This is a genomic window from Rhodococcus sp. NPDC058521 (genome assembly GCF_042719695.1).
Classification (GTDB): Bacteria; Actinomycetota; Actinomycetes; order Mycobacteriales; family Mycobacteriaceae; genus Rhodococcus_F.
This window is the reverse complement of record NZ_JBHXNL010000006.1, coordinates 1-57671: the sequence shown is the minus strand read 5'-3', so window position 1 is coordinate 57671 and position 57671 is coordinate 1. Positions and strand designations below refer to the sequence as shown.

Here is a 57671-nt window from a genome sequence, read left to right as displayed (position 1 = left end):
TCCTGCAACAGGATATGCAATAGCGGCGTTGTATATCGAGTTCCACGCGATGGGCTAAGCGGTCACACCAAAACCCTGTTCAACACCTTGCGAACCCCACCCACACCCCCGAATGAGACGGATACGGGCCGCAATGGACGGTCACCCCAGCAGAGACGCGAACCTGTCCGCTGCACTCTTCTGCTCCCCCGGCAGCACGTGTGAGTACACGTCCATGGTGATGGTGACCGAGGCATGACCAAGCCGCTGAGACACCACAGTTACTGGGGGGACTGCTGCACGGACAGGTGACATCTGATCTGGCTGGGACTGCCCCCGTAACTGTCACCCGATCGTGCACCAGTCCCCCTTGGTATCGAGTTCGGTCAGGCGAGGCTGTGCGGCGGGGTGTCGTAAACGGTGTCGGTCACGGTTCTCCATCTTCCTGTATGGCGATCGGATCGGCGACGCGCGCCCATGCATCGCGCACTGTTGCGAGTGCAGCCGCCGCCGACACAGTCAGTCGGATTTGACCGGACAGCTGCGAAATCCAGTCCTCCTGGTTCGGCGACTTGTCGAACAGGTGGCTAGCGGGAGATCGGTTGGTCGGTCCGTATCGCTCGAACAGACCCGCAGCCTCGGAGTCGATAGCTCCGATGTTCGCCAACGCCCACAAATCCCACAGGTCGCGCGCTGCGCGACGGTCATGCCAGGTTGCGGTCTTGGAAGCCGCAAATGCGGGCAGCGTAGGTACGGACAGCTGAGCCGGTGGTGCATCCTTGTAGCGCTGCTCGAGCATGCTTGGTTCGGCGGGCCACAAGACCCGATCCCGAGATGACAGCAACTGGACCTTCACCGATAGCCCTCCTTCGGTGCGAAGCGTAGCGGCAGCGGTGTCGGGGATACCGCTGAGTGCCGGTTCCCAGGACAGGCGGCCGTGAGTGCGCGCGAGGGCACGAGGGAGTGCTGCGTCGAGTTCCGCGGCCAACTCTGTGCGGTTATCGAGGGCAACGAGGTCGATGTCCTCACTGAGCCGACCGTCCTTCAAGTGAGTTCGCGCGAGGGCTGTGCCACCGATGAAGTGGAGTCGCTCCCCGAACCACACCGAGATCGCAGCGAGAAGGTGGGAAATGAGGTGATCGCGTTCCGCCTGCTCCGGTGAGACACCGAACTGTGCGGCGACTGCATCACGTTCGTCGAGCTTCACCTACGCACCCCCGCCCAGGCCTCGGCGCGCCGCAGTGCTGCGGTCAGGTGCTGTTGCTTCGCGAGCTGTTCGAGCCGTTCCTGGTCGCTGCGACGGTATAGGGCGGAGATGGCAGCGGGCACTTCGGACTCGGCGTTGCCGAGTTGCGGTCGCCGCGCTAGGTCGAGCACAGTTTGTTCCGGCGTGGTGGTCAGCGCCGGGCCGAGTGGTGTTTCGACTCGCTCGGCGTCTAGTGCGTCGGTGTCGCGCTTGACGAACCGGAGAGTGGCGACACGGTCGAGCAGCTCGATTGGCCGGTGCTGACCGGGAACAGCGACTACTGCCGTCGCCAGCGCACGCGGGATTGCGCCGAGTACACGGGCTGCACTGACGCCCATCAGGACGGCCCGGTCGGGACCATAGATTGCCGAGGCGACGCCCGCGGCTACGGCCTCGAATCCGGGCAGCCACGGTCGACCAACCTGCTCCTGAGGGACGGCGATGTAATAGCCGCGGGCAACGCGGTGCACGACTCCCTGATCTGCCAGCCTGGCCAGCTCGGGCCGGGGATGGATATACACCTCGGCGGCATCCTGAGGGCGGATTGTGCGCAGCGGTGAACGGGCCAGCTCAACAGGGAGTGGGGTCCCTCGGTCCGTCACCACAAATCCCCATTCAGTATGCGTTTCGTAGGCTCTAACCCTACGTTTTGCATACTGGGTCTGCAATCAAATGGGGTCGAAGAAGCCTCCGACCCGCGCTGCAGTGTGGCACTGGTGTGATCGTATGCGGTTCGAGTGCCATTCGTGATCTCGTCCGCACGCACCTGCACCTGCTTACCGTTGTAGCGTTCGGCGGCCTCATTCAAAACCAGCTCGACGGTCATACCCCGGTTTCGCACGTCGTCCGCGGTGCTGTCCACGGCGACGGTTCGCTCCCCCGACAACGCCGTCCCGTCCTCGGCGTCCACACCGATCTGCAGGGTGCGACCGCGACGCTTGCCGGTGACCGCTTCACGCTATAGCAGAGTGACCAGCACCGTGCTCGACGTAATGGTGGGACTGCTGACGTTCACGTTGACGGTGACCTTGCTGGTCCCGCGACTGCGCGACTGGGTCAACGTCACCAACGGGACCACGACTTCCTGCAGGCTCGCACCTCCGTGCACGTATTGGTAGCCGGCCCCTTGCTTGTGTATGCGGTGCAAGGCTCGCGGAATCTGCACCTGCAGGTCCCCGTCCAGACCGAGCTGTTCGGTACCCCCACGAAGCTCGCCGGCCCGGTGAAGGGACGTTACTTCGACGCGCACGTGATGATCGATATCTATTCGCGCTACATCGTCGGCGTCCACGTCCACGCGCACGAATCTGGCGTGCTGGCACGGGAGCTGATGGAGCAGATCTTCGCGGTGCACGGCATTCCGCAGGTCGTCCACGATGACCGGGGCATGTCGATGACCAGCAAGTCCGTTGCGCGTTGCTCGCCGACCTCGAGGTCACCCGGTCGCATTCGCGGCCGCGGGTCTGGAACGACAACCCGTGCTCGGAGGCGGTGTTCAAGATCATCGAGTACGGACCGGGGTTTTCGGATCGTTTCGGATCACTCGGTGAGGCAAGGGAATTCATGATTGCTTTCACGGGGTGGTACAACCACGAGCATCGGCACACGGGCATCGGATTGCACACACCGCTGACGTACATTTCGGTTTGGCGGTCGGCAAGGCTGCCGAACGTCGGCAGGTTCTCGATGCCGCCCTGCGCGAGGCATCCGCACCGGTTCGACACCACGAATGCGCCGAAGATCCTGGATCTACCCGGCACCGTCTGGATCAACCCGCCAGCCGCAGGCTCCGAGAACCCAGCCGCAGGCTCCGAGAACACAGTGGAGGCTGAAACGTCGGCCCCTTAACACCCGCTGGACTCAACTCCCTTGACAAGTTCCGACACGCTGGTCCCGTCGAATGTGCGGAGCCGGTGGGCTTGGCGCGCTCACGGGAGGCGCGGCGGGTGCGACGATTGGTTCCGCCTTCGCTGGCATCGGCGCCGCACCCGGCGCAATCGGCGGAGCTGCAGTTGGGGCCGGTGCGGGCGCTGCGGCAAGCGGTCAATGCATCCCCGAGAGCGAAACCATCCAAGGCCACGCCGTGCCCGCCCCCTCTGATATGACTACCGGACATAGGGGACTCCGGGTAAAACTCCCAGCCAAAAGGGGCAGCCGTGACTGAGGCTGTTGATCGCCCTCTCCGCGACAGCAGATACGATTCCAGCACGAATCAGGGCGCCAATACAGATCCGGAACATCTGCTGAAGGTGGCAATGTTTGTGCTGACTTGCACAATCCTGGTGAGTGTATTTGGCCCCAACCTTTACGGTCAGTTGCTGTCAGGGCTGACCGGAGGGTTGCTGGGGGCTGGCTGCGGTCAGCTTGATCGTCAGGTCGTTACGGCTCATCCGCCTTGAGCGTAGGCGGGTACAGCGCCCATGGCCGAACGACTTCGTTCGGCCCTAGTTAGAAGTCGATGACCTGCTGAAAAACCGGACCACATGATCGCCGCAACCTCGATCAAAGGGTTGCGGCGATCATGTCGCTTCGCGGCAATTCGATCATCTTGAACTCCAAACGGCGACGGACATGACGACACAGCCGGCATTCGAGACCCGCGCGCTCCTGTTCGCCCCTCCGGCGCACAGCGTGGGACGGACAAAGCAGGCGGTCTATCGTTTTCGAATCGAAGCTTGCGGGTCATGCGTTGTCCGCGTTGCCGGCCTTCCAGACCTCCCACGGGATGTTCCAGTCACCGAGCCCGTCGGTGCCGGACAGTGTTCCGCCCACCGTGTTCTTGACGACGACGATGTCGCCGCGCTTGGTGTTGTCGAACACCCACTTGGCGTTCGCGGGACTCAAGTTGAGGCAACCATGGCTGGTGTTGGAGTAGCCCTGCTGCCCCACCGACCACGGAGCGGAGTGGAAGAAGATGCCGCTGTACGACATACGCGTCGCCCATTCGACCGGCGTCTTGTAGCCCTCGGGAGAGTTCACGGCGACGCCGTAGGTCGAAGAGTCCATGATCATCGACGCCAAGCGGTCGCCGATGATGTAGACACCGTTGTCCGTAGGCGTGTCGTCCTTGCCCATCGAAGTGGGCATCGTCATCACGACCTGGCCGTTGACCTCGAAGGTGACCTGCTTCGTGTTGTCGTCCGCCGTGGCGATCACTGCGTCACCGATAGTGAAGTTGGTGTGCGCGTTCTCCTGACCGAACACCCCGTCGCCGAGGTCGGTGCCGTAGACGTCCACGTTGACGTCGACGTTCGTGCCGGGCGCCCAGTACGCCTGCGGACGCCACCGGACCTCCTGATTGTTGACCCAGTAGAAGGCGCCCTCGACCGGAGGATTCGTGGTCACGGTGATGGCGTTCTCGGCCGCGCGGCGGTCGGCGATGTCCTCGTCGAACTGCACCGCGACGGGCTGTCCGATACCGACGACGCTGGCCTCACCGGGCATGACGTAGGGCTTGGTGACATTGCCCGGGGAGCTGGTCGTGAACGAGGACGTACTGACTGTTGCGCCTCCGAGACCGTTGGCCTTCGCCTCTACCGAGTACTGCTTGTTGTATCCGAGCGGCTCGGTGGTGACCCAGGAAAGTCCGTCGGGTGCGATGGCACCCTGAACTTCGCGTCCGTCCTGATTGCGCATGGTGACCGCGGCCAACGTGCCGTCGTCGACGTTCAACGACACGGGTACGCCCGGGGACACACCGACTGCGCCGTCGGCCGCCGAGACGGTCACCTTCGGCTTGATGAGCTCGGTCAAGGGGTTGGAGTCGATGGGCGCCTGCCCTTCGCTCGACGAACCCGAACCGATCGAGCAGCCGGCCGCCGCCAATGTCGCCACCAGCGCCACGGCCATCCCCGCCGCAGCCCTCGATACAGGACTACGACCCGAGAGGTACGTCACACCTCGGCCACGCGCCGACGAACCGCGCCACAGACTCATGGAAACCCCACTTCACGTTCTCGCTCCGAATTCACGTTCCAGCCGGCTCGTCCCTCGCCTCCGCGAGACGATCAGCGCGTCGAGACCGTGTGACCACCAATGATGCCAGCCGCTCGGCGCCCGTTCCAACCAATATGGCGAGGCAGCCGTAACTTTCGAATATCAATCGATGGCGATATGGACATTGTTACCGCCCCCCCGGCCCGCCACCAGCTGATTTGCATTCGCGAGAACGGGTCCGCTACTGTTCTGTCTCGCAAGAGCGAGCGCCTATAGCTCAGTTGGTAGAGCAAGTGACTCTTAATCACTGGGTCCGGGGTTCGAGTCCCTGTGGGCGCACAGAAATGCCTCCCTTCCTCATCGCGAGGAAGGGAGGCATTTTCCGTTTCCGGCCGTTCGAACGCGTCGGCCCACCCGTGATACGACGTACGGGCCGCGCCGGAAGACTTGCCGTGCGGCAAACTCGCGGAACAGCCCGTACGAGTACCGAGTTCGGTCAGCGAAGAATCTTGCGGATTACCAGCAGCCCGACGACGGCACCGGCAGCGATCAGTCCGTACTTGACCGCGGGTTCGTTCATCTTCGCGGCCACCGTCTGCTTGGTGTTCTCCACGAGCCGCTTCGGATTCGCGCGCACCGTCAATTCGTCGAGAGTGCTCGCGAGCTGATTCCGGGCGTTCTCGATCTCGCGCTCGATGCTCTCGGTGTCCCTGGGCACGTATCCTCCAACTGGTTCGACTGATGTATCGGGATGCAGATCTCGTACCCGCCTTCGACAGCTACGAGGATCGTGCAGTGTGAACGACCGTACCGCGCCACCGACGCGGCCGAACGCACACGCGGACTCGAGCGTAGTTGACGATGGTCCGCACGGAGACGTCGTCGTGCCGGTTCCCTCGACTAGCCTGGGCGGCGTGACCGACAACAACAGGCTCGCCCCGGGCGACACAGCACCCGAGTTCACCCTCCCCGACGCGGACGGAAACCACGTGTCGTTGGGCTCCTACCGAGGCCGGAAGGTCATCGTGTACTTCTACCCCGCCGCGAGCACGCCCGGATGCACCAAGCAGGCCTGCGACTTTCGGGACAACCTCGCCGATCTGAACGGCGCGGGCCTCGACATCCTAGGCATCTCGCCCGACAAGCCGGCCAAGCTCGCGAAGTTCCGAAACAACGAGAATCTCACCTTTCCCCTGCTTTCCGATCCCGAGAAATCCACCCTCGAGGCATGGGGCGCGTTCGGTGAGAAGAAGCTGTACGGGAAGGTCGTGCAGGGCGTCATTCGCTCGACGTTCGTTGTCGACGAGGAGGGCAAGATCGAGGTCGCCCAGTACAACGTGCGCGCGACCGGCCACGTGGCGAAGCTCAGGCGCGACCTTTCCGTCTGACCTCTCCTACTGTCTTTCGCACGAACTCTTCGAGGCCGTCGAGCATCAGATCGAGGCCGAGGCGAAAACCGTGCCAGTCCGGCTCCTTGGTCGGGTCTTCGCCGCCTTCGAACGCGCGCGACTCCACTGCTCTGAGCAACGCCGGGTATTTGGACCGGTCGAGGAGCACGGGGAGGACCGTGCCGTAGTCGATGGCGCCCGGCCCGTTCATGTTCGCAGCCATCTCCTTGGCTAGCCGCGCGCGGCCGATCACATAGGTCGAGAGGTTCATCGCCACCTCCACCTTCGTCGATTCCGCCAACCCTGTCGGCTCGAGAGCGCGCAGCATGTGGTCCAGCCAGGCCAGATTGTTCGGGCCGGTGGGCGGCGCGCCGATCGGCAGGTCCAGCCACCATCCGCGCCTGCTCACCGTGTCGTACTCGGCGACGACGCACCTTTCGATCGCTTCGCGCCACCCGAGCTCTGGCATCAGTTCGGGCGGAGGTCCGACGGCCCGATCGACCATGAGCTCGATCAGATCGTCCTTGCTCTCGACGTAGCGGTACAGAGACATGGTCGTGAATCCGAGTTCCTTCGCGACGCGTGCCATCGATATCGACGAGAGCCCCTCGGCGTCGGCCAGGGTAACGGCCGCGTCCACGATGCGGCCCACGCTCAGCCCGCGCTTGGGGCCGCGCGTGCCCGGTCGATTCAGCCCCCATGCCGTCTGCACGACATGCGGTAGTGCCGACAGGTCGGGTTCACCGTTCGCGGGCACCGCGCGTTCGGAACCCCTGTCGTCGCCTGGTGTCAATTTCCAATCCGATCCGATCGAGGTATTGCCACGATCCTAAAACTGTGTACCGTATATACACCGGTATATCCCATACACAGTATTGGAGTGTCATGACCCCCGACGACCCGGCAATCGCCGTCACCGACCTCGTCAAGCGATACGGAAACCGCACGGTGCTCGACGGCATCGGCTTCCACGTGGCCCGAGGCACCGTGTTCGCACTGCTCGGCGCCAATGGCGCGGGTAAGACCACCACCGTGGACATCCTGTCGACGCTCACGCCGCCGGATCGCGGCAACGTCAGCGTCGCCGGTCACGACCTTCGGGAGGCTCCGCAGCACATCCTGCGGGCCATCAGCCTCACCGGTCAGTACTCGGCAGTCGACAAGATACTGACCGGCACCGAGAACCTGCACCTGATGGCAGACCTCCACCACCTGGGCAAGGGAGAGGGCCGACGCCGAACCACCGAGCTGATCGAACGCTTCGATCTCGAGAACGCCGCTCACCGCCGTGCCGGCACCTATTCGGGCGGGATGGCGCGCCGTCTCGACATCGCCATGAGCCTCGTCGGCCACCCCGAGGTCCTATTTCTCGACGAACCCACCACCGGTCTCGATCCACGCAGTCGACAGGAAATGTGGACCATCGTCGGCGAGCTGACGCGGGACGGTGTCACTGTGTTCCTCACGACGCAGTACCTCGACGAAGCCGACGAACTCGCCGACCGCATCGCGGTCCTCGATCACGGCAGGATCGCCGCGGAAGGCACTGCCGCCGAGCTGAAACGATTGGTACCGGGCGGACACATCGAACTCGGATTCGACGACCCCGGCGACTTCGAGCGAGTCGTTCGAGATCTCCCGAACGGGAATCGCAACGAGGACAAGCTTACAGTCGAGGTCGACACCGACGGCAGCGTCGCATCCCTCAAATCGGTCCTCGACTCTCTCGACCCCTCGGTCACGGTGGACCGCATCGAGATACACACCCCCACCCTCGACGACGTGTTCTTCGCGCTCACCGACACCGGTGCCGTGAACGCGAACGAGGTTTCACGAGAGGCGATTGCACGATGACCACACGACCCGTCGATACGACGACCCGGATTCGTACGACGCGAGATTCGCTCACGATGCTGCGCCGGAGTCTGAGACACACTCTGCGCAGTCCGGATTCCATGATCGTCGCCGTCGCCCTGCCGTTTCTGCTGATGCTGCTGTTCGTGTACGTGTTCGGAGGCGCGATCGACACGGGCACCGAGTATCTCGACTACGTCGTACCCGGCATTCTCGTTCTCTGTTCGGCGTGGGGCGCTTCGACGACCGCGGTCTCGGTGTGCAGCGACATGGTCGAAGGCATCGTCACCCGATTCCGCACGCTCGCCATCGCCCAGTCCGCGGTTCTGACCGGCCACGTCCTCGCAAGCCTCGTTCGCAACCTTGCGACCACCGCGCTGGTCACCGTTCTCGCCGTCGTCATGGGATTCCGTCCCTCCGCGAGCGTGCTGGGTTGGCTCGCTGCGATCGCCGTGATCGCCGGTTTCGTCACCGCCCTGTCCTTCCTGTGCGCAGGACTCGGCATGCTCGCCAAGACTCCCGAGGCGGCGAGCGGGTTCACCTTCGGTTTCCTGTTTCTGCCCTATGTCAGCAGCGCTTTCGTACCGACCGAGACGATGCCCACCTGGATGCACGGTTTCGCCGAGTATCAGCCGATGACTCCGATCATCGAGACGCTGCGCGCTCTGCTCTCGGACGCTCCCGTCGGGAGCGCGGGATGGACCGCGGCAGCCTGGATCGTGGGGATCGGGTGTGTGGGGTTCGGGTTCGCCACGAGTGCGTACCGTCGGCGAGCCGACAGTCGGGCATGAGTCGGCGAGCCGACAGTCGGGCATGAGTCGGCGAGCGACACCCGACGCCGAGCTACCCACGGTTGGCCGCCTCGACGCGGAATGCGGATAACCTGTGCCCGTGGAGCCTCGAGGAGACAAGAAGGTGCCGCGGCGTAACGATCCGGCGTTGGAGTTGCAATCCGACCCTCAGGAGTTGATGCCGCGCCGCCGTCCGACGCAGGAGCGCAGTCGACGCAAGTTCGACGCGCTCCTAGCGGCGTCCCGTGAACTTCTCGTGGACGTCGGGTTCGAATCGTTCACATGCGAGGAGGTCGCCTCACGCGCCGATGTCCCCATCGGCACGCTGTATCAGTTCTTCGCGAACAAGTACGTCATCGTCTGTGAGCTCAATCGGCAGGATCTTGTCGGCGTTCAGCACGAACTCGCCCAGTTCAACGGCGAGGTACCATCTCTCGACTGGCTCCGTTTCCTCAACAGCTTCGTCGATCACATGTCGAACCTGTGGACCACCGACCCGTCGCGACGAGAAGTCTGGTTGGCGATGCAATCCACCCCGTCGACGCGCGCCACCGGCGTCATCCACGAAAAGGCTTTCGCCGAACAGGTTTCACGCATGCTCGCGCCGCTCACGCCACAGACTCCGCGTGAGCGACGCAAGATGATGGCCGAAGTACTCGTCCACGTCGTCTACTCGATGTTGAATTTTTCGGTTCAGGACGATCAGAGTCACGACAGTGCGGTGGCCGAACTGAAACGCCTCATGATCGCGTACCTATTGGTCGCGGAGAAGGAATCACGTACGTCGAGCGACACCCCTTCCGAGTGACCCGAATCATCCGACGCCGACGAGAGTCCTGTCGTCGGATTCGGCGGCCTCGAGTTCACGTACGAGCGGGGGCACCTTGGCACCGAAGTACTCGATTTCCTCCTGGAAGTGCAGGAAGCCACCGAGAATCAGATCCACACCACGGCGGCGATACTGCACGATTCGCTCGGCGATCTGTTCCGGCGTGCCGATGAGCTGGCTGCGGAATCCGTCGTTGTACTGGACGAGGTCCTCGAACGACGAATCGGCCCACATGCCTGCCTTGTCGGCAGTGGACGCACCCGCTTGCTGCACGGCCGAGCGGAATCCTTCGACTGCCGGCGTGTTCGCCTTGGCGATGATCTCGCGCAACGTCTCTCGCGCTTCCTTCTCCGTGTCACGCGCGATGATGAAGCCGTTGAGCCCGAACTTCACCTCCCGCTGGTGTTCTCGCGCGACGCGACGGACGTCGACGATCTGCTCGGTGACACCGTCGTAGTCCTTGCCGTTGCTGAAGTACCAGTCGGAGTAGCGGCCGGCATTGCGACGAGCTGCCGCCGAGTTCCCGCCCTGGAACAGTTCGGGATTCGGGCGTTCCACGGTGTTGAGGGGTTTCGGCTTCAGAGTGAAGTCGTGGATTCGGTAGAAGTCGCCTCGGAAGTCGACGTCGTCCTCGGTCCAGATCTTGCGGAGCACCTCCAGGAACTCTGCGCTGCGCCGGTACCGTTCGTCGTGCTCGAGCCACGGCTCACCGAGATGGGTGAACTCGTCCTTGAACCACCCACTCACGACGTTGACCGCGAAACGCCCGTTCGAGAGGTGGTCTGCAGTCGCACCCAGCTTGGCCAGCACCCCGGGCTGCCACAGCCCGGGGTGCACTGCTGCGATCACCTTGAGTCGCTCGGTGGCGAGCAACAGCGCCAGACTGAAACTCGTCGACTCGTGCTGGTACTCGGCGCCGTAACTGGCCTCGTAGCGGACCTGACTGAGCGCGTACTCGAAGCCGTTGTTCTCCGCCGTCCGGGCCAACTTCTTGTTGTACTCGTAGTCCCAGCTCGTCCGCTGTTCGATGTCGGACGTGACGAGCCCGCCGCTGACGTTGGGCACCCAGTAGGCGAACTTGATCCGCTCGGCAATGTTCTCCGTTGACATGCTCTGCATACAACCTGTTCGTCGCAGCGGGCTCCACCTTTCGAATCACGGCGCGCACAACGGTTCACCTGCATGCGGTCCGTCTGCGAGCTTCGACAGTCATGACCGCCGCACAGGTACGACACTCACAACGCATTGCGAGCGAGATCGAGTACGAGAGCCTCGCCGAGAGGTTCCGGCCCATCTTCGCGCGTATCGCGGAGGACGTCGTACTACAGCACCGGGTCGATCTTCGCCGACTGGATCGACCTGTACTCCCAGCGCACCGACACCGGCATGTTCGTGATCGCAGCACTCGACGCCCGGCAACCCGGGGTGACTCACAGCGACGACTGGAACGGATTCGGACAACAGACGACGGGCTCCGGGACCTCCACCTACGAGAGCGCGGTTGTCGAACCGGAGAACATCATCGACTTCTCGACGCGGTTCAAGTACCAGACCGCGTTCTACCAACTGTTCCATCTCGCGACTCTGACCGGTATCGCCCGCGCAGCCACCACTGCCATCGCCGAACGCGTTGCCGCGCGAACTCGGACATTCAGCCACGGTAATGCACCGACCTACCGGCACGAACCGCAGATTCAGCAAATCGTCGGAGAGGTCTCGGCGGCCGCACACGCGGCAGAGGCCATCGCACTTCACGCCGCCGAGCCGGCCCAGTGGGCTTACGAGGCAGCCTTTTCCGAAGATGTGGACGAGGAGAAGCGGGCGAACATCGCCGCCGAGACAGCTTCGGCACAGGGCCAGATTTCCTCGACTTCGCTCGTGGTGGCAGCCACGGCGAAGATCTTCGACGCGCTCGGAGCGTCCGGCGTCAGCCGCGACTGGGACCTCGACCGATTCTGGCGAAACGCACGCACCGTATCGAGCCACAATCCGACCGTATTCAAGGCGAAGGTCGTCGGCGATCACGAGATCAACGGCACCGAACCGATCTACGTATGGGCCATCGGAACATCCGACGACGCGAAGGAAGAGACCGCATGACGATCACCGCCGAAGAAACCACCTGGGCAGCTGCCCCGCACGACACGGAGGGGTGGCTGGGGCGCGCCCATGAGGTGGCTTCCATCCTCCGCAAGGACGCACTCGACCGTGATCGTGCGGGCGGCGCACCGTACGAAGAGGTCAAGCTTCTCAAGGACAGCGGACTGGTCACGCTGCTCGGTCCCGCCGAGTTCGGTGGCGGTGGACAACAGTGGGAGACGGCATACCGGGTAGTCCGCGAGGTCGCACGCGCCGATGGATCGATAGGCCAACTCCTCGGTTACCACTATCTGTGGGCGTGGGCGGTGCGACTGGTCGGCACCGAGCCCCAGATCTGCGCAGTCGAAGAGTTGTACACGCGCAACAACTTCCTGTTCGGTGGCGCGGTCAATCCGCGTGACAGCGACCTGACCATCGTCGACCGAGGCGGCACGCTCGTCTACAACGGTGTGAAGTCCTTCTCCACCGGTGGCCGCGCAACCGACCTCACCGTTCTCGAAGGAATTATCGACGGCACGTCCACGCATGTCTTCGCGATCGTTCCCACAGCACAGGAAGGCATCGTTTTCAGGGGAGACTGGGACAATCTCGGGCAGAGGCTCACCGACTCGGGGGCGGTGGAAATCAACGACGTCGAGGTCGACTGGTCCGGGGCAGCCGGTTTCGTGGACAAAGTCTTCCGACCATTGGTATACAACACATTGAACTTTCCAGCGCTCGAGATCGTGTTCGCCAACTTCTATCTCGGTATTGCCCAGGGCGCGTTGGAAACCGCCGCCGAGTACACCCGGACACGCACCCGGCCGTGGCCGTACGGCGGCGACAACAAGGAGACGGCGACGGACGAGTGGTACCTGCGGGAAGGTTACGGAGACCTGCAGGCGAAGTTGTGGACAGTGGAAGCATTGGTCGACCAGGTCGACGCCGAGGCGAACGTGATCCTGCACGAAGCGTGTGAGAACCTCACCGAACAGCGTCGTGGTGAGCTCGCGATCCGCATCGCGGCCGCGAAAGTGCTTGCCGCAGAGGTCGCGCTCGAGATCGGGAACAAGATCTTCGAACTCACTGGTGCGCGATCCACGTCGAACTCGGTCGGACTCGACATCTTCTGGCGCAATGCGCGGACCCACACCCTTCACGACCCACTTCCCTACAAGCGACGGGAGGTCGGCGGGTACGTGCTGACAGGCGAGCTGCCGGAACCGACGTGGTACACCTGATGGTGACTGCAACCCGAACGAGTCCCGTGATCGCCTCGGAGGACGAGGCGATCACGGTTGCCACCGCTCTGTCCACACGTTTCGCCGAGAATGCCGCGGATCGCGACAGGGGCCGCGTACTCCCCCACGACCAGATCCGTGAACTCGCACTGTCCGGCCTGCTTGCCTTGAGTGTGCCCGCTGCGCACGGCGGGATCGACGCCTCGACCGTCACTCTCACCGAAGTCTTTCGACTGTTGGCCGAAGGCGATCCGAGCATCGCGCAGATACCGCACAGCCACTACACCTTCCTGGAAGCACTTCGGTTGCAGGGAAGCCAGACCCAGCAGGAGTTCTTCTACTCGGAAGTGCTCGCAGGTAAGTTGTTCGCGAACGCGCAGAGCGAACGTGGTTCGGCGACGATCGATTTCGACGCAACCACACTCACCCCGGACGGCGACGGCTACGTCCTCGAGGGGCGAAAGTATTACAGCACCGGGGCGCTGTTCGCGGAGTGGATCGCGGTCAGGGCCGCCCTTCCTGGCGCCGAGGACGCGACCACCGGCAAGCAGACGAAAGTCGTTGCGTTCGTGCCGAGGGACGCGGTGGGCGTATCCGTCGTCGACGACTGGGAAGGGATGGGCCAGCGGACCACGGCGAGCGGAACCGTTGTCCTCGAATCGGTGGCGGTACCCGCAGCACACGTCGTACCGTTCACTCCGATTTTCGCCGGACCCACCACCTACGGAGCGCGAGCGCAAATCCTGCACGCGGCCATCGATGCCGGAATCGCCAACGGAGCGTTGCGTGCGGCCGTCGAGGCCGCCGGAGAATCCCGGCCCTACTTCGAAGCGGGCGTGGAGCGAGCCGTGGAAGATCCGTTGCTCGTTCAACTGGCCGGCGAGACCGCACTCACCGTCCGTTCCGCAACCGCACTCCTCGAGGTCGCGGCCCGCAGCATCGACACGGCGCGAACACATCTCACCGAGGCCACGGCAGCAGCAGCATCCATCGACGCCGCCGTCGCCAAGGTCGCCAGTGCTCGCGCATCCTTGGCCGGCTCGAACGCACTGTTCGAACTCGGGGGCACGCGCAGCGCGTCCGAGTCGGCCAACCACTCGCGATACTGGCGCGACGCTCGCACCCACACGCTCCACGATCCCGAACGCTGGAAAATCCAGCACGTAGGGCGTTGGACACTGTCCGGCACGGTTCCCCCGCGCCACGGACTGCTCTGAAGGACGTTCGATTCAGCCTGATTCGAACCCTGGATGGACGGCGGACATCTCGATTCACTGAGATGTCCACCTCCGTCTATCTGCCAATCTGGTCCGCCTCCGTCTACCTGCCAATCTGGTCCGCCTACGTCTATCTGCCAATCTGGTCCGCCTACGTCTACCCGAGGATGTTCTGTGTCTCTGCAATTCCACTGGTTCCTTCCCACCTACGGCGATTCGCGCAACCTCATCGCCGGCGGACACGGAAGCGGCATGATTGGCGACCGCCCGGCAACGCTGCGCTACCTCAATCAGATCGGTGCGGCGGCGGAGAGCAGTGGTTTCGAGTCGGTCCTCACACCCACCGGCGCGTGGTGCGAGGATGCGTGGCTCACGACCGCGATGATGGTCGACACCACGGAAACGCTGAAATTCCTGGTGGCCCTTCGCCCCGGCTTGCTGAGCCCGACACTGGCCGCACAGATGGCATCGACGTTCCAGTGGCAATCAGGCGGTCGTCTGCTTCTCAACGTGGTCACCGGCGGAGAAGATCACGAGCAGCGCATATACGGCGATCATCTGAACAAGGTGCAGCGCTACGAACGTTGTGGCGAGTTCCTGGACGTCATCCGGCGGTTGTGGGCGAACGACGGCCCGGTCGATTTCGAGGGCAGCCATCTGCAGGTCGAGAAGGCACAGCTCCAGCGTGTCCCGGACCCGACGCCCCCGATCTTCTTCGGCGGCTCCTCCCCGGCCGCGGGCACGGTCGCGTCGCAGTTCGCCGACACCTACCTCACGTGGGGTGAGCCGCCGTCGGCCGTCGGCGAGAAGCTCGATTGGATTCGCGATCTGGCGCGATTCCAGGGCAGGACACTCGCGTACGGAATCCGCTTGCATGTCATCACCCGTGACACGTCCGAGGAAGCGTGGGCCGAGGCGGACCGCCTGCTCGCCGCCCTCGATCCGGCCACTGTCGAGCGCGCCCAGCGAAGTCTCGCCCGCTCGGGCTCGGAAGGTCAGCGCCGGATGCGTGAACTACACGGTGGCGGAGCCGCATACGAGAAGGGTGTCGGTGCCCGCAGCCTCGAGGTCGCACCGAACCTGTGGTCGGGCGTCGGTCTGGTTCGTGGCGGTGCGGGTACGGCGCTGGTCGGATCGCACGAGGAAGTCGCCGACCGGATTTCCGAGTACGCGGAACTCGGTCTCGACCACTTCGTGTTGTCCGGTTACCCCCACCTGGAGGAGGCATACCGCTTCGGCGAGGGCGTGCGTCCGATCCTCGAACGGCGTGGACTGGCGCAGCCGGTCGGCGGCCGTGGCGAGGCGTCCGGAGCCACTGCCTTCCTCTCCCCTGTGAGTGGTTGACGAGTCTCTGGGCTCGTCAACCGCTCACAGGGGATTTTGCTCGATGACGACGAAGGCCCCTGCGGAGTCACCGTCGTGTGTGAGCGACACGTGGATTCGGACGTCGGTCAAGTTGTCGGCAACCTCACCGCGTAACCGGATCGACGGTCTCCCCCAGGCATCCGTCACCACTTCGATCAGATGATGGATCACTTCGGGTAATACCGGCGGGCGGGCGAAGAGGGCCGTCGACCACGCCTTGATCACTGCCTCCTTCGCCGCCCACCTGGCCGCGAAATGTCGCGCCGGATCCGAGCTCCGGGTTACAGCATCTCGACGTTCACCCGGTGTGAAGTTGTCGAGCATCGCCGTCCCCGGCCGGTCCAACTGTTCGGCGAACTCCGACACCGTGACGAGGTCGAAACCGATTCCCAGCACTCCCATACCCGCATCGCCTAACTGCAACCGGGCAGACCGGAGCTGTAGATGCCGTCTTCACCCAGTCGGGCGTCCTCGGTGATCAGTACGTCGGCCTCGAGCTGCCTACTCGCGGTTGCCGATACGTTGTCGTCACCGAAGCGTCGGTTTGCGGGACGCTCGTAGAGATCGGCGCCCCCGACCATTGCCGAGGCGAGGCGCCGCTGCCCCGCGACCGCACGCTCGCGTGCCCTGGCCACGTACTCGTCTCGCCGCTCCGCGGGAATCGACTCGACGAACGCCTGCGGATGAACCACAGCGATCAGACCGGACACGTGGCCGAATCCGAGGCTGGTCAGCACTCCTGCACGCAGCGGGAGACGCTCACCGAATCGGATGGGTTCCCGGAGCCACACGAGGTGATCGTGTTCGACCATCCGATCGTCGACGCAATCGAGGCTGCGGTTCGGTGGCAGCGTGCCTGCACCGAGCACCTGGCAGAGTCCGATCAGCTGGAAGGCGGCAGCGCCACCTTTCGCGTGACCTGTGAGGCTCTTCTGGGACACCACGAACAGCGGTGCTCCCTCGCTGCGACCCAACGCCCCCGCGAGACGTTCGTGAAGCTCCGCCTCGTTGGGATCATTGGCTGCCGTCGAGGTGTCGTGCTTGGAGACCACCGCGATGTCGTCTGCCCCCACACCCAGTTGCTCGAGTGACCGAGCCAGTTGCGATTCCGCGCCGCCGCGTCCGGCGCCGAGCGCACCGATACCGGGGGCCGGGATCGACGTGTGCACGCCATCCGCGAACGAACCCGCGTAGGCGACGACACCCAATACCGGCAGACCCATCTCGAGCGCGATGTCGCCGCGGGCCAGAAGCACGGTGCCGCCGCCCTGCGACTCGACGAATCCGCCACGACGACGATCGTTGGCTCGCGAGAAGCGTCGGTCGTCGATTCCCTTGGCACGCATGTCGTCCGTCTTCGCGGTGGCGGACATATCGCCGAATCCGATGATGCCCTCGGTACTGAGATCGTCGAAACCGCCGGCCACCACGAGCTGGGCCTTGCCCAACTTGATCTTGTCGGCAGCTTCTTCGACCGACACAGCTGCCGTCGCACACGCGGCCACCGGATGCACCATCGCACCGTAACCGCCGACGTACGACTGGACGACGTGCGCCGCAATCACATTGGGCAGAGCCTCCTGCAGGATGTCGTTCGGACGATTCTCGCCGAGCAGGGTGTCGATGTAGAGCGATCGCATCGAGGTCATGCCGCCCATACCCGTTCCCTGAGTGTTGGCCACCAGAGACGGGTGCACCCACCGCAACAGTTCACTCGGGGTGAATCCGCCGGTGAGGAATGCGTCGACGGTGGCAACGATGTTCCACAGTCCCACCCGGTCGACGGAGTCGGCCATATCGGCAGGGATGCCCCACTTCGTGACGTCGAACCCGGTGGGGATCTGTCCACCGACGCTGCGCGTGAGCTTCATCTTCCGCGGAACCCGGATCTCGGTGCCGGCCTTGCGCGTCACCTGCCAGTCGCCGCTGTCCGGAACCGATGACATCGTCGTGTTCTCGGGATCGGCGTCGACGAAGGCCCGTGCCTCGGCCTCACTGCTCACGACGAAGGTCAGATCCTTGTCGAGGAACACGGAGGTGAGAAGCGGCGCAGTGTTGTCGATCATCGCACCGTCGTCCGCGTACTGCCGGATACCGCAGTTCTCGACGACGGCGTCGTGGTAGCGGTCGGCGATGTCGGCCTCGGGTACCAGTTCGCCGGTCTCGACGTCGTACCAGCCTGGAGTGGGGGTGGTTTCCCAGGTGACGAGACCGGTGTTCCACGCAAGTTCGAGAACACCTGCGGCAGAGAGCTGCTCGTCCACTTCGTACTCGAATCGGGTCCGCGCCGAACCGTAAGGCCCGAGTTCGCCGGCACCGACCACGACGACGAGGTCCTCCGGTGCAGCCGTGACGCCGGACCAGTCAGGGGCAGCCGTGTCGACGATTCGCGGGGGCGCCGGGAGGGCACCGATCGTGTCGGTCTCGGCAGCCTCGTCGAAGACCTCGGCGGCCTCCGCCTCCTGTGCTTGCTTGGCCAGGGCAGGCAGATCGAGATCCACGTCGGCGAGTCCTCCCGTCAAATCCACCTTCAGCGGCTTCTCGGCGGCGCGACCGCGTGCACCCGACCCGCAGAACGTGAGGAGTTCGGCGGCCATCTCGTCCGTCGACCACGTACGCACGCCGACGGCTTCCACGGCCTCGACAAGCGGGTCGTTGCCACCCATCAAGCCGGTTCCGCGGACCCAGCCGATCAAGGCGTGAACCAGACCGACCCGTTCGGACCAGGTTCGCTCTGCCGTCCAACGGCCGACCACCGCATCGAGTGCCGCCTTGGACTCGCCGTAGGCACCGTCACCGCCGAACAGACCGCGATTGGGTGAGCCCGGAAGAACCACGTGGAGGTGCGTGTCGACGTCGCGGTCGTATCCGATCTTCGACAGACCACCGACCAGCCGCTCCACCGCCCACAGCAGAACCCGCATCTCCATCTCGGCACGGGACCCCGCGTCGGCGAGACTCCCCGCAACGCGCGGCGCGGCGAACGGGAACAGCAGCGTCGGGGTGTACGCCTCCTTGACGAGCGTCTTCGCACCACCCGCAGTTTCGAACTGATCGGATCCGATCCACTCGACGAGAGCATCGATATCGGTGTAGGACGCCATGTTCGCCGGCACCACCCAGAGTGCGGCACCTGCCCGAGCGTTGTTGCGGTAGAGGTCACGGTAGAAGCCGAGACGATGGTCGTCGAGACGTGACGTCGTCACGAACACCGTTGCCCCACCGGCAAGGAGTCGGCCCGCGACGGACGCTGCGATCGAACCGTTGCTGGCACCGGTGACCACCGCTACCTCGTCCGCCCATTGCGGAGTATCACCTACCGATATCGCAACGTCCGCGATCTGCGTGTACTTGTCGGCGAGCTGGGTGCGACTCTCGTTGCGCGCCCTCGTCTCCCACCAGCGCGCCTGCTGCGCCACGGATCGTCCCGCGCCCTCGAACGACCCGACCTGCGCCGCGTCGTCGTCGAGCCACATGCGGGCGAGATCTTCACGGGCACTGGCCCACCGGTCGTCCAGCAGCACTGCACGCCTGCCGTCGAAGGCCGGCGCAACGAGACGCGGCCAGTCCGAACCGAGTTCCGCCGACACCAGTTCCACCAGCTCGGTGTCCGTTGCCCGGTCCGAAACACCCGCATCTGCAGAGAGGCCGAGTTGCTCGAGCACCAACCGCGCAGCAGAAGCGAGGACGCCGTTGCGTCCGGTGATGTGTTCGGTGAACTCGCCCAGGGCGGCTGCGTCGACCGTGCCTCCGGAGCCGGCGCCGGACGACGGGAGCGAAACGGTGATGCCGCGCCGTGCTGCCACTGCGGCGACCGCACTGTCGACGACCGCGTCCACTGCCGCACCGTCGGCCAGACCGCCGTCGGCAAGAGTGCCCAGTTCGCCGCCACGGATGCTCGCGCCGTCACGAGTGCCGAGTGCGACCTCGGCCGTGACGTGGTGCGCCCATCCGTCACCCAGTTCCCACACCTTCTTCACCCGGTCCGCCACGGCCGCGGGTCGGCGGCCCGAGGGTCCGAACACCTTACGCAGGTGGTCCCCGATCGAATCCGAGAGGACGGGGCCGAACGGCTTGTAGGTACGGGCCAGCTGATCCACGGTGGCCGCGAGTGCGCCCATGTCGGCGTCCGCCGCGCCGTCGATCGCACCCAGCGACAGTTCGGAGCCGAGATCCACCAACAGCTGGTTCCGCCGCGAGGAGACACCGTCGCACAGCGCCTCGATCGTGTCGGCGCGGCCGACCTGATCGGGGCGCAGCTTCGTCCACAGGCTGATCAGAGCCTGGGTTGCGTCCGACGCCGCGAACGCGATGTCGTCCGGGCGGGGGCCACCTGTCGCGGCCGGGGCCGCCGCTGGTGTCGCGGCTGCCGGAGCTGTTTCATCGGTCGCGGGCTCCGCAGGTTCGTCCTCCTCGACCGGTGCGGGGTCGACATCGGTCGAATAGACGATCGACGCCTCGCGCTCGATGTTGAGAACCTCTACCGGACCGCCGAGTCGGCCGGGCAACTTCAACGTCTGCGACGCGAGGTTGGCCACGGTCGGTACCGCACCGAGTCCGATCTCGACGAAGCGCTCGACACCGAGCCCGCCGTCCGCCACGTCGGCGAAGAGCAGATCCTGTGTCTCGATCCAGCGGACCGGGCTCGCGAACTGCCAGGCCAGAAGTTCCGTCAGCACCACTCGGGTGAGCTGCGACGGCTCGGCCGCCCACGAATCGAAGTTCGCGAGTACGTCCACCAGCGGCTCGGAAGGAACCAGATTCGCGATCTCCTGCAGGAATTCACGCTCGAGCGAGAACGGCTTCGGAACGAGGTTCGGAATGTAGCGCCCGATCAGAATTGCGGGATCGATCTCTCGCGGCAGCAGATCCTCCAATCGCCGACGGAAGTCCGCGACCCCGCTGCGCAACACCGTCGAGTGGAAAGGCACGTCGATACCCGGAACCTGAATGTAGGCGCGCTTGCCACCGAACTCGGCTCGGCGAACGTCGATCTCCTTCTCGAGCGCGTCCAGTCCGGCAACCGTGCCGGCAATCGCGTACTGCGAGCCACGCAGATTGAGATTGACGATCTCGAGGAACTCGCCGGACTCTGCGGCCACACCCGCGATGAAGGCGTGCACGTCGTCGTCGGACACACCGATCTGGGACGGACGAATCGCGGCCATCCGGTAGTCGGACCGCCCATGCTCGTCACGGGGCACCAACTCGTGCATCGCCGATCCACGCTGGAAGACGACCTCGAGCACCGCTTCCAGAGGCAGTACGCCTGCCACTGCGGCCAGGGCGTTGTACTCACCCACCGAGTGACCTGCCAGGAGGGCGCCCTCCACGAACGCCCCCGACTCTCGCAGTTCGGCGACCTGTGCCACGCCGAGCGTCGCCATCGCGACTTGGGTGAACTGGGTCAGGTGCAGGACACCGTCGGGGTGCTTGTGCTCCACGCCGCGAGCCTTCACCACCGTGGGGTTGTCCCGGACGACCGCCAGAATCGAGAATCCCAGCGCCTTGCGAGTGTGCTTGTCCGCACGGTCCCAGACCTCACGGGCAGCCTTCGAGCGAGCTCGCGCGTCGAGTCCCATTCCGGGGCGCTGGATGCCCTGGCCTGGGAAGGCGTACACGGTACGGGGGACGTCGGTTCGTCCCGTCGCCACCATCACGAGATCACCGTCGATACGGCATCCGACCTCGACGATCTCCGAACCACGATCGAGCGCGACACGATCGACGCGAACGTCGATCTCGGCACCGGGGCGAACCATGCCCATGAACCTGGCCGTCCACGCGACGAGACGGCGCGCCGACACCCGAGTCTCGTTCGGATCGACAGCGGTCACGGCCTGCTGCGCAGCTGCGGACAGCCACATTCCGTGCACGATCGGGCTGCCGAGCCCGGCGAGCAGGGCTGCGTTGGCGGACGTGTGAATCGGGTTGTGGTCACCGGAAACCTGCGCGAACGGTGCCATGTTGCGAGGCGCGGTGATCGTGGTGTCACGCCGTCGACGACGCGGGGTCTCGACCACGTCTTCACCGAGGGAGCCACCGGCACGCGGCGGATCGACCAGTTCACCCTTGCCTGTACGCCCACGAATCGCGAACCGCTCGGTGAGCCTCGCGACACGGGGCGCTTCGAGGCCTTCACCCAGCATCGCTCCGACCTCGACCTCGACCTCGACAACCCGACCGAGATCGGTGTCGAGAACGGAGGCCACTGCAGCCTTGACCACGAGAATGCTGGTCTCGGTGGGTAATTCACCCACCAGCTCGACCGCGTGATCGAGGTGAACCAGATCCAGCATGCCCTCGATGACCGACACTTCCTCGGTCCTGGCGTCGCCGAGTGCAGCGAACACCGCCGGCCAGCAGGCACCGACGATCACGTCGGGAACAGCCTTGTCGCTGACCGCGAGATCGGGCGAGACACCGGCACCGGTCACACCCGCGTGATCGGCAACCAATTCCGGCACCCATGCGAGGTTGATCCGGGCGACGCCGTCCTTTGCCTTGGGAAGCTCCTGCCCCGCCGCGACCGCGAGAAGTGCCCGCATGGACGCTTCCGCTTCTTCCGCCGTAACGACCGGCGCACCGCCGGTCACAACGGATTCCGGCACAGCCATCGTGATCGTCACCGAACGATCTGCCACGAGCGGGACCGTGAGCCGAACCCGGCTGTCCTCGATCACCGACAGGACGGCGCCCGTGACCTCGTGGACGGCCTTCGTGTCGGATTCGGAAGACCACCTATCGACATCGCCGAGACGACGAACGGGGTTCTGGGTCGATCGGCCTGCCCAGTCGACGTCCGGTGCGGACAGAATCGTGTCGAGCGGGCCGGAGACGACACCGTGATGCCGCCGAGCTGCGATGTTCGTCGGCTTCGCCCCCGCTTCGATCAGTTCGTCGTAGGTGGCCTTCTCGAACCTGTCGAGCAGTTCACCGACCGGCTCGTCGACGCGGGTGATTCCCGCAACGGCAACGGTTCCGGGGATGACGCACACCTGCTCTGCGCCGTAGCGCGCGTCGTGCGCTTGCCACAGCGAATCCGAGCGCCACCAGCGTCGCACGTCGCCGTCGATGACGGGGACGAAGTTGACCGGCTTGCCCGGTGTCTTGCACAGCGACACGAAGAACGGCACATCCGCTGGATGCAACCGAGTGGTGGCGTAGTCGGGGTAATGCGTCTGCAGAGCGCAGATCGCGGCCTCGGGACGCTCGAGTGCAGCGGGGTCGGAGAACGAAGTGGGGATCGGCCCACGGTCGACGGGGTGCAGTCGCGCCTCGGCCCGCTGCAGCATTTCACCGAACCGGTCACGCCAGGTGACGTCCAGCCACGGACTGGTCGTTGCCTCGTCGATCGCGTCGGAGAGGTCACTGCCGCAGTCGAATTCCTGGGCGGAGTCGATTCCGACCGTGAGTTCGAGGTACCGGCGGAGCCACTGCTCGTAGGTCATCGTCGCCACGTCACCGAAGTAGGGCTTGGCGGTGACGTCGAGGGCGGCGATGATTTCTTCGCGCCGCTCTGCGACCGCGTCCGCGTCGCCGGCCACCTCGTCGAGAAGGCGGCCGGTTCGAGACGCCGCGTTGTCGATCTCGTGGATGTCTGCGCCGAGCTGGCTACGCCCGGACGCCATTCCGCCTTGTGCCGTACCCGCAGCCACCCAGTCGGGGGTGCCTGGTGTGTCCACGAGCAGCTGCTTGACCTCGGGCGACGTCGTCGCTTCGAGAGTAGCCATGGCGGCGGTACCGACCAGAATGCCGTCGACGGGCATCGCCGGGTATCCGGCAGCCTCGGACCAACGACCGGTCAGGTAGTCGGCGCCGCGTTCCGGTGTACCGATGCCACCACCGACGCACACGACGAGGTTGGTACGAGCGCGCAACTCGGAGTACGTCTCGAGCAGCAGGTCGTCGAGGTCCTCCCAAGAGTGGTGGCCACCCGCTTTTCCGCCCTCGATGTGGACGATGACCGGGAACGACGGAACCTCGTTGGCAATTCGGACGACAGAGCGGATCTGGGCAACCGTCCCGGGCTTGAAGGCGACGTGGGTGATACCGACCTCGGACAGTTCTTCTATGAGAGCGACAGCTTCTTCGAGCTCCGGGATACCCGCAGTGACGACGACACCGTCGATCGGAGCACCGGCAGCGCGCGCCCGCTGTACGAGCCGTTTGCCCCCGAGCTGCAACTTCCAGAGGTAGGGGTCGAGGAAGAGGGAGTTGAACTGAACCGCTCGTCCGGGCTCGAGCAGGGTCTTCAGATCGGCCACCCGATTCTCGAAGATCGCCTCGGTCACCTGACCGCCGCCGGCCAACTCGGCCCAATGCCCGGCGTTGGCTGCCGCAGCGACGATTTCGGCATCGACGGTCGTCGGGGTCATTCCGGCGAGGAGAATCGGTGAGCGGCCCGTGAGCCTGGTGAATGCAGTTTCGACACCGGTCCGACCACCCGGCAGGGTCACCGGCTTCGGGGCGAACTCGGTCCAGGCGCGCGCCACCTCGGGAGCAGCCCCCGGAGTGAGGAGATTGCGTAGACCGCCTCGGGTCGCCGCTGCGACGATGCCGACCGCGTGGCCACGCACCGTCCCCGCGGTCAGACGGGTCAACATCTCGCCGGGGCCGAGGTCGACGATCCACCGTGCGTCGGTGGCGAGTACGGAGTCGACGGTGGCCACCCAGTCGACCGTGTCGGTCAGGCAGCCGCGAGCGAGGCGACCGGCGAGTTCGACGTCGATGCCGCAGCGCGCGGCCCACTGCTCGACCAGTTCCACTGCCTCGGCGAGCGCCGGGTGGTGGAAGCCGATTTCGGTGTCCACGTCCTCGAAGACGGGCGCGAACACAGCGCCGCCGCGCTTCTTGGCTTCACGCTCACGCTCCTGGATTTCGGCGATCTCCTCGCAACGCTTCTGCACCCGGACGAGCTGCGCCGGCGGGCCGGACAGGACGACCCGGCGGCGCCCGTTACGGATCGCGAGTACGGGTGCGCTCGCGGGGTCGGCGGTTTCGGCGAACTCGTCGACGATCTCCTGTACGAGCTCGGGATCGACCTGAGACACGGCGATCATCGGACTCCGACCACCCGCGGTGATCACACCCCGGCGGCGACCGACGAGTCCTGCTGCCGCTCCGATCATCTGGGCGATCGCGAGAAGGATGCCGTCTCGATTACCGGAGGACGCGACCGATTCCACGGCAAGCACACCTTGTGAATGACCGACGACCGACTCCGGGTTGTGAACGGTCGGGTCGAGACCGGCGGCAGCGAGCGCCCTCAGTGCCGCCAGCTGCGTGAGGAACACACCGGGCATGGATACCGCGGCAGATCCCAGGACGGTGTCGGACGGACCGGACGCAACCGGCGTGGTGCCGTCAGCGAGGTCGCCTTCGAGATTTTCCGCGAGGTCGTTCTCGAGCATCCAGCCGATCGGGTCGAATCCTGCGGTGCGAACCACCACCAGTTCCGACGCCACCGGCTCGAGGCGGAGCGCGGCTTCATTGACAAGTTTCGTCAGGGTCGGCTCGAGGCCGTAGTCGCGAACCAGTTCGTCCAGCGAGCTCAGCCACGGTGCACCCTGTCCTGCAAAGGCGAGCGCATACGGCTCGCCGGCGGCAAGCCGGTCGACAAGAGCAGTGCGCAGTTCGGCGGCAGCCTTTCCTGCCCCGACGCCGCTCCGTCGCGTCCCCCTGTGGTCGTCGCCGTTACCTGCGGGCGTGGTGTCGTCGATCGTCACGAAAGGTCCTCTCCTGTTCCCCTACCGGGGTCTGGCTCCATGTCGGTCCGTCGCGCGATCGCTCACGAGGATGACGACACTCGAGAACTGTGCTGACCAGCGCCTCCGGACCGTTCCAGGTTGACACAGAATCATGAGGGATTCCTCACGTTCTCTTCGGGATCACAAGGCGAACGCCTGTTCTGTAGTGAGTTGCACCACATCTGGACTTCAAAGTGACCGGTCGGTAGAGGTGGAATCCGCAGGCCTGCGACATGCATGGACATCCAATAACCCGAGGAATTCCTCATATTTATCGTTATCATTTTGTGATCTATTGACAGCGGGGGTGTCATCTGCGTGCGCGCCGAACCGGGCCCGAGAACAGCGTCGGTGGCTCGAACTACAGTTCGAACAACGAGGGGGTCTCGTGGCTTCGGCCGACACAGGGGGAAATATGAGCAAGAACAGCATTCGCAAGTTGATCGACCACATCGAGTGCACGATGTCCGAGACCGATGTCGAACTGGGATATCACCCGACGGAGATCGAGTCCGCTCTCGTCGAATGCGTATTTGCCGCGCGTGCGACGTACGGCTCTCCCACCACAGGAGTCCGTGGAGTGCTTGCCCGCTGGCGCGGGCACCGCGGCGGATCGACCCTCGACGATCTGGGCCACCTCGCCGTCTTCGCCGACGATCCCGGCAACCTCGAGGAGGTCTTCCACAATCGTCAGCGGGTGCCGGGAAACTATGTGACGAAGGCCGAGGCCGTCGCGCTCGCAGCGCAATCTCTGACCGAACTCGGCTGCGCGCACGTTTCGGCTCTTGCCGCCGCAGACGACCTGACGCCGTACCGGGTCGCCTTCGAATCGGTTCCCGGTCTCGGCCGTCGCACCTGGGAACACTTCACGATGCACGCCGGCACGATCACACCGGCGGCCGAGGCGCTGATCGTCGACTACGTATCCGCCGCTGTCGGATCGCAGTCCGACAAGGTTCTCGACGTCCATTCCCTCGTCGACGCCACGGCACACCGCCTGTTGCTTCCGCCCGACCAACTCCGCTACGGCATCTGGCGGCACCGAAAGGAGCAGCAACGAGTGCTCCTTCGCACGGCCCGCGCAGCGCGGTCGGCATGAAGTACACGCGCGAGGTGCTGCAACGCGCCGTGGACAACTCGACGAGCATGGCCGGAGTGATGCGTTACCTCGGGAGGCAACAGTCGGGAGGCATGCACGCACATCTGTCCGCCGGATCGATCGATTCGGAATCGACCGATCCCACTTCACCGGCAGCGGTCATACCAGCGGTAACCGAGCTTTCAACCGACTCACCTGGCAGGAGATCCTGATTCGACGACCTGCCGGCAGTCGTCGCGTGGCACCTCGCCTACTGCGACGAGCATTGATCGAGGCGGGTGTTCCATATACCTGCACGTCGTGTGAACTCGGACCAGAATGGTGCGGATCACCGTTGACCTTGCACGTCGACCATATTCGCGGCGACTCATTGGACTCCCGACTCGGGGAGGCCCGATTCCATTGCCTCAATTGCCACACACCCAAACAGCGACGTGGGCAGGCGAAACGGCATTGCGAAGATGCCGTAGTCTGTTGGTCGCGCGCGAGTGGCGGAACGGCAGACGCGTCAGATTTAGGATCTGATGTCCGAAAGGGCGTGGGGGTTCGAATCCCCCCTTGCGCACCGTGAGACGTACTCCGAACGAGGTCACGAACCTGAAGGGGTCGGTGACCTCGTTCGGTCGAAGCCTCGATCCGGACGGCAGCGTGTGACCGCAACCATAACGGCACAGCCTCTCAGCAGCGCATTCGCCCGTTCGGGTACCGTCGATGTGTGCCTCGAGATTCCCACAAGCGTCGGCCGGCCCTGATCGTTCTGGTCGTGGTCGGCGCCCTCGGCTGCCTCGCCCTCGGCTGGTGGCAGTGGACACGTTTCGAAGCGGTCGGAGGAACCGGCCAGAACCTGGGTTACGCCTTCCAATGGCCACTCTTCGCAGCATTCCTCGTCTACGCCTACCGGCGATTCGTCCAACTCGAAGACAACCCGGACGAATCCTCCGAGAGTCCGGCCTCAACCGACGAGCCCCGTGAAATCCCCGCCGACCTCCTACCGGAACGTCCGGTCGCACCCCGCGTCGACGACGAGGTCGACCCCGAAATTGCGCAGTACAACCGCTATCTCGCCGAGCTGTCCGCTCGCGAGACCGATAGGAGCAGCAAGTGAGCACCGGCCCCGACGGCACCGACACCACCACCGATTCGGCGAGTGCAGCAGCGACTCCGGCCAAGGGCGCTGCAGACACGAAGAAGATCCGCTCGGCACTGCTCCGATACCGAGTGCTCGCCTACGCCACCGGCATCTGGCTACTCGTACTGACGGCCGAAATGGTCGCGAAGTACATCTTCAAGGTCGACAACCTGCCCAGCTGGATCGCTGTCGTCCACGGCTGGGTCTACTTCGTCTACCTGCTCGTCACCCTGGATCTGGCCGTCAAGGTGCGGTGGGCGGTGGGTCGCACCGTGGGCACCCTGCTCGCCGGAACCATCCCGTTCCTGTCCTTCTACGTCGAGCACATCCGCACTCAACAAGTGAAGAAGGACTTCGGAGTCTGACTGCTCAGGACGCGGCCGCACGCAACGCCGGAAGCAAGAGTTCGAGAGCCCGGCCCCGGTGTGACTGCGAGTCCTTCTCCTCCGGCGTCAGCTCCGCTGCCGATCGCGTCTCTCCGTCCGGGACGAAGATCGGGTCGTAGCCGAAGCCTCCGTCCCCTGCCGGCTCACGCGCGACGACGCCACGCCATTCGCCCCGCACCACGGTCTCGGTTGCGTCGGCGCCATCGACACCGGGCACAACCAGTGCGCACACCGACACGAACCCCGCTCCCCTGCGGTCGTCAGGCACGTCACGCAACTGCGCGAGCACCAGGGCAGTGTTGGCGTCGTCGTTCCCATGAGTGCCCGACCACCGCGCCGACAGAACTCCCGGCATCGAATTCAGTGCATCGATCTCGATCCCGGAATCGTCCGCCACACAAGCCAGCCCGGTGGCTCGGGCCCCGTCGCGAGCCTTTGCCAGGGCGTTCTCCTCGAACGTTGTTCCTGTTTCCGGGGCCTCCGGGTACTCCGGCACCGAATCGAGCCCGACAAGGTCCACGCCGGTCACACCGGCACCGGTGAGCACACGCTCGAGTTCGCGGAGCTTCTTCGCGTTGCGACTCGCAACGAGAACGCGAACCGATTCAGGCACCGAACTTCTTCTTCGCCGGCTCGTTCTTGGGCTCTGGCAACTCACCCGGGTACGGCTCCTCCAGAGCAGCTTTCTGGATGGCGAAGAGCTGTTCGCAGCCGGCCAACGCCGAATCGAGCAACTTGTCCAGTGTGCTCCGTGGGAAGGTCGCGCCCTCGCCTGTGCCCTGGATCTCGACGAGCGTGCCCGTATCAGTGGCAACGACGTTCATATCGACCTCGGCACGCGAATCCTCTTCGTACGGAAGATCCAGACGTACCCGTCCGTCCACCACGCCGACACTCACGGCCGCGATTCCGCAGGAGATCGGTTGGGGGTCGATGAGCAGGCCACCCGCCCGCAGATAGGTGACCGCGTCGACGAGCGCCACGTAAGCACCGGTGATGGCCGCGGTGCGCGTGCCGCCGTCCGCCTGGAGAACGTCGCAGTCGATCGCGATGGTGTTCTCACCGATTGCCGCCAGATCGATCGCGGCACGCAACGACCGACCGACGAGGCGGCTGATCTCCTGGGTTCGACCGCCGACCTTGCCTTTGACTGACTCTCGCCCGCTGCGGGTGTGAGTTGCGGCGGGAAGCATCGCGTACTCCGCGGTGAGCCATCCGAGTCCGGAACCCTTGCGCCAACGCGGGACGCCTTCCTCCACGCTCGCGGTGCACATCACCCGAGTGTTCCCGAACTCGACGAGTACCGAACCCGCCGGATGGGAAGTGAAGCCGCGAGTGATCTTGACTTCGCGGAGTTCGTCGTCTGCTCTGCCGTCTTCTCGTGTGGTCACGCCTGTGAGCCTAACTGCCACGGCAACCGCTCGAGTCAGACGGTGTACACGCTCCCGGCCGATACGGCGTGCACGGGACCGGAGTACTCCGACTTCGCCTCGGCGATGACATCTTCGCGCGAGGTCCAGGGCGGAATATGAGTGAGGAGAAGCTCGCCCACCCCTGCCATGCGTGCAACTCGGCCGGCTTCGACGCCGGACAGGTGGATGCCGGCGGGGCGATCGGGGCTGTCGGTCCACGAAGCCTCCGACAGGAGAACATCGGCTCCTCGTGCCAGCTCCACCACTTGGTCGCACATACCGGTGTCGCCGGTGTATGCGAGGGTTCGCCCATCCGTGTCGGTCAACCGCAGTCCGTATGCCTCGGGCGGGTGATCGACGCGATGCGCTGTCACGGTCAGCCCGCCGAAGACGACCGGGTCCTGCTCCTTCCAGGCGTGCAGGTCGATCGTGTCGGAGATGTCGTCCATCTCGCCGCCGCACTCGGCGGAGGCGACGCCGATCCGAGTAGCAGTGTCGGCAGGCCCGTAGACGAGCGCCTTCCCGGTCGGCGGATTCGGGTGATACCGGCGCCACACGAGAAGGCCGGGAAGGTCGAGGCAATGATCGGCGTGCAGGTGGCTGAGGAGAATCGACACCTCGCCGGGATCTGCGTACCGCTGGAGCGCACCTAGGACTCCCGGGCCGAAGTCCACGACGATGGGAGGCGTGTCGGGCGCGGACACGAGATAGCCCGATGCGGGCGAGTCCGGTCCGGAGACGCTGCCCGAACACCCCAGGACGGTAATGCGCATACTCGTCATGCTGCCACGACCCGGCGCGGTCCAAAAAGCTTCCGGGGCAATTGGCGAGTCGGACTCACACTCCCGGCCGTACTGTGACCTGACCGATCAGAGTCCGAACTGTGTTCCAGGTTGCTTTTCGATGCGGCTGCGCTGCCTCTGCTTCCGTGCGTCGGACGACAACGTCCAGGCTGCGAGAACACCGCCCGCGGCGCCGAACAGATGCCCTTGCCAGGAGACGTAGGGCTGCGAAGGGAAGACTCCCCACAGCAGTCCCCCGTACACGAAGAACACGACGACGCCGATCAGGATCTGCCCGAAGTTGCGTGTGAAAAATCCGCGGACCAACAGGTACGCGAGCCACCCGAACACGAGGACGGACGCGCCGATGTGGATCGAGTTCGCACCGCCGGTCAGCCAGGTTCCGAAACCGCCCACCACCCACACGATTCCGGTTGCCGCCAATCCACGCGCCACCCCGGAGAGCAGAACCAGGAACCCGAGCACCAGTAGCGGGATGGTGTTGGAGAACAGATGATTCCAGTCGTCGTGAAGGATCGGCGCGAAGAGAATCCCCCACAGTCCGTCGAAGGACCGGGGTTCCACGCCGGCCCGCTCGAGCCGGTCGCCGGACAGGACGTCCAGGACTTCGATCACATAGAGAGCCATCGTGAAGGCGCCGACTACGGTCGCCGCCTGCTGCCACATCGGTTTCTCGGCAGGGTTCGCGGGTTGCTGCCCGATACCGCTCGGGCCGACCGGCGATGTCACGATCGCTCCGCGGTTCTACGGACGTTCACAGTGGGACCTCCAACGCTCGTTCGGCGCCCCCGATCCTACCCAAGCCGGACATGCGAACGGTTCGGTCGAATTACCGATCGCGTCGGAATGCGGAGGGGAACGTCTCCCGATATGCGGGAATCCCGGCCACGGAGATAGCGCTCACTATCGCGTCGACGATGACCCGCTCCACGACCAGGGCGGCTTCGCGGCACAGCGCATCGACCACGGCGAGATTGCTCGGGAACGGCGATCGACTCCCGTCGACAACGTGCGGGTCCGCGGACCCGTCGTGGCGCCCGGTCGACAAGGCGAAGATCGTGTCACCGTCCAGCGGCGAGTGGGCGGGTCTGATCGCCCTGGCGAGTCCGTCGTGTCCGGCAACGGCGAGGCGTTTGCATTCGGCCTTGCCGAGGGGCGCGTCGGTGGCGACCACTCCGATCGTGGTGTTGAGCACGGTTCCCTTGGCCGCCAGTTCGTTGGCCGACTCGAGTTCCTGTGGATCGGGCACCCGGAGGCCGAACGACTCGGGGCCGTCCGAACCCACACCCCACGGCAGCCCGGTCCGTGGATCGAACACCTCACCGACCGGATTGACGACCATGAGCGCAGACAACGTGATGCCCTGTGCAGGACCATCCTTCACGACGAGGCTCGCCGTACCGACACCACCTTTGAGGCAACCCGCGCGGACCCCGACACCCGCACCGACCGAACCCGAGTCGAACTCGGTGGAGGCACTCGACGCTGCTCGAAACCCGAATTCCGCGTCGGGACGAACGTTCCAGTCCCCCACCGGCAGATCGAATACGACCGCTGCAGGCACGATCGGCACCACCAGACCCGGCGCACCCATCGGTACGCCGATGCCGTTCTCCTCGAGGTATCGCATCACCCCGTCGGCCACCGAGAGCCCGTATGCACTCCCGCCGGTCAGCACCAAGCCGTGCACGTGCTGCACAGTGTGAGTCGGGTCCAGAAGGTCGGTCTCCCGGGTGCCCGGGCCACCACCGCGTACGTCCGCCGCCGCAACGGCACCGTCCGGAGCGAGCACCACCGTGCAACCCGTTGCCGCACCGGAACCGGGGACGGTTTCGGACGCCGTGGTGGCGTCGTCGTCGAGTTCGTGAGCGTGACCCACCAACAGGCCCTCGACATCGGAAAGCCTGCCGATCGCACTCACGGCATCAGCACCTGTACCAGAGAATCCTGCATCCACGTCAACCAATGGTAGAGATCGAGATGCGGTGCACGGGGGTCGTTCTCGTCCAGTTCGTCAGGGGTGTCGGCGTCGATGCCGAGGTTGGCTCCCAGTGCGAGCCGGACGTCGTTGAGGGCGGAGAGCCACGCATCCGCCTGCTCGGGCGTCAGCACGATCTTGCCGCCGTCTTCGGGCACCGTCGACAGCACGACCGAGCCCGCTGCCAGCTTGTCGTCGATGATCTCCGGTTCGTGCAGGCCGCGCAGCGCGCCGTTGACGTCGGCGCGATTGTCCGAAGGATCGGCGCCGTCGGGATCTTCCTCGGGCCGATGGAAGTCGGGAAGCAGTCGCGCGAGAACTTCGTCTTCCGGGGCGGTCGTGTTTCCCGATCGGATGCCGGTGATCGCGGCGAGTTCGTCCTCGGGTGCGGACGCGGCTCGCTCTTCGAGCAACCCCAGCACCGACGACACCAACGAACGCAACACGGTGGCCTCGTGGGCATCCATCTCCGAGCGCAGCTTCACGCCCCCGAGCGAGTTCTTTCTGGTCCACATTCGCACGTCGTTACCCGGTGTCCTCACTGCCGCTGTTCGGCCTGGTCGTAGGTCGGAACTCGGATCAGGTGTCGTCGCGCTGCATCGTGGCCCACAGACCTGCCGCGTGCAGCCGCCGCACATCGTTCTCCATCTTGTCCCGCGATCCGCTGGAGACGACGGCCTTGCCTTCGGAATGCACCTTCATCATGAGATCCGTGGCCTTTGCCTTGCTGTACCCGAACAGCTTCTGGAAGATGTAGGTGACGTAATGCATGAGGTTGACCGGGTCGTCCCACACCACCGTGACCCACGGACGATCGATGGCTTCGTCGACCTCGACTACCTCGGATTCCAACGGTGTGACCTGCGGCGACGACGCCTGGACGGCCGCCGGCACCACCACCGGACCCAGAGCTGAAGCGGGCATCGAGTCCGGAGCGTCACATGTTGTGGAACTCGGAGACATGCTCCCAGCCTACGACGGGCCGCAGCGACACAACAGGGCAGCCTCACCGTGCGGCACTCCGAGCGCAGCACTGCGCTTAGAGTTCGGGTGTGACTCCACGACACGACAGCACGGCGTTGTTCACGGATCAGTACGAACTCACCATGCTCGCAGCGGCCCTTGCCGACGGTTCCGCCCACCGGCAGTGCAGTTTCGAGGTGTTCGCGCGCCGCCTGCCGCACGGCAGGCGGTACGGGGTCGTTGCGGGCACCGACCGACTGATCCGGGCGCTCGAGAACTTCCGCTTCGGGGACGAGGAACTCGCCGTCGTCGCCGAGTTTCTCGACGAGAAGACCGTTCGGTGGCTCGCCGATCACCGGTTCACCGGGGACATCGACGGTTACCGTGAGGGCGACTTCTACTTCCCCGGCTCACCTCTGCTTTCGGTGCGTGGCTCGTTCGCCGAGTGCGTCCTGTTGGAGACGCTCGCACTGTCGATCCTCAATCACGACAGCGCCATCGCTTCGGCCGCCGCCAGGATGGTGAGCGCCGCGGCCGGCCGGCCGATGATCGAGATGGGATCGCGGCGCACGCACGAGGAGGCGGCCGTCGCAGCGTCCCGTGCCGCGTATCTGGGCGGATTCACGACCACGTCGAACCTCGAAGCGGTACGCCGCCACGGCGTCCCGGGGGCCGGTACCAGCGCCCACGCCTTCACCCTCCTGCACGCCGGCCCCGACGGTCCGGACGAGGCGGCAGCCTTCCGCGCCCAGGTCGATGCACTCGGCGTCGGGACCACCCTCCTGGTGGACACGTACGACATCACCGAGGGCGTGAACACCGCGATCGAGGTCGCAGGGACAGAACTGGGGGGCGTCCGTATCGATTCCGGTGACCTCGGGGTTCTTGCCGGACAGGTACGCAAACAACTCGACGCGCTCGGCGCGACCAAGACCAAGATCGTCGTCTCCGGCGACCTCGACGAGTACTCCGTCGCGGCTCTGCGCGCGGAACCCGTCGACCTCTACGGTGTGGGCACCTCCGTGGTGATCGGCTCCGGTGCCCCGACGGCCGGCATGGTCTACAAGCTCGTGGAGGTGGAGGGCACGCCCGTCGAGAAACGGAGCACCAACAAGGCCTCCCGGGGCGGCGCGAAGCGCGCCGTTCGTTTCGCCAGGCCGACCGGAACGCTCGTCGAGGAAGTGATCTGTCCGGCCCACGAATCCGCTCCGGAAGCACCTGGGTTGGATGCCCGTGAACTCATGGTTCCGCTCGTTCGGCAGGGAAAGCCCGTCCCGGGCCTTCCCACCCTCGAGGACGGCAGGTCACTGCTCGCAGACGGACTCGTCAACCTTCCGTGGGAGGGCCTGAAACTGTCGAGCGGCGACTCCGCGATTCCCGTCCGTTTCGCAGGTCGGAGTTCTTCGTGACGGCGCGGGCACTGGTGATCGTCGATCTGCAGAACGACTTCTGCGAGGGCGGATCGCTCGGCGTTCGGGGCGGTGCCGCGGTCGCTGCGGCTGTCGGGCCGCTCGCCGCGTCCAGCTCCTACGACGCCGTGGTCACCACTCGTGACCACCACATCGATCCGGGCACGCACTTTTCGGACGAGCCCGACTTCGTCGATACCTGGCCTGTTCATTGCAAGGTCGGCACTCCCGGAGCCGACTTCCACCCGAATTTCGACGTCCGTGTCGTGCAGGAGGTCTTCTCCAAGGGCGCATACAGCGCCGCGTACTCCGGATTCGAGGGGTCGTCCGATCGCGAAGAGTCGTTGTCCCACTGGCTGCGCAGCCGTTCGATCACGGACGTCGACATCGTGGGGATCGCGACGGATCACTGTGTGAAGGCCACCGCGCTCGACGCCGTACGCGAAGGATTCGCCACCACCGTTCTGCTCCCCTACACCGTCGGAGTGTCCCCGGTCACCACCGAATCGGCCCTGCTGGAACTGCACGCCGCCGGTGTCACCCTGCGTGGTCGCGACGCGACGACCCGATCGGACCGGGTCACGCTCGCCGACGTGGGCCGCGAGTAACCTGCTCGGGTGGCCGATCAACTTCCGAACGTTCCAGAACTGCTCCGATCCGCGGTGCATTCGCTCGGCGGAGCCGAACGTTCGAACCAGTTGACGATGGCCTCTGCGGTCGCACACTCGATCGACACCGGTGAACACCTCGCCGTGCAGGCCGGAACGGGCACCGGAAAGTCTCTCGCGTACCTCGTTCCGAGCGTGCGGCACGCGGTGGACTCCGGCAAGACCGTCGTCGTTTCCACTGCAACGATCGCCCTACAACGTCAGCTCGTCGAACGAGACCTGCCACGCCTGGCCGACGCACTCGAATCGGACCTGGGCCGTCGTCCACAGTTCGCGATTCTCAAAGGGCGCAACAACTACCTGTGCATGAACAAGATCCATTCCGGAGCAGCCGACGAGCCACCGGAAGAGGAACTGTTCGATCCCTTCGCGGTTTCCCGGCTCGGACGCGAAGTGGCCAGGTTGACCGAATGGTCTTCCGACACCGACACGGGCGACCGTGACGACCTCGTTCCCGGAGTGTCGGACAAGGCATGGCGCCAGGTGAGCGTCACCGCGCGCGAATGCCTCGGAAAGTCGCGCTGCCCGGTCGGCGAGGATTGCTTCGCCGAGCGAGCCCGCACCGAATCGTCTCGCGCCGACGTGGTGGTGACCAACCACGCTCTGCTCGCGATCGATGCGATCACCGGCATCGCGATCCTTCCCGAACACGACGTCGTGGTCATCGACGAGGCTCACGAACTCGTCGACCGAGTAACCAACGTGGCCACTGCCGAGCTCGGCGCCGGAACCATCAGCGCCGCGGCCCGGCGATGTTCGAAGCTGGTCGAGGACGAAGATGTGGACCGACTCGAAGCGGCGGCAGAGGGGTGGGCCGAGCTGCTCGAGTACACCCCTCCGGAACGATGGGAAACGTTGCCGCACGGGGCTTCTCACGCCCTCGCCGCGGTCCGCGATGCCGCCTGGGCACTGCGCGCCGCGATCGGACCCTCCCGACCGGGCATGGCGATCAACGACCCCGAGGCGGCCGCGGCGCGCAACGCGGCTCTCGTCGCGGTCGAGGAAGTGCACGACAGCGCCGTGCGCATTCTGAGCACCTTCGAAGAGCCGGACCCAGCCAAACGCAAGGACGTCGTATGGCTCGCCGCGGAGGAGAAGCGCGGCAACGTCCGCAGGATCGTTCGGATGGCGCCCCTGTCCGTGGGCGGCCTGCTGAGGTCGCGCCTGTTCGGCGAATCGACGGTAGTTCTCACCTCGGCAACTCTCACCGTCGGCGGGTCCTTCGACGGGCTCGCGGTAAATTGGGGTCTGCCACCGGAGGCGGGTGTCCGTAGCGACCCCGCCATGGCAGTCGGCTCGGAGGCGCCGTCGGACGCGTCGGACATCAAATGGAATTCGCTCGATGTCGGGTCCCCGTTCGACCACGCCCGAGCGGGAATTCTCTACATCGCCAAGCATCTACCCGCCCCGGGGCGCGACGGGCTGACGCCGGCCGTGTTCGACGAGATCGCCGAGTTGGTGGAAGCTGCCGGAGGTCGAACCCTGGGTCTCTTCTCCTCGATGCGTGCAGCCAAGGCGGCCGCAGAAGAGATGCGTGAACGCCTGGACACCCCTGTGCTGTGCCAAGGCGACGACGCCACGGGAACCCTGGTGAAGGCCTTCGCCGACGACGAATCGACGTCTCTCTTCGGAACGCTGTCGTTGTGGCAGGGCGTGGACGTCCCCGGCCCGTCGCTGAGCCTGGTGCTGCTCGACCGCATTCCGTTTCCGCGACCGGACGATCCGTTGCTGGTGGCCCGTCAACGCGCGGTCGAGTCACGCGGTGGCAACGGATTTCTTTCCGTCGCTGCCAATCACGCGGCTCTTCTGCTCGCGCAGGGTGTGGGGCGGTTGTTGCGCAGCGTCGACGACAAGGGTGTGGTCGCCGTCCTCGATTCACGACTCGCCACCGCGCGTTACGCCGGATACCTCCGTGCGTCGCTACCCCCGTTCTGGGAAACGGCGGATCCTGCCGTCGTGCGAAAAGCTCTCGGCAGAATCCGCGACTCTCGTCCCTGACGCCTGCTGCGCAGGCAACCGGACGGGTGCAACACGTTCGGGTGCTCCCACCTATGCTCGGCGGATGGATTCCGCCATCTCGGCCACCGGCCTCACCAAGAAGTTCGGGAGCGTCCGCGCTCTCGACGGCCTCGACCTCGATGTGAAGAAGGGGCAGGTACACGGCTTTCTCGGGCCGAACGGATCCGGAAAATCCACGACCATCCGGGTGTTGCTCGGACTCCTGCGCGCCGATTCCGGTTCGGTCCGGGTTCTCGGCCGCGATCCCTGGCACGAGTCCGAAGAGGCCCATCGGCGCCTCGCCGCCGTGCCGGGCGACATCGGATTGTGGCCCCACCTGACCGGTGGCGAGACGATCGATCTTCTAGGTCGCCTGCGCGGCGGCACCGACCCGGCACGGCGTGCGACGCTGATCGAACGCTTCGACCTCGATCCGACCAGACGCGGACGCACCTACTCCAGAGGGGACCGTCAGAAGGTCGCGCTGGTGGCAGCGTTCGCAGCAGACACGGAGCTTCTGATTCTCGACGAACCGACCGCCGGACTGGATCCTCTCGGCGAAGCCGTCGTTCGGGCCTGCGTAACCGAATATGCCGAACAGGGCCGCACGGTCCTGCTGACGAGCCACGCCCTCACCGATGTCCAGAACCTGTGCGAATCGGTGACGATCATCGGCAACGGTCGAACCGTCCAGGCCGGAACCGTGGACGAGCTTCGCCATTTCGCACGCACCACCGTCACCGTCACCACACGGATCGGGCCCACCCCGATCGGCAATGCCCCGGGCGTGCACAACCTCAGGAAGACCGGTTCCCCGAACACCGTCGTCTTCGATGTCGACGCCGATGAGATGGATCCGGTCATGACCACTCTGACCGGGCTGGGAATCGTATCGATATTCGCGAATCCACCGACCCTCGAGGACGTGTTCCTCCGAGCAGTCCAAGACGATCCCGAATCGGATGCGCGAGAACTCACGTCGTCGCGAGCCGGCGAGGCGATTCGGTGAGGCGTTTCACCGGAACTGCTGTGCTCGCGTCGCTCGCTCTTCGTACGGATCGAGTTCGCATCGCACTGTGGGTAGTGCTCGTCTCGGTCGCAACCTATTTGCTGGCACGGGGCGGTTCGCCCACGCACCTCACCGAACGCGTCGCGGAAGTGACGATGCTGACCGTCGCTGTGATGTCGGTCCTGCTCGTCACCCCGCATCTTCGCGGCGCCGAAGAGTCGGGACGTACCGAACTTGCGCGCACGGGTGTGGTGGGCCGGTTCGCACCTCTCACCGCCGGGCTCTGTTCCGCGCTCGCGGCAAACGCAGCTGTCTGTGCGCCCCTTCAGATCGCTTTCGTCTCTGCCGGATTCAGCGCTGCCGGGTCACTCGTGGTCGCCGTCGGTGTGCTCGTGACCGGCATCGTGTTCACGGCGATGTCAGCGCTTGCATCCCAGATCTTCGACACGACCCGCGCCGCCAGCGCGGCGGCCGTAGCGGTCGTCGTCATCACATATCTCCTGCATGTCCTGGGCGAGGCACTTCATGAAGGCGACCGAAGTCTCGTCGGATGGCTGTCGCCCTTCACCTGGGCGCACGCAGCACACGCCTTCGGCGAGACGCGATGGTGGCCCCTGGCCCTCGGTCTCACGGTGGCGGCAGCCCTCCTCGCAGTCACGTATCGGTCTGCCACCCGCCGAGACCACGGATTCGGGGTCGACCTCACTCTTCGAGCCGAATCATCGGACGTACCCGACGAATCCGGGGGCATACCCCGGTTCGTCGTCGAGCAACTTCGATGGCCACTGTTCGTCTGGTGTCCGGTCGTCGCCGGAATCGGCATGGCGACGGGCGGATTCGGCGCCGCAGTTCCGGGATTCTCGACTACCCAGCGGCCTCCTGACGACGTGTTCGCACAGTGGCTCGTTCTACTCGCTGTGCTGGCCTGCGCCTATTCGATCAGCACGGTCGGTGTCATCGTCGACGACGAAGCGGCAGGTCGCGCCGATGCGGTGCTGTCCGGACCGCTGTCACGAGCGAAATGGTTCGCGGCGCAATCGATCGTCTTCGCAGGCGGCGCCCTCGCGGTCCTTCTGGTGGGTGGAACCGCCCTGAGCGCGACGGCGGCAATCGCCCTCGGCGAGCTCGACATGCTGTGGCACCTTCTGACCGCCACGGTCGCGCTGATTCCGCCGCTGGTCGCGGTAGTCGGCGGGGCCGCGTGGTGCTACGGCCACGCGCCACGGGCACTTTCGGCACTGTGGGTATGGCTGGGATACATCGCAGTGATCGCGTTGGGCAGCGACGTCCTTCCGGCGTGGGCGGGACTGCTGTCCCCGTTCGCTCGGTCGACGCCACAGCCTCTCGCGGACTACTCGCTGGGTACCGCACTCGTTCTCCTGGCGATCGGCGTCGCACTCACCGTTCTCGGCGCAGAAGGGTTCCGTCGACGCGACATCGCACCGGTCACGGCTCGGAGCCGCTGATCAGGCTGTGGACACCAATCCCATTTCGGCAGGCTCCGCGAGCAGCGGGTGGTTCGGCAACACACGAACGGTGTAGCCGACCGACCCGGAAAGCGGCAATGCCACATTCGCCACGTACAGGTGCCCTGTGTCGTCCGAATCGACGTACTGCATCGGCGTCGTGACCACGTCGGTCAGATCCTCCGCATCCCCGACGCGCCCGATCACCGCTTCGACCGATACCTCGCCGCGCTCCAGCTCTCCCAGGCGGATCCGCGCGCGCAACGACAGATTCGCACCGATCTCCGGAGCATCCGGGAGTCCAACACCATCGACCTGTGCAACGACGACCGAAGGCCACGCCGCGGCGGCGCGACGCCGAAACTCTGCCAGTTCACGCGCCCCGGCGAACTTGTCCGCGACGACGCGACCACGCGCACGCGACGCGGGAGCGTAGTAGTCGATCGCATAGTCACGAACCATGCGGGAGGCAAGCACCTTCGGACCGAGCGTCTCGAGGGTGTGCCGCACCATCTCCACCCAACGCTCCGGAACCGCGCCGGCGGTCCGATCGTAGAACCGCGGCAGAACAGCCGATTCCAGAAGCTGGTACAACGCAGACGCCTCCAAGTCGTCTCGCCGCACCTCGTCGTCCACTCCGTCGGCGGTCGGGATCTCCCAGCCGTTCTCACCGTCGAACATCTCGTCCCACCAGCCATCGCGGATCGAGAGGTTGAGACCACCGTTCAGTGCGGATTTCATGCCGGAGGTTCCACATGCCTCGAGTGGCCGCAGCGGATTGTTCAGCCACACGTCGCAGCCCCAGTACAGGTACCTGGCCATCGATATGTCGTAGTCGGGAAGGAAGACGATTCGATGCCGAACGTCGGCGTCATCGGCGAACCGCACCACCTGCTGAATCAGCGCCTTCCCACCGTCGTCGGCCGGGTGACTCTTCCCCGCGACGACCAACTGGACCGGGCGTGCATCGTCGGTCAGCATCGCGCGCAGTCGGTCCGGGTCACGCAGCATCAGGGTCAGCCGTTTGTACGTGGGAACTCGTCGGGCGAAGCCGACCGTGAGGACCTCGGGATCGAACACCGACTCGGTCCATCCGAGTTCTGCCGTGGTTGCTCCGCGTTCGATCCACGAAGCGCGAACCCGCCTGCGTACCTCCTGAACCAGCTTGTCCCGGAGCAGATTGCGGGTCTCCCAGAGTTCGCTCGAGGATACGTCTCGCAGGCGCTCCCACCCACGGGCTTCCTCGACGGATTCCGGACCGACGATTCGACGAGCGAGGTTCATCCATTCCGGTGCCGACCACGTCGGCGCATGAACACCGTTCGTCACCGAGCCGATTGGTACCTCGTCGGCGTCGAAGCCCGGCCACAGCGGCCGAAACATGTCGCGGCTGACGATGCCGTGCAGCTTCGACACCCCGTTGGCGCGCTGGGCGAGTCTCAGGCCCATGTGCGCCATGTTGAACACCGACGGGTCCGCTTCGCCGCCCAGACCGAGAATTCGGTCGACGGTGAGGCCCGGAAGCAGGGCCGAGTCGTGTCCGGCGTCCGCACCCCCGAAGTAACGCCTGACGAGGTCTGCAGGGAACCGGTCGATGCCCGCTGGCACCGGCGTGTGGGTCGTGAACACGGTGCCGGCACGCACCGTGGCGAGAGCGGTGTCGAAATCCATCCCTTCTCCGGACACCAGTTCCCGAATCCGTTCGATTCCCAGGAATCCTGCGTGCCCCTCGTTCATGTGAAACACGTCGGGGTCCGGCAATCCGTGGGTGCGCGTGTAGGCACGGACGGCCCGAACACCACCGATCCCCGCAAGAATCTCCTGCTTGATCCGATGGTCCTGGTCGCCGCCGTACAGACGGTCGGTCACGCCACGCAGCTCCGCGTCGTTCTGCTCGATGTCCGAGTCCAGGAGCAGCAGTGGAATACGGCCGACGTTCGCGATCCAGATTCGCGCCCGCAGCACACGGCCACCCGGCATCGCGACGTGCACGAGGACGGGTGCGCCATCCTCGGAACCGGTCAGCAGACGAAGCGGGAGCCCCTGCGGATCGTGAGGTGGGTAGTGCTCTGCCTGCCAACCGTCGGCGGTCAACGACTGCCGGAAGTACCCGGAACGATAGAGAAGGCCCACGCCGATCAGCGGGAGGCCGAGATCCGAGGCTGCCTTGAGGTGATCGCCGGCCAGGATTCCGAGGCCACCCGAATAGTTGGGAAGAACCTCACTGACCCCGAACTCCATGGAGAAGTACGCGACGCCCGTGGGCGCTACGTCACCCTTCGATTGCTGCTTCTGGTACCAGCTCGGTCGCGTCAGGTAATCCTTCAGATCCGCTTCCGCGACATCCAGTTCGGCCAGAAACTCGGCATCCCCAGCCAACTCGTCCAACCGTGCAGGCGCCACCTCGCCGAGCATCCGAACCGGATCCGCGCGGACCCGGCGCCACAGATCTGCGTCCAGCCGTTCGAACAGTTCCTGCGTCGGTGTGTGCCACGACCACCGCAAATTGGTCGACAGCGGCCCCAGTGCCTCCAACCGCTCGGGCAGATGAGCTCGGACAGTGAACCGACGCAAGGCTTTCACCTTGCGAAGACTACCCACTACGGCAAACCCGCGCGGACTACTCCGCGTCGTGGCAACCGGCAACCCGCGCGGTAACCGAACAACCGACCGTCGCTCCATTACGGTTGAACTGGCTACTTCCAGCAAGTACGGCTACGGAACGGAGGCCGGAGTGACAGATCGACTCGGCATCGACGATGTGGAACCCACGATCGACGGTGGGCGATTTCCGACAAAAGCCGTGGTCGGCGAAGTCGTCCCGGTTCGCGCCGTGGTGTGGCGGGAAGGTCATGACGCCGTCTCCGCGAACATTGCGGTTCGCGGTCCGGCGATGCCGGATTCGGGCCGAGTCGCTGCCGTCGACGACGACGCGAGAACGATTCGAATCCCGATGAATCGCGGCACACTCCCGGATGTCTTCGACGCTCTGTTCACTCCGACGATCGAAGGTACGTGGACATTCAGGGTCGAAGCATGGAGCGACCCGATCGCCACCTGGAAGCAAACGGTCGAAGCGAAGCTGGGGGTGGGCCAGGGCGCTACCGAACTGAGCAACGACCTGGAGATCGGCGCCCAGCGTTTCGAAGAAGCGGCGCAGGGTGTGCCACCCGCAGACCGGCCTCGTCTCCTTGCGATCGCCGAATCGCTACGCTCCGACGGACAGCTTCCCGCACGCGTTGCCCCGGCCTTCACGACGGACATCGCAGAACTCCTGCGGGCCTACCCGCTACGTGAACTCGTCACCGAGAGTTCTCCGCACCTCGTGACCGTCGATCGGCGGCGTGCGCTGTACGGATCGTGGTACGAATTCTTCCCCCGTTCCACCGGCGGACGACATTCGGACGGAACCCCACGCCACGGAACCTTCGAGACGGCCGCGGCAGACCTTCGCCGTATCGCCGCAATGGGATTCGACGTGGTGTACCTCCCCCCGATCCACCCCATCGGGGTGGTCAACCGAAAGGGTCAGAACAACACTCTGACCCCCGGGCCGGACGATGTCGGTTCACCGTGGGCGATCGGATCTGCCGAGGGCGGACACGACAACGTTCATCCCGAACTGGGGACACTGGCCGACTTTCGGAACTTCGTGGGTGCGGCGCGACAGGTCGGCATGGAGGTCGCACTCGATCTGGCGTTGCAATGCGCACCGGATCATCCGTGGGCACGGGATCATCCGGAGTGGTTCACGGTCCTGCCGGACGGCACGATCGCGTACGCGGAAAATCCACCCAAGAGGTATCAGGACATCTACCCGATCAACTTCGACAAGGACCCCGAGGGCATCCACCAGGAAATTTTGCGCGTCACCCGGCACTGGATCGACGCCGGGGTAAAGATCTTCCGGGTGGACAACCCCCACACGAAACCTCCGAACTTCTGGGAACGATTCATCTCCGAGATCAAGCAGTCACACCCCGACGTACTCTTTCTGTCCGAGGCGTTCACGCTGCCCGCACGCATGTACGGCCTGGCCCGTCGGGGATTCACGCAGTCGTACACCTACTTCACGTGGCGGACCACCAAGTGGGAGCTCACCGAGTTCGGCAACGAAATCGCGGCGAAGGCCGACGAGGCACGACCGAACCTCTTCGTGAACACGCCCGACATTCTGCACGAGAGCTTGCAGCACGGCGGCCCAGGAATGTTCGCAGTGCGGGCAGCGCTCGCGGCGACCATGTCACCGACATGGGGGGTGTATTCCGGGTTCGAATTGTTCGAGCACACTCCGCTGCGTGACGGCAGCGAGGAGTACCTCCATTCGGAGAAGTACGAGCTTCGCCCCCGCGACTTCGCGGGAGCCGCTGCCCGCGGAGAATCACTCGAACCGTGGCTGACGACACTGAACCGAATCCGTAGAGCGCACCCGGCGCTTGCACAACTACGCAACCTGCATTTCCACCACGTGGACAACGACGCACTGATCGCGTATTCGAAATTCGACCCCGCCACCGGCGATGCCGTGCTGACGGTGATCAACCTGGACCCGTATGCGGCGGAACAGGGACACATCTGGTTGGACATGCCGGCAATCGGCCACGACTGGCACGACCGGATGACCGTTCGTGACGAGGTGTCCGGTGAGCAATACGACTGGGGACAAACCAATTTCGTTCGCCTGGAACCGTGGCGTGCCGTTGCGCACATCATCGCACTTCCCACCATCGCGTACCCCGTTCGAACGACTCTCGCGCGCCGCGGTGACCGATCGTGACCACGATCGACCGGCCCGGCCCCAGACCCGCCGACGAGGACCTCGAACTTCTCGCACGAGGCGAGCACCACGATCCTCATTCGCTGTTCGGAGCGCATCCGCATACCGACGGCACCCTGGTGCGCACCTTGCGTCCGGATGCCGCGTCGGTAGCGGTTCTGGTGGAGGGTCGGCAACACTCGCTCACAGAGGTCGCCGAAGGCATTTTCGCTGCGGTCCTGCCGATCCCGGCGCTGCCGGATTATCGGCTCGTGGTCAGGTACCCCGGCGGGCACACCGTGACCACGGTCGACGGCTACCGATTCCTTCCCACTCTGGGCGAGTTGGACCTGCATCTGCTCGGTGAGGGCAGACACGAGCGTCTGTGGGAGGTGCTCGGCGCCCATGTGCGTACGTACGACACACCGGACGGCCCCGTCACGGGCACGTCGTTCGCGGTGTGGGCGCCGGCCGCCCGGGGTGTCGCCGTGATCGGCGACTTCGAGGGATGGCGCGGCCGCAGCGCACCCATGAGATCACTCGGCTCCTCCGGTGTCTGGGAACTGTTCGTACCGAACCTCGGGGCCGGCGAATTGTACAAGTACCGCGTTGTCGCCCCGGATGGCACAGCCCGCGACAAAGCGGACCCGATGGCGTTTCACACCGAGGTTCCGCCAGCCACCGCGTCTCGAATCACGGTGAACGAGCACCGTTGGCGCGACAGCGCCTGGTTGACCCGGCGGGCTTCGCTGGATCCGGCCCAGGCGCCCATGAGTGTCTACGAGGTGCATCTGGGTTCATGGCGTCCCGGCCTGTCCTACCGCGAACTCGCCGACCAACTCGCCGATTACGTGCGGGAGGCAGGTTTCACGCACGTCGAGCTTCTTCCGGTGGCCGAGCATCCGTACGGCGGATCGTGGGGCTATCAGGTCACGTCCTACTACGCTCCCACCGCCCGATTCGGATCGCCCGACGACTTTCGGTGGTTCGTCGACCGTCTGCACGGAGCCGGAATCGGGGTCCTGGTCGACTGGGTTCCCGCACATTTTCCCAAGGACGACTGGGCTCTCGCCCGCTTCGACGGAACACCGCTCTACGAGCACAGTGACCCACAGCGTGGCGAACAATTGGATTGGGGCACTTACATCTTCGACTTCGGTCGTCGAGAGGTCCGGAACTTCCTGGTCGCGAACGCACTGTTCTGGATCGACGAGTTCCACATCGACGGCCTGCGCGTCGACGCCGTCGCATCGATGCTCTATCTGGACTATTCGCGCCCCGAAGGTGGGTGGACGCCCAACATCCACGGCGGACGCGAGAATCTCGAAGCCGTCGACTTCATCCAGGAGATGAACGCAACCGTCCACAAGCATCACGCCGGGGTCGTCACCATCGCGGAGGAATCGACGGCGTGGCCGGGTGTCACCCGCGCCACCACCGTCGGCGGTCTCGGGTTCGACATGAAGTGGAACATGGGGTGGATGCACGACACCCTCGGATACCTGGGCCACGACCCCGTGCACCGGAGCTACCACCATCACGAGATCACGTTCTCCCTGATGTACGCGTGGAGCGAGAACTACCTGTTGCCCATCAGTCACGACGAAGTGGTGCACGGAAAGGGCACTCTCTGGACCCGCATGTCCGGAGGCGATTTCTCGAAAGCCGCGGGGTTGCGTGCCCTTCTCGCCTACATGTGGGCGCACCCGGGAAAGCAGTTGCTGTTCATGGGCCAGGAGTTCGGGCAGCCCGCGGAGTGGTCCGAGGAGAACGGACTGGACTGGTGGGTCCTCGATCGACCGGGCACCGGCCGATTCCATCGGGGCATCGCCGCACTCGTGTCCGATCTCAATGCCGCCTATCGGCGCCACCCTGCGCTGTGGACTCTGGACGCGTCGCCTGGCGGATACTCGTGGATCGACGCCAACGACACGGAGAACAACGTCCTGAGCTTCCTCCGCTACGGCACGGACGGTTCGATCGTCGCCTGCCTGTTCAACTTCTCGGGTCGATTGCATTCGAACTACAGGGTGGGATTGCCCGAACCAGGTCGGTGGCGCGAAATCCTCAACACGGACGCAGTACCGTACGAGGGCGCGGGGTCGGGGAACCTCGGAGCGGTAACGGCGGTATCGCAATCGTGGCACGGACGTCCAGCCTCGGCAGAGGTGGTACTTCCGGCACACGGCGCGATCTGGATCAGTCTGGAGCGTGAATGAAGAGGCACCGACGCCGGGTGGCGCGGCTTACGATACTCGGGTTCGCGGCGCTCGCCGTGGGAGGATGTGCGTCGTCCATAGCGGGCGACGCAGTGTCCATCTACAACAACCCCTTTCGGGTTGCCGGTCTCGACGCCACCTCCGGCCCGAGTGGGGCACGGCCCAACGTTCCGGATGCCGAGGTCGCGATCACCAACACCGACGGCGGTGCCGTCGACACCGTGGTCGGGAACGCTGTTGCCGACATCGAAACGTACTGGGCGCAACACTTCCCCGAGATGTTCCACCAGGAGTTCGAACCGGTCTCGGAACTCGTCTCGTGGGACCCGACCGATCGTCGCGGACCCGTGTTCTGCGGCCAGAGCACCGAGGATCTGCCCAACGCCGGTTATTGCAGCAAGGACCACACGATCGGCTGGGACCGCGAACTCCTGCTGCCCGAGGTGATCGACAAATTCGGCGACATCGCTGCGGTTTTCGTTCTGGCCCACGAATACGGTCACGCCGTCCAGACCAAAGCCGACATCGCCCCGGCCGCAAAGACTGCGGGGATCGTGCGCGAGCAACAGGCGGACTGCTTCGGTGGCGCATTCCTGCGCCACATGGCGGAAGGCAAGACGAAGCACTTCACCATGAACACGTCGGACGGCCTCAACAGTGTGCTGGCATCAGCAGTTGCGATCGGCGACACCGATCCCACCAACCCGGACAACGTCCACGGTTCGGCATTCGAACGAGTGAGCGCCGTACAGATCGGTTTCACCGACGGGCCCGCTTCTTGCGAGCGGATCGACGAGAAGGAAATCGAATCCCGAAGGGCCGATCTCCCGCAACGATTCGCCGACGATCAGGACGACGGCGAACTCCCGGTCACCGAGGAGTCCTTGAAGTCGTTCGTCACATCGTTTCAGCAGATCTTCGAACTCTCCGATCCACCGGACCTCGATCTGGACGGAGCCGACACGGGATGCTCGGACGCCGAGGCGACCGAGCCGGTTTCGTACTGCCCCGCGACCAACACCATCGGCGTCAGCGTCGACGAACTGGCCGAGCGCGGGACTCCCACACGCACCAGCCGCCGAGAACTGCTCACCACGAACCTGACCGGCGACTACAACGCGTATGTTCTGCTCGCGTCGAGGTACACCCTCGCGCTGCAGAAGAGCAAGGGTGAGAACCTGCACTCGCCTCGGACCGCTTTGCGAGCCGCGTGCCTGTCCGGAGTCATCACCGCCGCCCTGAGCCCCGAGCATCCGGAGGTGCTGGCCGACGGCAGTGTGTGGCTGTCCCCCGGCGACCTGGACGAAGCCATCTCGGGGCTGCTCACCGACGGACTCGCAGCAAGTGACGTGAACGGCAAGACCGTGCCGAGCGGGTTCTCACGCGTCGACGCCTTCAGAACCGGAGTTCTCGGAGGCGAGCCCGGCTGCGACGGCCGGTATCGGTAGACCGGTCTAGTAAAGGGCCGACGCGAGCTTCCTGCGCGCCGCAACCACCACGGGTTCCGCTGGATCGAAAAGCTCGAACAGCTCCAACAGGCGGGTGCGTGCTCGCGTCTTGTCCTCGCCGGCACTGCGCTTGATCACCGCGATGATGCGATCGAACGCGGCTTCCGGCGCCTGGCTGTAGAGCTCCACATCCGCCGCCGCCAGTTGAGCATCCACGTCGCTGGGGGCGCCGTCGGCCGTGACGATCGCACCGTCCTCGGCCCCCTGGACGCGGGCGAGGAACCGAACCTGACGAATCGCGCCGAGCGCCTCCTCGTTGGCCGGTTCCTCGTCGAGAATCAGCTGGAATGCCGCCTCGGCTCCCGCCAGGTCGCCTTCTTCGAGCGCCGACTCCGCTGCCGTGAAACGCGGATCTTCGGGTTCGGGCTCGTCGGGGTCCACGTCGCCGGCCGGCGGGCCGGACAGTTTGCCCTCTACTGCCTGCTCGACTGCCTGTAGCCATTGACGCAACTGCGCCTCGGGTTGTGCACCCTGGAAATCGGCCAGCGGCTGTCCGGCGGCGATGGCGACCACGGTCGGTACGGATTGCACGCCGAACGCCTGCGCGATTCGGGGGTTGGCATCGACGTCGACCTTCGCCAGAACCCAACGGCCCTGGGCTTCACGTGCCAACTTCTCGAGCAGTGGTGAGAGCTGCTTGCAGGGTTCGCACCACGTCGCCCACAAATCCACGATGACGGGCACCTGGCTCGACCGCCGAAGGACCTCGTCCTCGAAGGTTGCCTCGGTCACGTCCACGACCGGCTCGAGAGCACCTCCTCCGGTTGATCCCGCGCCGGGACCTGCCTGGGCAGGAGGCGCCGGCGCGCGCTCCTTGAGGCCCGACAGATCGACGGCACCACTGGTTGCCGCGGCGAGCGCCGCGGAGCGAGCTGAAGGACGGGAACCTGGTCGTGTCACGCCAACCAGTTTGTCACGATTCGAGCGTCGGCACGTACGCGGGCCGCATCGCGCTCAGACCGTGGTCGCGCTGCGATCTCCGGCAGTACCCGTGGAAAGTTCAGCCAGACGGCCGGTCCGTGCGGCCCAGATCTCGAAGACGACGGTGCCGAACGGAGGCACGCTCGACAGGAGAGCGAGCGCGGTGACCTTCAGGTCCCACTTCAGCTGTACCGCGGTGATCAGGGCGACCACGATGAACACGAGGAACCCCGCTACGCCGTGCACCATGCCGGGGATCCGGACGGCCTCTTCGAAACCGAGCACCCACTTGAAGAACATGGCAACGAGCAGCGCTGCCCAGGTCAGAGCCTCCCAGTAGGCGACGAGACGGAAGCGCTTGGCGGGAGTGGACACGTCGAAGATGTTCGGCATGGTGTCCATTGTGCCCGATAGTCTACGACGCTCCGTAGTTGGGACGATGCCGCAACCACGGAGCGTCGATCGAGCGTTCTACTTCTTGGGTACGCGAACGATGAGCGCGTCACCCTGACCGCCACCGCCACACAGTGCGGCCGCGCCGACTCCGCCGCCTCGACGTTCGAGTTCGAGAGCCAGATGCAGTGCGATCCGAGCACCGGACATACCCAGCGGGTGACCGACGGCGATGGCGCCACCGTTGACGTTCACCTTGGCGGGATCGAGACCCAGTTCCCGAGTCGATGCGATGCCCACGGCAGCGAAGGCCTCGTTGATCTCCACGAGATCCAGGTCCTTCGGATCGATGCCCTCGCGTTCACACGCCTTGGCAATGGCGCGTGCGGGCTGCGACTGCAACGTCGAATCCGGCCCGGCCACCACGCCGTGAGCGCCGATCTCGGCGATCCAGGTGAGTCCGAGTTCCTCCGCCTTGGCCTTGCTCATCACCACGACGGCAGCAGCCCCATCCGAGATCGGGGATGCCGAGCCTGCGGTGATGGTTCCATCCTTGCTGAATGCCGGACGAAGTCGCCCGAGCGACTCCGCAGTGGTGTCGGCTCGGATGCCCTCGTCTTCTGCGAACACGATCGGGTCACCCTTGCGCTGTGGGATGGACACCGGGACGACCTCGTTGTCGAAGAGTCCGTCCTTCCAGGCGCGCGCCGCGTTCTGATGCGAGGCGGCAGCGAAAGTGTCCTGTTCCTCGCGGGTGATCTTCTGCGTGTCGTCCTGGTTCACCTTTTCCGTGAGCAGACCCATCGCCTGATCGGTGAACACGTCGTGGAGGCCGTCGTACGCCATGTGATCTCGCATGGTCACGTCGCCGTACTTGAAACCGTCCCGGCTCTTCTCGAGCATGTGCGGTGCACGACTCATCGACTCCTGGCCACCTGCAACCACCACATCGAACTCGCCTGCGCGGATAAGTTGATCGGCAAGTGCGATCGCATCGACGCCGGACAGGCAGACCTTGTTGACGGTCAGGGCGGGCACGTCCATCGGGATCCCACCCGCGACCGCCGCCTGTCGCGCCGGAATCTGACCTGCACCTGCGGTAAGCACCTGACCCATGATCACGTACTGAACCTGTTCCGGCTTCACGCCGGACTTCTCGAGGGCACCCTTGATGGCGATTCCACCGAGGTCGGAACCCGAGAAATCTTTCAGGGAGCCGAGCAGCCGGCCCATCGGCGTCCGGGCTCCGGCCACGATCACAGAACTGGTCACGATTTTCCTCCGCGTACAGATGTCGACTGATCGTCTCGCCGTACGACACATCCGCTGACTCCAGCGACTCGAGTCACATCCCGGCGAGACCTACTAGAACGTTAGCGCTAACGTCGAAGCCATGACACAGTCGTCCCCCCAGTCGCAGACCCGATCCAACTCGTCTCCCCTGTCGTCGAGCCTGGTTCTCGCCATCGACCACGTCGGCATAGCCGTCCCCGACCTGGACGCGGCGATCGCCTGGTACAGCGAACACCTGGGTATGGAGTCCACCCACGAGGAAGTCAACGACGAGCAGGGCGTGCGCGAGGCGATGCTCAGCGTCGTCGGCGCACCCGAGGGTGCAACCGCGCTCCAGTTGCTCGCACCACTGAACGAGCAGTCCACGATTGCCAAGTTCATCGACCGGAGCGGCCCCGGCCTGCAGCAACTGGCGTATCGTGTCAGCGACATCGATGCGTTCTCGACCGAGTTGCGCGAGAAGGGCGTCAGGTTGCTCTACGACGCACCCCGTCGTGGCACCGCAGACTCGCGAATCAACTTCGTCCACCCCAAGGACGCGGGTGGCGTTCTGGTCGAACTCGTGGAGCAAGCAGCCGGCAACTGACACCCCCACGCTCGGACCCGCCCACGGCAGCGGCAACCGTTATACCCAGGTAGATTGGCGGGCATGGTCAACGAGCACGAGCGCGAATCTCTGCATCTCCCCTTTGCAATCGCACGGAAGGGGTTCGATCGCGACGAAGTCCGAAACTACTTCGAGCGCTTCGACGCAGAGCTTCGCGTCACCGCCGCAGACCGTGACGCCGCGGCGGCCCAGGCTCGCGATCTCGCCAAGCAACTCGACGACGCCCGCAACGAAATCGACGACCTCCGCAAGGATGTCGATCGCCTTTCGGTTCCCCCCACGACCGCGGAAGGCATGAGCGACCGCATCTCACGCATGTTGCGTCTCGCATCCGACGAAGCCTCCGAGGTCCGAGCCAAGGCGGAGTCGGACGCAGCCGAGATGATCTCGATCGCCGAGCAGGAAGGCGCGACTCTTCGCGGCGAGTACGAGTCTCTGGTCGCCGAGCTCGAAGACCGGCGCAATGCCCTCCAGGTGGAGCACACCCGGACCATGTCCAAGGCTCGCGCCGAGGCCGCACGAATCGTCGATTCGGCGCAGTCCGAGCGCGATCGCCTGGCCGCCGAGGCCGAGCTCAAGCGCACCCGGATCCAAGAAGACTTCGACCTCACCATGTCGGAACGCCGACAGAAGACGATCGCTGCGGTCAACGAGCTCGAGTCCACCAGCAAGGCCGAGTCGAAGCGGCGCCTCGACGATGCGGCACACGAGGCCGAGCGTCGCCTCCAGTTGGCGACCGATCAAGCCGAGCGGAAGATCGCACACGCCAAGGACCTGGCCGAGGAACTGCGGGTTCTGCGCGGTCGAATCCTCGCTCAGCTCTTGGGGATCAGAGGTCAGCTCGATTCGGTTCCCGCGATGCTCGCCTCGGTCAATCGCGAGAGCGAACTACTCGACGTGCCCGCCGACGGAAAGACCGTTCCGGGTGCGTCGGACCAGGAAGACGCCGAAGCCGCAGACGAGGACACCTTCGAAGAAGACGCCGCCGAGTCGAACGACACGACACCGGACGACAAGTCCGCCGATGACGAGAAAGCAGGCGGTAAGGCGACCGACGATGCCGAGTCCCCGGCGGTCAAGTCCTCGAAGGACGAGGAAGTGGTTGCCAAGCCGGCCCAGAATCGCGGCGACGGCGACAAAACCGCGCAGATCGACCGCTCGAAGCTTCAGCAGCCGGTCAAGACCGGGAGCAGCAACCGCTGATCACGACCACTTTCGGGTGATCCCACGGGTACGTCGACCCGACCAACAGCCGCTGTGCCAGTGGCGCCGGTCGTCGACTCCGCCGAAGCCCGCCGGCCAGGTGACCACGTGCGCCACTCCCGGGCGGATCTCGTGGTCACAGCCCGGGCACCGGTAACTCTTGGTCGCACGCGCACCGGGAACGTTCCGCACGAGGTAGGTGTCGTCCGTCGACCCGGGCGGGCCCTGTTCGTGCCGGGCGGTCGCCCCACCGAACAGGGAATCCCCCGCGCTTGCACCCGTCGACCGTGTTCGGCGGGTGCGCGGCTGAGGTTTCCTACGGGGCACGCCTCCCAGTCTAGAAGAGTCGGAACTCGGTACTCTCCGTGCCGCGCAGGGCCTCGTAATCGAGAACCAGACAGCGGATTCCGCGGTCGGTCGCCAAGGTCTTCGCCTGCGGCTTGATCTGCTGCGCAGCGAAGACGCCACTCACCGGCGCAAGCAACGGATCCCGATTGAGCAGTTCCAGGTATCTGGTGAGTTGCTCCACGCCATCGATGTCGCCACGACGCTTGACCTCGACGGCAACGGACGAGCCGTCCGCGTCACGACACATCAGGTCCACGGGACCGATCGCGGTCATGTACTCACGACGGACCAACGTGTACCCGGACCCGAGAGTCTCGACGTGTTCCGCAAGCAACTCCTGCAGGTGTGCCTCGACCCCGTCCTTCACCAGGCCGGGGTCGATACCCAACTCGTGACTCGAGTCGTGCTCGATCTCCTCGACCGTGATTCGAAGTTCTTCGCCTGCCTTGTTCGTGACAACCCACAATGTCGAATCGTCGTCACCGGAGTCCTCGACGAGCCAACATGGCGGGCTCATCCAGTTCAGGGGCTTGTAGGCCCGATCATCGGCATGAATGCTGACCGATCCATCCGCCTTCACGAGAATCAGCCTGCGAGCTGACGGGAGGTGAGCCGTCAGGCGGCCCACGTAGTCGACACGGCACTGAGCAATCACAAGACGCACGTGGCCACCCTAGAGGATCACCCCGGCTAGTCTCGAATGACTATGCAGCGACGACACACCACCTCTGCCCCGATGGGGTCCTGGCTGCTCGGCCCGTCGGACGAAACATCCACCCGCAGACGCATCCGGGTGCAATTGCTTCTCACGGCGCCCCTCGTCGTCACGAACTTCATCGGTGCGCTCATCGCCGTCGTCCTCGTCACCGTCGTCGTGCCGGGTCCCTCGGTGCTGACCATGGAATACGTCTACGTCAATTTCGTCGCCGTCCCCGTGTACATCGTCTTCGCGATGGTCGTGGGCATCACTTGGGGCACAAAGCGTCTCATCCGAGATCTACGGTGGGCAACTACCAATGCCACGCCGAGCGCAGCAGATCACCTCGCCGCGTTCCGGGCACCTCGACGACTGACGACGGTGCAGGGGCTGTTGTGGGGTCTCGCTCTCGTGGTCCTGACGTTTCTGTACGGACTCGTCGACCTGGACGTGGTCCCGAAGGTCGCCTTCACGATCGCGCTCACCGGCATCACGATCTGCGCGTACTGCTATCTACTGTCCGAGTTCGCCCTCCGCCCCATCGCCGCGTTGGCACTCGAGGTGGGCGGCCCGCGTCCAGAACGCACGCTCGGGATCACCAGCAGGACTCTTCTCATCTGGCTTCTCGGCACCGGGATTCCGATTCTGGGATTGATGCTGATCGCGGTGTTCAGCTTCATACGTCCAACCAGTTCTGCCGGCCTCGCGGTGTCGATCTTCGCGGTGGGCGGTGTTGCACTGATCTTCGGTCCGCTTCTCGCCCTCATCAGTGTGCGCGCCACCGCCTCTCCCCTGCGCGCTGTGCGAGCCGGCATGGCACGGGTCGCCGAGGGTGACCTCGACACCTCGCTCGTCGTGTACGACGGCTCCGAACTGGGTGCGCTGCAGCGAGGCTTCAATCGCATGGCGGACGGTCTCCGCGAGCGAGAACGGATCCGCGACCTCTTCGGGCGGCACGTGGGCCACGAGGTCGCGGCCAACGCCCTCGTCAGCAACCCGGAGCTCGGTGGCGAAGAGCGTGAGGTCGCCGTTCTGTTCGTCGACATCATCGGGTCGACCACGATTGCGGCCACCCGCAAACCGGCCGAGGTGGTTGCCATCCTCAATCGGTTCTTCGGTGTGGTCGTCGACGAGATCGATACTCGCGGTGGATTCGTCAACAAGTTCGAGGGCGATGCAGCGCTCGCGATCTTCGGCGCACCCGCAGACGTGGACGATCCGGCGGGACGCGCACTCGCCGCGGCCAGGGCGATCCGCCGAAGGTTGACCGCCGAGGTCACCGAGTGCGACGCCGGCATCGGAGTGGCCGCCGGTATCGCGGTCGCCGGGAACATCGGCGCACATGAGCGATTCGAGTACACCGTCATCGGCGATCCGGTGAACGAAGCGGCACGGCTGTCCGAGGTCGCCAAGTCGGCACCGGGGCACCTCGTTGCTTCAGGACGCGCTCTCGAGTCCGCCCGCGATTCCGAGGCGCGGCACTGGGTCCACCGGGACGACGTTCTCCTTCGAGGAAGGCTCGAGTCGACTCGCATCTCGATCCCCGTCGACGCGGTCGCTTCCACGTCGAACGGCGGGACCCCGGACACCGGGAGCGGTCCAGATCTCCGGCAGAGGTGACACGATGCGGGTGTCGTGGACGAAGCACCACCGCCAATGGTCTCCCGGTCTCAACGACTCCGCGATGGGGTGCCCCGTCGTCTCGGCGTGACGGCGTGCATGACGCATCGCCGAAGTATCACCGCACCCGACATACCCACAGCACAGGCACAGCATCAAGTGCTCCCAGTGCGTTCCCACTTCGAGACAGCCCTCGCATCCGTCCGACGTGTGTGCAACGACGGACTGCACACTGTCGAGATCCGGGTCCGTCCATCCTTCAGACACGGCCATTGTTCACCCCTTCCCGTTAAGCGTGACCTGTCCGGCCACCGAAGTCCTGGTCACGGCGGGGCGAACAACAGAGCGCCTACTCGACCGACCAGCACGGTTGCCCGTTTCGACGGCAGATTTCGGGGTAGCCCCATGCAATGGATCTGGACCTGCCGCCAGACCCGAAGGTTGACGAGATTCCACGGGCTCCCGACCTGTGGGCTGCGCTTGCACTCACCGCGCAGATGCACGGAAGTGCCGCACCGGGAGACATCGTTGCGCTGCTCGGATATGCGGTTGCCGCCCTCGGACCGTTCGCGGTGCAATCGAACCGCCCACAGGACGTGGCCCGCGCAGCACCCGACGGATGGCGACACATCGTATGCACCGGCGCGGACACCGCTCTGGACGTCGTCGTGAAGTCGTCGACACACCCGACCCCCGACCAGGCGACATTGGTCGAGTTGGTCAGTGAACACGCCCGAACCGCAATCGCTTCCGCCAGCGCGCGTGCCGCGCTCTCGACGCAGCAGATCAGAGCAGCGAACATGCACGAGCTGGCCGAGACGGTACAGAAACTGCGGCGCGAATCGCATGTGCGCGCAGTCCTGTCACAGCTGTCCACCAGCTTGGCCGGCGACCTAGCGATCGCCGAAGCGCTGAACGAACTCACCGGACTCGACGTGGGCATGGAGGACGCATTCGGCAATCTACGCGTCAATGCACCCCCGTCCACCACACGCCACTACCGCAGAATCGGGGGTCACAATCACACGGACGTCGTTCGAGAGGCCATCTCGAACGGTCACCCCATGCGCGACGGCGATCGACTCTTCCACGTCGTAAGGCCACGGCACGACGTTCTCGGGATAGTCTTTCTCACCGACCCCGACCGGGTGGCCGGCGACTTCGAGCGATTCGCGCTGGAGCACGGGGCCACGGCACTGGCGATGCAGATGACCCATCAACGTTCCATTGCCGAGGCCGAGATTCGGTTACGCCGGGACCTCGGCGCAGACCTTCTCGAGGGCATGGACAACGACACTGCCTGCGCCAGAGCGGATGCCCTCGGATACGACCTCCGCAAACCCCAGCGGGTATTCGCGATGCGATGGAACGTCGCAGATTCAGGTGCAGTCGTCGCGGCTTTCGGTCGGCACATCGATTCGACGGGAAACAACGCGCTTCTGGCTCGTCGAAATGATCTCGTGGCAGCGATCGCTGAGGCGGCAACGGACGCGCACATGGTCTACGACGCGATGCAACGCACACTGGGCGTCTCAGGTGTCATCGGCGTCGGAACGATCGCCGCAGAGCCAGCGGCGATTCCGCGCTCCTACGCAGATGCGCTGCGAGCACTCGACATTCGAGAAAATGCACTGCGCCCGGAAGGGGTGGTTCACTTCGAGAAACTCGGTGTGTACCGAATTCTCGATACCCAGTCCGATTCGGGGAACGTCCACGAATTCGTGCGCGAATGGCTGGGAGATCTGCTCGACTACGACCGCAGGCACCACAGCACGATGATCGAAACTCTTACTCAATATCTCGAATGCGGCGGGCATTACGACGACACCGCGCGAGCGCTACGAATTCATCGCAGCACGTTGCGCTACAGGATGAGTCGGATACACGAGCTCACGGGACGGGATTTGCACGACGTCGACACGAGACTCAATCTGCATCTGGCGGCCCGGGCTCTGCAGGTGATCAACGGATCCACAAATGCGTGAAGCCCCCCAACGCAATGTTGGGGGGCTTCAGCAACGGATGTTCGGCGGTGTCCTACTCTCCCACACCCTGTCGGGTGCAGTACCATCGGCGCAGGCAGGCTTAGCTTCCGGGTTCGGAATGGGACCG

General features: G+C 65.0%; 45 protein-coding genes, 2 tRNA genes, 1 rRNA gene and 2 pseudogenes. 27 read left to right on the top strand and 23 right to left on the bottom strand.

Annotated elements, in window-relative coordinates:
• Nucleotides 1-406 precede the first annotated feature (406 nt).
• Together ACFWO3_RS11730 and ACFWO3_RS11725 are read right to left on the bottom strand one after the other, a co-directional pair.
• Entirely contained in the window at nucleotides 407-1186 is a 780-nt protein-coding gene (locus ACFWO3_RS11730) for a nucleotidyl transferase AbiEii/AbiGii toxin family protein (protein WP_378577457.1), read from the bottom strand.
• Nucleotides 1183-1779: a type IV toxin-antitoxin system AbiEi family antitoxin gene (locus ACFWO3_RS11725; protein WP_378577846.1), complete on the bottom strand. Its 597-nt coding sequence runs from the start codon at nucleotides 1777-1779 to the stop codon at nucleotides 1183-1185. Before ACFWO3_RS11725 ends, ACFWO3_RS11730 begins: the two co-directional genes overlap by 4 nt.
• A 414-nt stretch (nucleotides 1780-2193) precedes the next feature.
• Between ACFWO3_RS11725 and ACFWO3_RS11720 the strand changes: the two genes are divergently transcribed.
• On the top strand, nucleotides 2194-2343 hold the full coding sequence (locus ACFWO3_RS11720; RefSeq protein WP_378577455.1) for a hypothetical protein: 150 nt from the start codon (nucleotides 2194-2196) through the stop codon (nucleotides 2341-2343).
• Nucleotides 2344-2429: 86 nt separating this feature from the next.
• Nucleotides 2430-3073, top strand: a pseudogene (locus tag ACFWO3_RS11715) (transposase); the annotation flags it as partial.
• An 834-nt stretch (nucleotides 3074-3907) separates the two neighbouring features.
• On the opposite strand, the gene ACFWO3_RS11710 reads toward ACFWO3_RS11715, so the two are convergent.
• A complete protein-coding gene (locus ACFWO3_RS11710) occupies nucleotides 3908-5161 on the bottom strand; it encodes an Ig-like domain-containing protein (protein WP_378577453.1) in 1254 nt (417 codons plus the stop codon).
• A gap of 266 nt (nucleotides 5162-5427) precedes the next feature.
• On the opposite strand from ACFWO3_RS11710, the gene ACFWO3_RS11705 reads away from it, so the two are divergent.
• Nucleotides 5428-5500 (top strand) — tRNA-Lys (locus ACFWO3_RS11705).
• 157 nt (nucleotides 5501-5657) lie between these two features.
• Here the strand turns inward: ACFWO3_RS11705 and ACFWO3_RS11700 are convergent.
• Nucleotides 5658-5879 (bottom strand): DUF3618 domain-containing protein, encoded by a 222-nt coding sequence (locus tag ACFWO3_RS11700; protein ID WP_378577451.1) that lies wholly within the window; start codon nucleotides 5877-5879, stop codon nucleotides 5658-5660.
• Between the two features lie 196 nt (nucleotides 5880-6075).
• Between ACFWO3_RS11700 and bcp the strand changes: the two genes are divergently transcribed.
• Entirely contained in the window at nucleotides 6076-6549 is a 474-nt protein-coding gene (gene bcp, locus ACFWO3_RS11695) for a thioredoxin-dependent thiol peroxidase (RefSeq protein ID WP_378577449.1), read from the top strand.
• Here bcp and ACFWO3_RS11690 read toward each other — a convergent pair.
• A complete protein-coding gene (locus ACFWO3_RS11690; RefSeq protein WP_378577447.1) occupies nucleotides 6527-7342 on the bottom strand; it encodes a TetR/AcrR family transcriptional regulator in 816 nt (271 codons plus the stop codon). The genes bcp and ACFWO3_RS11690 overlap by 23 nt on opposite strands.
• A 92-nt stretch (nucleotides 7343-7434) precedes the next feature.
• On the opposite strand from ACFWO3_RS11690, the gene ACFWO3_RS11685 reads away from it, so the two are divergent.
• The 3 genes from ACFWO3_RS11685 to ACFWO3_RS11675 all read left to right on the top strand — a co-directional run bounded on the left by ACFWO3_RS11685 (nucleotide 7435) and on the right by ACFWO3_RS11675 (nucleotide 10002).
• Nucleotides 7435-8403, top strand: coding sequence for an ATP-binding cassette domain-containing protein (locus tag ACFWO3_RS11685; protein ID WP_378577445.1), 969 nt, complete (start codon nucleotides 7435-7437; stop codon nucleotides 8401-8403).
• Nucleotides 8400-9194, top strand: coding sequence for an ABC transporter permease (locus ACFWO3_RS11680; protein WP_378577444.1), 795 nt, complete (start codon nucleotides 8400-8402; stop codon nucleotides 9192-9194). The genes ACFWO3_RS11685 and ACFWO3_RS11680 overlap by 4 nt, the downstream gene beginning before the upstream one ends.
• A 178-nt stretch (nucleotides 9195-9372) precedes the next feature.
• Complete coding sequence (locus tag ACFWO3_RS11675) at nucleotides 9373-10002, top strand: TetR/AcrR family transcriptional regulator (RefSeq protein WP_378577844.1); 630 nt, start codon at nucleotides 9373-9375, stop codon at nucleotides 10000-10002.
• 6 nt (nucleotides 10003-10008) lie between these two features.
• On the opposite strand, the gene sfnG is transcribed toward ACFWO3_RS11675, so the two are convergent.
• Nucleotides 10009-11133, bottom strand: coding sequence for a dimethylsulfone monooxygenase SfnG (sfnG, locus tag ACFWO3_RS11670; protein WP_378577442.1), 1125 nt, complete (start codon nucleotides 11131-11133; stop codon nucleotides 10009-10011).
• 276 nt (nucleotides 11134-11409) lie between these two features.
• Between sfnG and ACFWO3_RS11665 the strand changes: the two genes are divergently transcribed.
• From ACFWO3_RS11665 to ACFWO3_RS11650, 4 genes are all read left to right on the top strand, one after another.
• On the top strand, nucleotides 11410-12123 hold the full coding sequence (locus ACFWO3_RS11665; RefSeq protein WP_378577440.1) for a hypothetical protein: 714 nt from the start codon (nucleotides 11410-11412) through the stop codon (nucleotides 12121-12123).
• Nucleotides 12120-13343 carry an acyl-CoA dehydrogenase family protein gene (locus tag ACFWO3_RS11660; RefSeq protein ID WP_378577438.1) on the top strand — a complete coding sequence of 408 codons (1224 nt, stop codon included), beginning with the start codon at nucleotides 12120-12122 and terminating at the stop codon, nucleotides 13341-13343. The genes ACFWO3_RS11665 and ACFWO3_RS11660 overlap by 4 nt, the downstream gene beginning before the upstream one ends.
• Nucleotides 13343-14560 carry an SfnB family sulfur acquisition oxidoreductase gene (locus ACFWO3_RS11655; protein ID WP_378577436.1) on the top strand — a complete coding sequence of 406 codons (1218 nt, stop codon included), beginning with the start codon at nucleotides 13343-13345 and terminating at the stop codon, nucleotides 14558-14560. The genes ACFWO3_RS11660 and ACFWO3_RS11655 overlap by 1 nt, the downstream gene beginning before the upstream one ends.
• A 174-nt stretch (nucleotides 14561-14734) precedes the next feature.
• Nucleotides 14735-15904 carry an LLM class flavin-dependent oxidoreductase gene (locus ACFWO3_RS11650; protein ID WP_378577434.1) on the top strand — a complete coding sequence of 390 codons (1170 nt, stop codon included), beginning with the start codon at nucleotides 14735-14737 and terminating at the stop codon, nucleotides 15902-15904.
• A gap of 24 nt (nucleotides 15905-15928) precedes the next feature.
• Here ACFWO3_RS11650 and ACFWO3_RS11645 read toward each other — a convergent pair whose 3' ends face one another.
• Entirely contained in the window at nucleotides 15929-16327 is a 399-nt protein-coding gene (locus ACFWO3_RS11645; RefSeq protein ID WP_378577432.1) for a holo-ACP synthase, read from the bottom strand.
• Between the two features lie 11 nt (nucleotides 16328-16338).
• Complete coding sequence (locus tag ACFWO3_RS11640) at nucleotides 16339-25653, bottom strand: fatty acid synthase subunit beta domain-containing protein (RefSeq protein WP_378577430.1); 9315 nt, start codon at nucleotides 25651-25653, stop codon at nucleotides 16339-16341.
• Nucleotides 25654-26089: 436 nt separating this feature from the next.
• Between ACFWO3_RS11640 and ACFWO3_RS11635 the strand changes: the two genes are divergently transcribed.
• From ACFWO3_RS11635 to ACFWO3_RS11620, 4 genes are all read left to right on the top strand, one after another.
• Nucleotides 26090-26773, top strand: coding sequence for a hypothetical protein (locus ACFWO3_RS11635; RefSeq protein ID WP_378577428.1), 684 nt, complete (start codon nucleotides 26090-26092; stop codon nucleotides 26771-26773).
• 482 nt (nucleotides 26774-27255) lie between these two features.
• Nucleotides 27256-27338: transfer RNA gene (locus ACFWO3_RS11630), tRNA-Leu, on the top strand.
• 150 nt (nucleotides 27339-27488) lie between these two features.
• Nucleotides 27489-27878, top strand: coding sequence for a transcriptional regulator (locus ACFWO3_RS11625; protein ID WP_378577426.1), 390 nt, complete (start codon nucleotides 27489-27491; stop codon nucleotides 27876-27878).
• Complete coding sequence (locus ACFWO3_RS11620) at nucleotides 27875-28267, top strand: DUF3817 domain-containing protein (protein ID WP_378577424.1); 393 nt, start codon at nucleotides 27875-27877, stop codon at nucleotides 28265-28267. The genes ACFWO3_RS11625 and ACFWO3_RS11620 overlap by 4 nt, the downstream gene beginning before the upstream one ends.
• 4 nt (nucleotides 28268-28271) lie before the next feature.
• Here the strand turns inward: ACFWO3_RS11620 and ACFWO3_RS11615 are convergent, their stop codons facing one another.
• From ACFWO3_RS11615 to clpS, 7 genes are all read right to left on the bottom strand, one after another.
• Nucleotides 28272-28901 carry a non-canonical purine NTP pyrophosphatase gene (locus ACFWO3_RS11615; protein ID WP_378577422.1) on the bottom strand — a complete coding sequence of 210 codons (630 nt, stop codon included), beginning with the start codon at nucleotides 28899-28901 and terminating at the stop codon, nucleotides 28272-28274.
• Nucleotides 28894-29679 carry a ribonuclease PH gene (rph, locus tag ACFWO3_RS11610; protein ID WP_378577420.1) on the bottom strand — a complete coding sequence of 262 codons (786 nt, stop codon included), beginning with the start codon at nucleotides 29677-29679 and terminating at the stop codon, nucleotides 28894-28896. The genes ACFWO3_RS11615 and rph overlap by 8 nt, the downstream gene beginning before the upstream one ends.
• 35 nt (nucleotides 29680-29714) lie before the next feature.
• On the bottom strand, nucleotides 29715-30473 hold the full coding sequence (locus tag ACFWO3_RS11605) for a cyclic nucleotide-degrading phosphodiesterase (protein WP_378577418.1): 759 nt from the start codon (nucleotides 30471-30473) through the stop codon (nucleotides 29715-29717).
• Between the two features lie 96 nt (nucleotides 30474-30569).
• The gene (locus tag ACFWO3_RS11600) at nucleotides 30570-31169 is read right to left on the bottom strand and encodes a rhomboid family intramembrane serine protease (protein WP_378577842.1); all 600 of its coding nucleotides are present in this window, start codon (nucleotides 31167-31169) and stop codon (nucleotides 30570-30572) included.
• Between the two features lie 163 nt (nucleotides 31170-31332).
• On the bottom strand, nucleotides 31333-32424 hold the full coding sequence (locus tag ACFWO3_RS11595) for a P1 family peptidase (RefSeq protein WP_378577416.1): 1092 nt from the start codon (nucleotides 32422-32424) through the stop codon (nucleotides 31333-31335).
• Entirely contained in the window at nucleotides 32421-33002 is a 582-nt protein-coding gene (locus ACFWO3_RS11590) for a DUF2017 domain-containing protein (protein ID WP_378577414.1), read from the bottom strand. The genes ACFWO3_RS11595 and ACFWO3_RS11590 overlap by 4 nt, the downstream gene beginning before the upstream one ends.
• Nucleotides 33003-33060: 58 nt before the next feature.
• The gene (gene clpS, locus ACFWO3_RS11585) at nucleotides 33061-33444 is read right to left on the bottom strand and encodes an ATP-dependent Clp protease adapter ClpS (RefSeq protein ID WP_378577412.1); all 384 of its coding nucleotides are present in this window, start codon (nucleotides 33442-33444) and stop codon (nucleotides 33061-33063) included.
• An 89-nt stretch (nucleotides 33445-33533) separates the two neighbouring features.
• Between clpS and ACFWO3_RS11580 the strand changes: the two genes are divergently transcribed.
• The 5 genes from ACFWO3_RS11580 to ACFWO3_RS11560 all read left to right on the top strand — a co-directional run bounded on the left by ACFWO3_RS11580 (nucleotide 33534) and on the right by ACFWO3_RS11560 (nucleotide 39994).
• The gene (locus ACFWO3_RS11580) at nucleotides 33534-34853 is read left to right on the top strand and encodes a nicotinate phosphoribosyltransferase (RefSeq protein ID WP_378577410.1); all 1320 of its coding nucleotides are present in this window, start codon (nucleotides 33534-33536) and stop codon (nucleotides 34851-34853) included.
• Nucleotides 34850-35461 carry an isochorismatase family protein gene (locus ACFWO3_RS11575; RefSeq protein ID WP_378577408.1) on the top strand — a complete coding sequence of 204 codons (612 nt, stop codon included), beginning with the start codon at nucleotides 34850-34852 and terminating at the stop codon, nucleotides 35459-35461. The genes ACFWO3_RS11580 and ACFWO3_RS11575 overlap by 4 nt, the downstream gene beginning before the upstream one ends.
• A 9-nt stretch (nucleotides 35462-35470) precedes the next feature.
• A complete protein-coding gene (locus tag ACFWO3_RS11570; RefSeq protein ID WP_378577406.1) occupies nucleotides 35471-37519 on the top strand; it encodes an ATP-dependent DNA helicase in 2049 nt (682 codons plus the stop codon).
• A gap of 64 nt (nucleotides 37520-37583) precedes the next feature.
• Entirely contained in the window at nucleotides 37584-38528 is a 945-nt protein-coding gene (locus ACFWO3_RS11565) for an ATP-binding cassette domain-containing protein (protein WP_378577404.1), read from the top strand.
• Entirely contained in the window at nucleotides 38525-39994 is a 1470-nt protein-coding gene (locus ACFWO3_RS11560) for a hypothetical protein (RefSeq protein ID WP_378577402.1), read from the top strand. The genes ACFWO3_RS11565 and ACFWO3_RS11560 overlap by 4 nt, the downstream gene beginning before the upstream one ends.
• Here ACFWO3_RS11560 and glgP read toward each other — a convergent pair whose 3' ends face one another.
• Complete coding sequence (glgP, locus tag ACFWO3_RS11555) at nucleotides 39995-42577, bottom strand: alpha-glucan family phosphorylase (RefSeq protein WP_378577400.1); 2583 nt, start codon at nucleotides 42575-42577, stop codon at nucleotides 39995-39997. It lies immediately after the preceding gene.
• A 151-nt stretch (nucleotides 42578-42728) separates the two neighbouring features.
• Between glgP and ACFWO3_RS11550 the strand changes: the two genes are divergently transcribed.
• The 3 genes from ACFWO3_RS11550 to ACFWO3_RS11540 are packed head-to-tail and all read left to right on the top strand — an operon-like array spanning nucleotide 42729 to nucleotide 48417.
• Entirely contained in the window at nucleotides 42729-44771 is a 2043-nt protein-coding gene (locus ACFWO3_RS11550; RefSeq protein ID WP_378577398.1) for an alpha-1,4-glucan--maltose-1-phosphate maltosyltransferase, read from the top strand.
• On the top strand, nucleotides 44768-46969 hold the full coding sequence (gene glgB, locus ACFWO3_RS11545; RefSeq protein WP_378577396.1) for a 1,4-alpha-glucan branching protein GlgB: 2202 nt from the start codon (nucleotides 44768-44770) through the stop codon (nucleotides 46967-46969). Before ACFWO3_RS11550 ends, glgB begins: the two co-directional genes overlap by 4 nt.
• A complete protein-coding gene (locus ACFWO3_RS11540; protein ID WP_378577394.1) occupies nucleotides 46966-48417 on the top strand; it encodes a neutral zinc metallopeptidase in 1452 nt (483 codons plus the stop codon). The genes glgB and ACFWO3_RS11540 overlap by 4 nt, the downstream gene beginning before the upstream one ends.
• A gap of 6 nt (nucleotides 48418-48423) precedes the next feature.
• On the opposite strand, the gene trxA is transcribed toward ACFWO3_RS11540, so the two are convergent.
• From trxA to ACFWO3_RS11525, 3 genes are all read right to left on the bottom strand, one after another.
• Nucleotides 48424-49377: a thioredoxin gene (trxA, locus tag ACFWO3_RS11535; RefSeq protein WP_378577392.1), complete on the bottom strand. Its 954-nt coding sequence runs from the start codon at nucleotides 49375-49377 to the stop codon at nucleotides 48424-48426.
• Between the two features lie 54 nt (nucleotides 49378-49431).
• Entirely contained in the window at nucleotides 49432-49791 is a 360-nt protein-coding gene (locus tag ACFWO3_RS11530; RefSeq protein ID WP_378577390.1) for a DUF3817 domain-containing protein, read from the bottom strand.
• Between the two features lie 78 nt (nucleotides 49792-49869).
• The gene (locus ACFWO3_RS11525; RefSeq protein ID WP_378577388.1) at nucleotides 49870-51063 is read right to left on the bottom strand and encodes an acetyl-CoA C-acetyltransferase; all 1194 of its coding nucleotides are present in this window, start codon (nucleotides 51061-51063) and stop codon (nucleotides 49870-49872) included.
• A 121-nt stretch (nucleotides 51064-51184) separates the two neighbouring features.
• Between ACFWO3_RS11525 and mce the strand changes: the two genes are divergently transcribed.
• Nucleotides 51185-51670: a methylmalonyl-CoA epimerase gene (gene mce / locus ACFWO3_RS11520; RefSeq protein WP_378577386.1), complete on the top strand. Its 486-nt coding sequence runs from the start codon at nucleotides 51185-51187 to the stop codon at nucleotides 51668-51670.
• 63 nt (nucleotides 51671-51733) lie between these two features.
• Complete coding sequence (locus ACFWO3_RS11515) at nucleotides 51734-52894, top strand: hypothetical protein (RefSeq protein ID WP_378577384.1); 1161 nt, start codon at nucleotides 51734-51736, stop codon at nucleotides 52892-52894.
• On the opposite strand, the gene ACFWO3_RS11510 is transcribed toward ACFWO3_RS11515, so the two are convergent.
• Both ACFWO3_RS11510 and nucS read right to left on the bottom strand, forming a co-directional pair.
• Nucleotides 52895-53221, bottom strand: coding sequence for an ATP/GTP-binding protein (locus ACFWO3_RS11510; protein WP_378577382.1), 327 nt, complete (start codon nucleotides 53219-53221; stop codon nucleotides 52895-52897). It abuts the gene before it with no gap.
• Nucleotides 53222-53231: 10 nt separating this feature from the next.
• On the bottom strand, nucleotides 53232-53906 hold the full coding sequence (gene nucS, locus ACFWO3_RS11505) for an endonuclease NucS (protein ID WP_378577380.1): 675 nt from the start codon (nucleotides 53904-53906) through the stop codon (nucleotides 53232-53234).
• A 42-nt stretch (nucleotides 53907-53948) separates the two neighbouring features.
• On the opposite strand from nucS, the gene ACFWO3_RS11500 reads away from it, so the two are divergent.
• Complete coding sequence (locus tag ACFWO3_RS11500) at nucleotides 53949-55559, top strand: adenylate/guanylate cyclase domain-containing protein (RefSeq protein ID WP_378577839.1); 1611 nt, start codon at nucleotides 53949-53951, stop codon at nucleotides 55557-55559.
• Between the two features lie 12 nt (nucleotides 55560-55571).
• Here the strand turns inward: ACFWO3_RS11500 and ACFWO3_RS11495 are convergent.
• Nucleotides 55572-55832: pseudogene (locus ACFWO3_RS11495) on the bottom strand (UBP-type zinc finger domain-containing protein); the annotation flags it as partial.
• A gap of 137 nt (nucleotides 55833-55969) precedes the next feature.
• Between ACFWO3_RS11495 and ACFWO3_RS11490 the strand changes: the two are divergent.
• Nucleotides 55970-57544 (top strand): PucR family transcriptional regulator, encoded by a 1575-nt coding sequence (locus ACFWO3_RS11490; protein ID WP_378577378.1) that lies wholly within the window; start codon nucleotides 55970-55972, stop codon nucleotides 57542-57544.
• Nucleotides 57545-57583: 39 nt separating this feature from the next.
• Here ACFWO3_RS11490 and rrf read toward each other — a convergent pair.
• Nucleotides 57584-57671 (bottom strand): 5S ribosomal RNA (gene rrf, locus ACFWO3_RS11485); the annotation flags it as partial.

What these genes read in the sequence shown, in the direction of transcription:
- ACFWO3_RS11500 (WP_378577839.1), top strand. Translation starts at nt 53,949, where the DNA reads ATGCAGCGACGACACACCACCTCTGCCCCGATGGGGTCCTGGCTGCTC.
- ACFWO3_RS11675 (WP_378577844.1), top strand. Translation starts at nt 9,373, where the DNA reads ATGCCGCGCCGCCGTCCGACGCAGGAGCGCAGTCGACGCAAGTTCGAC.
- ACFWO3_RS11605 (WP_378577418.1), bottom strand. Translation starts at nt 30,473, where the DNA reads ATGCGCATTACCGTCCTGGGGTGTTCGGGCAGCGTCTCCGGACCGGAC.
- ACFWO3_RS11490 (WP_378577378.1), top strand. Translation starts at nt 55,970, where the DNA reads ATGGATCTGGACCTGCCGCCAGACCCGAAGGTTGACGAGATTCCACGG.
- ACFWO3_RS11710 (WP_378577453.1), bottom strand. Translation starts at nt 5,161, where the DNA reads ATGAGTCTGTGGCGCGGTTCGTCGGCGCGTGGCCGAGGTGTGACGTAC.
- ACFWO3_RS11645 (WP_378577432.1), bottom strand. Translation starts at nt 16,327, where the DNA reads ATGGGAGTGCTGGGAATCGGTTTCGACCTCGTCACGGTGTCGGAGTTC.
- ACFWO3_RS11665 (WP_378577440.1), top strand. Translation starts at nt 11,410, where the DNA reads ATGTTCGTGATCGCAGCACTCGACGCCCGGCAACCCGGGGTGACTCAC.
- ACFWO3_RS11660 (WP_378577438.1), top strand. Translation starts at nt 12,120, where the DNA reads ATGACGATCACCGCCGAAGAAACCACCTGGGCAGCTGCCCCGCACGAC.
- ACFWO3_RS11565 (WP_378577404.1), top strand. Translation starts at nt 37,584, where the DNA reads ATGGATTCCGCCATCTCGGCCACCGGCCTCACCAAGAAGTTCGGGAGC.
- mce (WP_378577386.1), top strand. Translation starts at nt 51,185, where the DNA reads ATGACACAGTCGTCCCCCCAGTCGCAGACCCGATCCAACTCGTCTCCC.
- clpS (WP_378577412.1), bottom strand. Translation starts at nt 33,444, where the DNA reads ATGTCTCCGAGTTCCACAACATGTGACGCTCCGGACTCGATGCCCGCT.
- ACFWO3_RS11635 (WP_378577428.1), top strand. Translation starts at nt 26,090, where the DNA reads ATGAGCAAGAACAGCATTCGCAAGTTGATCGACCACATCGAGTGCACG.
- sfnG (WP_378577442.1), bottom strand. Translation starts at nt 11,133, where the DNA reads ATGTCAACGGAGAACATTGCCGAGCGGATCAAGTTCGCCTACTGGGTG.
- ACFWO3_RS11515 (WP_378577384.1), top strand. Translation starts at nt 51,734, where the DNA reads ATGGTCAACGAGCACGAGCGCGAATCTCTGCATCTCCCCTTTGCAATC.
- ACFWO3_RS11680 (WP_378577444.1), top strand. Translation starts at nt 8,400, where the DNA reads ATGACCACACGACCCGTCGATACGACGACCCGGATTCGTACGACGCGA.
- ACFWO3_RS11540 (WP_378577394.1), top strand. Translation starts at nt 46,966, where the DNA reads ATGAAGAGGCACCGACGCCGGGTGGCGCGGCTTACGATACTCGGGTTC.
- ACFWO3_RS11685 (WP_378577445.1), top strand. Translation starts at nt 7,435, where the DNA reads ATGACCCCCGACGACCCGGCAATCGCCGTCACCGACCTCGTCAAGCGA.
- ACFWO3_RS11655 (WP_378577436.1), top strand. Translation starts at nt 13,343, where the DNA reads ATGGTGACTGCAACCCGAACGAGTCCCGTGATCGCCTCGGAGGACGAG.
- ACFWO3_RS11530 (WP_378577390.1), bottom strand. Translation starts at nt 49,791, where the DNA reads ATGCCGAACATCTTCGACGTGTCCACTCCCGCCAAGCGCTTCCGTCTC.
- ACFWO3_RS11600 (WP_378577842.1), bottom strand. Translation starts at nt 31,169, where the DNA reads ATGTGGCAGCAGGCGGCGACCGTAGTCGGCGCCTTCACGATGGCTCTC.